Raw genomic sequence first — 49,908 nt, 5'->3', positions numbered from 1 at the left:
CCGTCAGCGCCGATGGTACTGCCACTAGGTGGGAGAGTAGGTCGCCGCCTTCTTTGAATTAGCCCTTTACAGCAATGTGAAGGGCTTTTTTTATGGGTACAACTGAAGCATTCAGACGAGCGTCCGAAACTGATGAAGCGTATACCGTGAAAATGACCAGGACTATGCCCGTGGTAAGTCTCCTTCCCCTTTAAGTGGAAGTTCAGAGCTTCCCATTAGATAGGCATCTACATGATGGGCCGCCTGACGTCCTTCAGAGATAGCCCAAACAATCAGGGATTGGCCACGACGCTGATCTCCGGCGACAAATACCCCGGGAACGTTGGTCTGATAATCCGCAGCAGAAGCTTTAATGTTCGTGCGGGGATCCATGGCGAGACCTAACTGGTCGGGAATCGTCTCCTCTGATCCGGTAAAGCCAAGCGCCAGCAGGGCCAGATCACAAGGCCATTCTTTCTCCGTACCGGCGATCTCTTTGAGCTCCGGACGTTCCCCTGGCTTTGTAATCCACTCAACCTCAACGGTTACCAGGCTTTTCAAGTTTCCATTTCCATCTCCTTTAAAGGCTTTGGTGGAAATGCTAAAGACCCGTTCGGCTCCTTCCTTGTGGGAGGAACTGGTGCGCAGGCGCATGGGCCAGTAGGGCCAGGGCTGATTTTCTGGTCGGCCAACCGGGGGTTTTCCGAGAATTTCAAAATTGACCACGGAGTTTGCGCCTTGTCTGAGGGAGGTCCCAATACAGTCCGATCCTGTATCCCCGCCTCCGATAACGATTACATTTTTGCCTTTAGCGGTAAGTTCTTCGCCAGTGTAGTCCAGGCCAGCAACCTTTCGGTTGTTTTGCGGGAGGAAGTCCATTGCCTGCACAACACCCTTAAGATCAGCACCTTCGATAGGCAGTGAGCGCCGCACAGTAGCGCCACCGCAAAGTAAAACCGCATCAAAATCTTCTTCCAGCTGTTTAGCCGGGATGTCTTTACCTATTTCGACCCCGCACTCAAAAAGGATTCCTTCTGCTTCAAGGATTTCCAGGCGACGGTCAATGACGTTCTTCTCCATCTTAAAGTCCGGAATCCCGTATCGCAAGAGGCCTCCAGGACGCTCGTCCCGTTCAAAAACGGTGACTTCGTGACCAGCACGATTCAATTGCTGGGCGGCAGCAAGGCCGGCAGGGCCAGATCCTACCACTGCAATGCGTTTACCTGTTCGGATAGTCGGGGGTTCGGGAACAACCCATCCTTTTTTAAAGGCGGTCTCGACAATGTTCTTCTCAATATTCTCGATGGAAACTGGATCTTCATTGATCCCCAGGACGCAAGCCTCCTCACAGGGAGCCGGGCAAAGCCGGCCGGTAAACTCCGGGAAGTTATTGGTCGAATGCAGGATTTCTGTTGCCAGTTCCCACTTCCCGCGATAAACCGCATCGTTAAAATCCGGGATCAGGTTCCCCAAGGGGCAGCCGCTGTGGCAGAACGGGATGCCGCAATCCATACAGCGTGCTCCCTGCTCCTTCAGCTCTTTTTCGGCGAGCGGTTTGGTGAATTCTTTATAGTTCTTCAGGCGCTCCTTAACGGGTGTGTAGGCTTCCACCTTACGCCCGTATTCCATAAATCCAGTCGTTTTGCCCATGATTATTGTATTTCTAATTGTTCGTTTTCAAGACGGATCAGTGCCTGGCGGTACTCTTCAGGGAAAACCTTGACAAACTTGGGTAGATAGGTCTCCCATTGCTCCAGAATGCCTTGTGCCAGCGGACTAAAGGTGGTATTGTAGTGATTCTCAATCAAGGTGCGCAGCTCTGCGACATCCTGATCCTCCTCTACTTTCAACAAATTCAATGATTCCCGGTTGCACTGGTCTTCGAAAGTCCCCGCTTCATCCAGTACGTAGGCGATACCTCCGCTCATACCGGCTCCAAAATTGCGCCCCACCGTTCCGAGGATCACCGCAATGCCTCCGGTCATGTATTCACATCCGTGGTCTCCGATTCCTTCTACGACGGCTTTTGCTCCGGAATTCCGCACACAAAAACGCTCTCCGGCTTTCCCGTTGATATAGGCTTCTCCGGCCGTTGCCCCATAGAGGCAGACATTTCCGGTAATGATATTTTCTTCAGGTTTCAGGGTACTTCCAGCCGGCACCTTAATCACCAGGCGAGCGCCGCTGAGCCCCTTACCCAAATAATCGTTGGTGTTTCCATTCACGATCATAGTCAGGCCACGGGTGGCAAATGCCCCGAAACTCTGCCCGGCAGAGCCGGTGAAGTTCAGGCGCAAAGTGCCCTCAGGCAGCCCCTCGCTCCCGTAGATCTTGGAGATCTCATTACTGATAATGGCACCCACGGCCCGGTTGGTATTCTGGATAGGAAAATCCAGGCTGGTTTTTTCCCTGCGGAAAAGTGCCGGGTGGGCTTGCTCAATGATCTCAAACTCTATGGAGTTTTCAATGTTGTGTTCCTGATGCGTGGTGTTGTAAAATTTCGTACCAATCGGAACGGGTACCTGATGCAGGATAGGACTGAGGTCAATCCCTCGGGCCTTATAATGCTCAATGGCCTGGCGCCGGTCTAATTTGGAGACCTGGCCTACCATTTCGTCTACGGTACGGAAGCCGAGTTTGGCCATGATTTCCCGAAGTTCCTGGGCCACGAAGTACATGTAGTTGACCACATGCTCTGGTTTCCCCTCGAATTTTTTACGCAGTTCCGGATTTTGGGTAGCGATACCCACCGGACAGGTATTGAGGTGGCAAACGCGCATCATAATACAGCCCGATGCGACCAATGGAGCGGTAGCGAAACCAAACTCCTCGGCCCCCAGTAAGCAGGCTACGGCAACATCACGTCCGGTCTTTAGCTGACCGTCGCACTCCAGGACCACGCGGTTGCGCAAATCGTTCATGACCAGGGTTTGCTGGGCCTCAGAAATCCCTAATTCCCAGGGCAAGCCCGCGTGCTTGAGGGAGGTAAGGGGAGAAGCCCCGGTTCCTCCGTCGTGTCCCGAAATCAGGATCACGTCGGCCTTGGCTTTGGAAACCCCTGCAGCAACGGTTCCTACCCCAACCTCGGAAACCAGCTTCACGTTGATGCGCGCTTCGCGGTTCGCGGATTTCAAGTCGTAAATCAATTGGCTTAAATCCTCGATGGAGTAAATGTCGTGGTGGGGCGGAGGAGAAATCAGCCCGACATAAGGAGTGGAATTCCGGGTTTTGGCAATCGCCGGATTTACTTTGGGACCCGGCAGTTGCCCCCCTTCCCCGGGCTTGGCGCCCTGGGCCATTTTTATCTGAATTTCCTGAGCATTGGTCAGGTAATTGGAGGTTACTCCAAATCGGCCGGAGGCCACCTGCTTGATCGCACTGTTCTTCCAATCCCCGCTTTGGTTGCGATAAAAGCGCTCGGCATCTTCGCCTCCTTCCCCGGAATTGCTCTTCCCGCCGATGCGGTTCATGGCAACTGCGAGGTTTTCATGGGCTTCCTTACTGATGGACCCGTAGGACATAGCTCCCGTCTTGAAGCGTTTTACAATTTCCGTCCAGGGTTCGACTTCCTCCAGGGGGATGGGATCGTAGTTCGCAAATTCGAACAACCCCCGAATGGTCATCAGGTGTTTGGACTGCTCGTTGATCAACGAACCGTATTCCTTATAGGTTGTCGGCTCGTTTTGGCGAACCGCTTGCTGTAATTTGGCAATGGTCAGCGGGTTGAACATATGCTTCTCTCCATCGCGTCTCCAGCGGTATTCTCCGCCGATTTCCAGCTCCATACGCGCAGCCACTTCTTTTCGGCCAAAGGCATTATGGTGCCGCAGCGCAATTTCTTTTTCCAATTCGTACAGCCCAATCCCCTGGATTCGGGTTGGGGTATTCGGGAAATAAGTGTTTACAAGTTGCGTATTCAGGCCGATACATTCAAAGAGCTGGGATCCCCGATAGGAGTTCAGGGTAGAAATTCCAATCTTGTTCATGACCTTCAGGATGCCCTTGCCAATTCCCTTGTTGTAGTTGGCAATAGCCGCTCCGAGATTTACGTCCTGGATGTCCTGGGCCTCGATCTGCTCCGCGATGATCTCATTGACCAGATAGGGGTTAATGGCGCTGGCCCCGAAACCGAATAGCAGCGCAAAGTGATGTACTTCCCGGGGTTCGGCAGACTCCACGATAATACTCAGTTGCGAGCGTTTCATGAGGCGCTGCAGGCCGGCGTTGACAAAAGAGGTTGCCAGCAAGGCAGGGATAGGGGCTTGCTCCTCGCTTACATAGCGGTCCGAAAGGATCAGGATATTCGCGCCTTCATCCACGGCCTGGGCTGCCTTGCTCAGGATATCCTCCAAAGCGTTCTCCAACCCGTTTAAACCGTTGGCTACCGGATAGAGGATTGGGATGGAAACCACTTTAAAGTGTGGGTTCCGATCGTAATTCTTGATCTTATCCAGGTCTTCCTTAGAGATGACCGGGTTCTGAATTTTAAGTTTGCGACAGTGCTCCGGGGTAAACTCAAACAGATTCTGGTCTGCTCCCAGGGTAAGGCTTATGTCGCAAATGAGTTCCTCCCGGATCCCATCCAGGGGCGGGTTGGTTACCTGGGCAAAGAGTTGCTTAAAGTAATTGTAGATGAGTTGCGGCCGTTCCGAAAGTACGGCGATCGGGGTATCCGATCCCATAGACCCAATGGGCTCCTTGGCGGCCTTCCCCATGGGCAGGATAATGGTATCGATATCTTCCCGCGTATATCCGAAAACCGCTTTTCTTTTTTCCAGGGCGGCTTCCCCGAGGAATAACGGGCAATCGTTATAGGGGATGTTCTTCAGATGTACCAGGTTATCCTTAAGCCATTTGCCATAGGGGTGCTTCCCGGCAATTTTTTCCTTGACTTCCTCGTCGTTGACGATGCGGCCTTCCTCCATGTTTACCAGGAACATCCGTCCGGGTTCCAGGCGGCCATGGAATTCGATGTTTTCAGGGGCCAGATCAAGTACACCTGTTTCCGAGGACATCACAACATAACCGTCCTTGGTTACGGAATACCGGCTTGGGCGCAGTCCATTGCGGTCCAGAACTGCCCCGATGTAATTTCCGTCCGTAAAGGGAATGGAGGCTGGGCCATCCCACGGCTCCATCAGGCAGGAATTGTATTCGTAAAAGGCGCGCTTCTTTTCGGACATGCCAGGATTCTTTTCCCAGGCTTCCGGAACCAGCATCATCATTACCTCGGGTAAAGAGCGGCCGGTCATCAATAATAACTCCACCACCATGTCCATGGTAGCACTATCCGATTTACCCGGAAGCACTACCGGCAGGATCGCTTTGATATCCTCTCCGAACCAGGGACTCTCGAGTAATTCCTCCCGGGAACGCATGCGGCTCACATTGCCGCGCAGGGTATTGATCTCCCCGTTGTGGCACATGTAGCGAAACGGTTGGGCGAGATCCCAGGTAGGGAAGGTGTTGGTCGAAAAGCGTTGGTGCACCAGGGCCAAACGGGTAACTACACGGGGGTCCATCAGGTCCTGGTAATAGCGCTTGATGTCCAGGGGCATCAGCAGCCCTTTGAATATGATAATTCGGGTGGAAAGGCTGGGGAGATAAAAGTAGCCACGTTCCGAGAGTTTGGAATCGGCGACAGCATGCTCGGTTACTTTTCGGGCGATAAATAAGGAACGCTCAAATGCGGCATCTTCCAAGGCTTCCGGTTTGCCGATAAAAATCTGTTTTACAAAAGGCTCTGTTTCTGCGGCGATACGGCCCGGGACCCTTCGATTTACAGGCACATCCCTCCACCCCAATAAGGGCAATCCCTGTTTGGCCAACTCGGCTTCAAAGAGTTCTGTGCAGTAGTTGCGTTGGTTCTCTCGCTGCGGCAGGAAAACATTGGCTACGGCATAGGAACCGGGAGCCGGTAACTCAAAGTCGCAGACTTCCTGAAAAAATTCGTGTGGAATATCGATTAGGATTCCCGCTCCGTCTCCGGTTTTTCCATCGGCACTTACCGCCCCGCGGTGTTCCAGTTTCTCCAGGATGTCCAGCGCCTTGTGAATAACGTCGTTGGACTTAATTCCCTTGAGGCTGCAGATAAACCCCGCACCACAGTTGTCGTGTTCAAATTCCGGGAGGTATAGGCCTTGTGCTTCCATGCTATTTTATTGAGGGATTCGACCAAAAATAGCATAACAGTTAGCAAATATTCAGTGCATTTTGTGATAATCCTAAAGAAATTCAAGGTTCACAAAAAACCTTTGAATTTTTCATAATCTGTAAAATCCAAAGGGGTGAAATTGAAGAATTGCCAATAGCTAAGGGCAAATTTTTCCCTGCCCGTCAAAAACAGGGGTTATTCTGAGGAAATTATTGCTATTTGAAGATAGCCCCCTATAGAAAGAGGGGGTGCTGTCACTTAATCTCGCAGAATGCTCCTTGAAATCACAATTTTCTGGATTTCTGAGGTGCCCTCATAGATCTGGGTGATCTTGGCATCGCGCATCAGGCGCTCTACATGGTACTCTTTAACGTATCCATTTCCGCCATGGACCTGTACCGCTTCTACTGTTACCTCCATCGCTACCTGAGAGGCATAGAGTTTGGCCATTGCCCCGGAGAGGTCGTAGTTGTCTCCATTATCCTTGTCTACAGCGGCCTGGTAAACCAGCATTCGGGCAGCCTGAATCTGGGTATGCATATCGGCCAGCTTAAAGGCAATGGCCTGGTGATTGGCGATTTCCGTACCAAAGGCCTTGCGTTCCTTGGAGTATTTCAGTGCCAGTTCGTAAGCACCGGCCGCAATACCCAGGGCCTGGGCCGCGATCCCAATCCTTCCCCCTGCCAGGGTTTTCATGGCAAACTTAAAACCGAAGCCATCTTCGCCGATGCGGTTTTCCTTGGGCACCTTTACATCGGTGAACATCAGGGAATGCGTGTCGCTCCCACGAATCCCCATTTTTTGTTCCTTGATACCGATTTCAAATCCTTCCATGCCTTTTTCCACGATGAGGGCATTGATCCCTTTGTGGCCTTTCTCGGGGTGGGTATGGGCAATTACCAGATAAACGTCGGCACTGTTCCCATTGGTAATCCAGTTCTTGGTACCGTTGAGGATATAGTGGTCGCCCTTATCAATGGCGGTGGTTTTCTGGGACGTGGCATCGCTCCCGGCTTCCGGCTCGGACAGGCAGAAAGCACCGATGATCTCACCTGTAGCCAGGCGTTTCAGGTACTTTTCCTTCTGCGCTTCATTTCCAAAGGTTTCCAACCCCCAGCAAACCAGGGAATTATTCACGGAGACCACCACAGATGCCGAGGCGTCGATCTTGGAAAGCTCTTCCATGACCAGTACATAGGAAAGGGTGTCCAGACCGCTTCCACCGTACTTGGGATCGACCATCATCCCCATAAAGCCGAGCTCACCCATCTTGGCTACTTCCGCTTTGGGGAACTCCTGTTTTTCGTCTCTTTCGATCACGCCGGGCAGTAATTCCGTGCGTGCAAAATCGCGGGCTGCATCCCGCACCATCCGTTGCTCTTCCGTGAGGCTAAAATCCATAGTTATTGCGCTTGTTTCAATGAAGCGGTACAAATATAATTTCAAATTAGACGGAATTCAACAGAAAAGCACATTCATTGCGGATTCGATAAATCTTATATTTGTGGGCCTTTGTAAATTTTTGATATGGAAATGAGAGAATTGCTGGAGCTGTATGAGAACAAAGCTCCTGAAATTGTATTCCACTGGAAGGATCCCGAGACCGAAGCCGAAGGGTGGACGGTTATCAATTCCCTGCGAGGTGGTGCTGCCGGAGGAGGGACCCGAATGCGGGAAGGATTGGATATGAACGAGGTACTCTCTTTGGCCAAAACCATGGAAGTGAAGTTTACCGTAAGCGGCCCACCGATTGGTGGGGCCAAATCCGGAATCAATTTCAACCCGGACGACCCGCGCAAAAAGGGAGTCCTGGAACGCTGGTACAATGCGGTTTCGCCCCTACTCAAATCGTATTACGGCACGGGCGGCGACCTGAATGTCGATGAAATCCACGAGGTAATTCCAATTACAGAGGAAGCCGGGGTTTGGCATCCACAGGAAGGCGTGTTTAACGGACACTTCAAGCCGAACGAAGCCGATAAAATCAACCGCATCGGGCAGTTGCGCTTGGGAGTGATCAAGGTCCTTGAAAATGCCGACTATTCCCCGGATTTGGCGCGGAAATATACCGTTGCCGATATGATCACCGGCTTTGGGGTGGCCGAAGCTGTCAAGCACTACTACGACGTCCATGGCGCCAGCGTCGAAGGCAAACGAGCTATTGTGCAGGGATTTGGAAATGTCGGGAGCGCCGCGGCTTTCTTTCTGTCCAAAATGGGCGCCAGGGTGGTCGGGATCATTGACCGGGCTGGTGGAGTTATCAAAGAGGAAGGCTTCAGCTATGACGAAATTGTGGAGTTATTTCGCAAGAAGAAAGGAAATGCCCTGATTGCCGAGGACATGATTCCCTTTGAAGAAATGAACCGGCGCATCTGGAACCTGCCCGCGGAGATTTTTGCTCCCTGTGCCGCTTCCCGCTTAGTTACCCGCGACCAGATCACCGAACTCATGGACACCGGACTCGAGGTAATTTCCTGTGGGGCCAATGTGCCTTTTGCCGATAAGGAGATCTTTTTTGGCCCTATAATGGAGTATACGGATGGGCAGGTAAGCCTGATCCCGGACTTCATTTCGAATTGTGGAATGGCCCGTGTTTTTGCTTATTTTATGGAAAGAAGGGTCTCACTGGACGACCAGGATATATTTAATGACACTTCGGAAACGATTAGAAAGGCAATTTTGAATATATTTAAGCAGAATCCGACGCGGAAGAATTTTAGCCGAACCGCGTTCGAGATTGCCTTAAAGCAACTAATCTAAACCTAAACCAACCGGTATGGAAACCTTGATCATCGTAGTATTCCTACTTGGATACCTTGCCATTACCCTTGAACACAATCTGAAAATCGATAAGCTGATCCCGGCCCTGGCCATGATGGCGATCCTATGGGCGATCATTGCCCTGGCCCACATGCCGGTTTTCGAGGTAAATGCCGAACTCAAGGAGCTGGAACCCACCCATATCGATGAGATATTATTGCATCACCTGGGGAAAACGGCAGAAATACTGGTATTCCTCCTGGGTGCAATGACCATTGTGGAAATCATCGATTACTTCGATGGTTTTGCTACGATTAAGGGGTACATCCGGACCCGCAGTAAGCGGAAATTGCTTTGGTTGTTCTCAATCCTGGCCTTTATCCTATCTGCAATAATCGATAACCTTACGGCTACTATTGTGCTGATCACAATCCTGCAAAAGGTGATCAAGGATCGCAATACACGACTGTGGTTCGCGGGGATGATCATTATCAATGCCAACGCCGGTGGTGCCTGGTCGCCGATCGGGGACGTGACAACAACCATGCTCTGGATTGCCAATAAGGTGTCCGCCTCGCAGCTGGTGATTCACGTGCTTTTGCCGTCGATCATGTGTACTGTGGTACCTACCTTTATCGCCAGCCGCGCTAAGGTATTCCAGGGGAATATCGATGCGGATTTGAGTGCAGAAAATACAACTAAGAGCAAGTATGGCCCTACCATGTTGTACCTAGGCCTTGGGATGATCGTTTTTGTTCCCTTCTTCAAGACCTTTACCCACCTGCCTCCTTATGTGGGCATGATGCTTTCCCTGGCAGTAGTAGCGACCTTTGCGGAGATCTACAGTAAGACCAAGTTTAGTCTGTCTTCTGCCGATCAGACCCAACACGAAGAGCATGCCGAGCACGCTCTGCACAGTCCGGTGCATGCTTCGCTTTCCAAGATTGAGTTGCCGAGTATCCTTTTCTTCCTGGGTATCCTCCTTGCGGTTGCCGCCCTGGAGTCGCTCGGTTTACTGTTTACCTATGCGGAAAGTATGAACGAGGCTATCCCCAATACCGATATCGTAGTGATGTTGCTGGGTGCCGGCTCGGCGGTAATCGATAATGTACCTCTGGTTGCGGCCAGTATGGGAATGTTCTCGGCAGCTATGGACGATCCGCTCTGGCACTTTATCGCTTACTCCGCCGGTACAGGAGGAAGTATGCTGATCATTGGCTCCGCCGCAGGGGTAGTGGCCATGGGAATGGAGAAGATCGACTTCTTCTGGTACTTAAAGAAAATTGCCTGGTTAGCCCTGGTCGGATTTGTTGCCGGTGCTATTACCTTTATGCTGCTTCGGGACTACGTATTAAACGTACATTAATCCACGCATAAGCAGGAGTTAATCACAACGTAAATTAAAAAACTCAGGCCCGCTATCTCATCCGGAGGAAGCGGGCTTTTTTGGACCCGGTTTCCAGCATGGTGAATCTTGCTTTAGTAAGCGAGTTTTCGGCGGTTTCCGTGCAAAGGTGTAATTTTGACCAAGTGCATACTTTAATCGGTGAAACGCCGTTATTAAAAGCAAATTTAACAACCGCACATATGTTTTTATTCCAGGATGTTGTTGGGGATGCATCCCAGGCAGGCGAACTGGCCTCAGAGGAAAAGACCCTCTCGGTCATAGACCTGATCTTCAACGGGGGAACCGGAAGTATCGTTATAATTTCCGTCTTGTTTGTGATGCTGGCCGTGGCCATGTACATCTATTTTGAACGCCTGCTGGCGATCAAGGCAGCCTCGAAAATCGACAAGAATTTCATGAATCAGATCCGCGATCACGTTATGGGCGGAAAGTTGGAAGCGGCAAAGATCCTTTGCGCCCAGACCGACAGCCCGGTAGCCCGTCTTACGGAAAAAGGGATATCGCGCATCGGGAAACCCCTGGATGATATCAACACGGCTATTGAGAATGCCGGGACCCTGGAAGTCTACAAACTGGAGAAAAACGTTAGCATCCTGGCCACTGTAGCAGGTGCAGCACCTATGATCGGGTTCCTGGGAACGGTAATTGGTATGATCCTTGCCTTCCACCAGATGGCAACCAGCGGCGGACAAGCCGAGATGGGAGCCCTGGCATCAGGAATTTATACGGCCATGACCACTACCGTAGCCGGATTGGTGGTTGGTATTATTGCCTACATCGGGTATAACCACCTGGTAAACCGAACCGATAAAGTGGTCCACAAAATGGAAGCCAACGCTGTGGAGTTCCTGGACCTGTTAAGCGAACCGGTATAAGCCGTCCTGCATATGAAACTGAAAGGAAGAAATAAGATCAGCCCGGAATTTAGCATGTCGTCTATGACGGACATCGTATTCCTCCTGCTGATTTTCTTTATGCTAACCGCCAACTCGCCCAACGCCCTGGATTTACTGCTGCCCAAGGCCAGAGGGAAATCTACCAACACGCAGAATGTTTCGGTGACCATTAACAAGAACCTGGAGTATTTTGTTAACAACCAGCAGATCAACGGAGAGTACATTGAAATTGAACTAAAAAAGGCACTAGAGGGTCAGGACACGCCTACCATTATCCTGCGCGCCGAAGAGAGCGTGGCGATTAAGGAAGCCGTGAATGTAATGGACATTGCCAACCGGAATAATTACAAAGTGATCCTTGCGGTGCGCCCCAACTGATGGCGCTGTTAGATACGAGACACAAGAAAAAATCCTTCACGCTTACAACGATCCTGTTGAGCGTGCTCGTCCTGTTGCTTTTTTATATCGGGCTTACCTATATGGACCCACCTGAGGAAGATGGTATTACCGTGAACCTGGGGACCATGGATTTTGGTATGGGCAACGACCAACCCCTGGAACCGCTGCGCCGTCAGCAACCCGAACCTGTTGAGGAAATCGAGGAAGTAGAGGAGGTCCAGGTGGCCGAGCCCGAGACCGATCCGGATCCAGTACCCGAGGAGGTAGTGCAGGAAGCCCCATCTGAAGAAGTACTGACTCAGGACAATGAGGAATCCATAAAACTTGCCCAGCAGCGGGAAGCCCAGCGCAAAGCCGAGGAGGCTGCCCGGCGTGCCCGGGAAGAGGCAGAACGCAAGGAGCGGGAGCGCAAGGCTGCCGAAGAAAAGGCCCGGCAGGAGCAGGAAGCCAAGAAGCGGGAGCTCGATGCCATGATGGGCGGATTAAATACCTCAGACGGAACAGCTACCGGGAGCGAAGGAAACGACAACCGCGCCGGGGATAAAGGACAACCCGGAGGAGATCCCTACGCAGCCACCTATTATGGCGGCCCGGGAAGTGGCTCCGGTACCGGAGGCTATGGCCTGGGGGGACGTTCCCTCGCCAGCAATGGAAAAGTAGCCCAGGACTGCAACCAGGCCGGAAGGGTTGTGGTACGTATTGTGGTAGATCGCAACGGCCGCGTTATCGATGCAACGCCCGGGGTGCGCGGAACCACGAACAACGATCCTTGTTTACTGGAACCCGCCAAGAAGACCGCCTTTATGCACCGCTGGAACCCTGATTCTAAGGCGCCGGCCCAACAAGTTGGCTTTGTTGTGGTCAACTTTAAATTGGGGCAATAAATGGACTATAGGGGCACCCTGGAGTGGCTCTTTGCCCGACTTCCCATGTACCAACAGCGAGGCGCTTCGGCCTATAGCGGAAAGTTGGAACCCGTCCGAAACTTTGCGGACTACCTGGGAAATCCCCACCATAGCTTTAAAAGCATTCATGTAGCCGGAACCAATGGGAAAGGTTCCAGCAGCCATATGCTGGCTTCCGTCCTGCAGGAGGCAGGCTACAAGGTTGGCCTTTATACTTCCCCCCACTTAAAAGATTTTCGGGAGCGTATCCGTGTTAATGGCACTATGGCTTCAGAAGACTTCGTGGTGGATTTTGTGGCAGACCACCGCACCTACATCGAGGAAGCGGGTCTATCCTTTTTTGAATTGACGGTGGGCATGGCCTTTACCTATTTTGCCCAGGAGGAAGTAGATATTGCCGTAGTTGAGGTGGGCCTGGGCGGAAGGCTGGATGCCACCAACATCATATCTCCTGAGGTAAGCCTGATTACGAATATTGGCCTGGATCATACCGAATTTTTGGGGGACACTCTGCCCGAAATTGCCGGGGAAAAAGCCGGGATCATCAAAGAGAGCGTACCTGTCGTGATCAGCGAAACTCAGCCGGAAACCGCACCCGTATTTGAGGAAATCGCTAATGGCCGAAACGCCCCGATTGTCTTTGCAGACCAGCGGCAATGGCCAGTGTACCCGATTTCGTTGTTGGGGAGCTATCAGCAGAAAAACCTGCGTGGGGTATTGGCGGTTCTTGACAAACTCTCAGAGCAAGAGAAATTTAAAGTTAGCACTGATGAGGTTACGCGTGGCCTGGCCAGTGTAGCTGAGAATACCGGACTGCTGGGCCGGTGGCAAGTATTGCAAGAGAACCCTCGTGTCCTTTGCGACACAGCCCACAACCGCGAAGGCCTGGCGATTGTACTGGAACAGCTCGTTCAGGAACCTTTTGAACAGTTGCATGTTGTGCTGAGTTTTGTAAAAGGGAAACCCTTAGAGCAGCTTCTGCCGCTCTTTCCTTCAACCGCGCAATTCTACATAGCCCCCTTGCAAATCGAACGGGGGATGCCGCTGGAGGAATTGGTAGCAGGTATGGAAGCTCAAGGTTTTTCGTTTACTCCCTATGATTCCATTCCAGAGGCTCTGGAAAAGGCTATTGCCAGTGCTCAGCCAGACGACCTGATCTACGTAGGCGGCAGCACCTTTACGGTGGCTGAGGTAATATAGAACGTTCCTCCGGCAGAACTCTTTTTGAAAATTAGGTGTATCCTCTAGGATACTTTGCGCTAGTCTAATTTTTTCAACTCAATTCCTTTCCGGAATTAAAAAACGATTTATATTTGCACTCCCATTCGGGCTCTTAGCTCAGTTGGTTTAGAGCACCTGCCTTACAAGCAGGGGGTCACTGGTTCGAATCCAGTAGGGCCCACATCAAGCAGAAAACCCCGCAACGCAAGTTGCGGGGTTTTGCATTTCAATCGGAAAGCCAAGCTCGCTTGAGCTTTACGGATGGAATGCAAAACCAAAGATTCGTGCCAGCGAATCGGGGTTTTTAACTTCTCTTATGAGTTTTCTATTTGCAGGCGTGGGTCCACTCTGGATCACGCCAAAGGCGTAATCCTCCTCCCAAGTCTACTTCGTCCTTCAAGGATATTGATGATTTGTTATCTTAGAAATTAAACAAGTAAAGTGCCAATGCACTGTGCACGTGTGTTATGCATAACTCCAGCGATAATGCATATCATTCGATTGCTTCAACTCTTTAAACGTGAAATCATCCGTTTACAATAAACTCAAAAGCCAGGCCGAGAAGGTAGCTTGGATTACGTTCTTCTGGATTCTGGTCTCCTTATCACAATTTATCCAGGGTTATAACATTTTGATCCAATTCAATTGTGCGATTGAAGACATGAACACCATGGTTTATTTGACGGGTAGCCTGATCACAGGTTTAGTTGCCGGGCTAATCGGTGGAAGCAGTATCGTCTTTTTTTGGGAGAACTGGTTGCGGACCAAACCCTATGGCAGAGCCCTGCTGAATATGGCATGGTCATATACATTGATCTTCTTGGCTGTAGCTGTAATAAGCGGTCTGTTCTTTAATTCTAGCCAACTGGGAGCATCTGCGTTCAGTATGGAGGTATGGCAAGCACTTTGGACTCATTTTCTTACCATTGAACAGTTCTTTATTTACTTGTTCTGGCTCTCCGTCGTGATCATCACGCTGATCGCCTTGTCTGTAAATGATAAATATGGTCCAGGAGTTTTCAAGTCTTTTATCCTTGGTAAATACTTCCATCCAAAGCGGGAGGAGCGAATCTTCATGTTCCTGGACCTACGAGGATCAACTACTATAGCCGAAAAACTGGGAGAAGCGAAATATTTCAATTTCCTGAAAGACATCTTCAAAGACGTCACGCCGGCCATTCTGAATTCGCAAGGGCAGATCTATCAATATGTAGGTGATGAAATCGTGATCAGTTGGAAGACCGATTCTGGAACACAGAATGCCAACTGCATACATTGCTTTTTTGATATTGAGAAAGCCCTGATGGAGAAGTCCGCCTATTATCAGAAAAACTACCATGAGATAGTTCCCAAATTCAAAGCAGGGCTTCACTTCGGAGCCGTTATGGTGGGCGAAATAGGCCTTGTGAAGCGAGATATTGTATATTCAGGTGATGTGCTTAATACAGCAGCTCGAATTCAGTCAAAGTGTAATGAGCTCGGTAAGGACATAATACTCTCAAAATATCTGCTGGAAAAACTGGAGCCTTTGCCAAAGGCATTCAAATCAATTGCACTGGGCGAAATGCAACTGCGTGGAAAACAGGAATCAGTGATGCTATATACTGTATAATCAAAGGAAGTGTAACCGATATTCAATAATAAAGGTCTAAAGTAGAAATGGCAGAAAATGATGAAAGTAATACTAAAGATATTCAAGTGGTTAGGAATTCTACTGGGAGTCTTGCTATTGGTCTTTGTCATACTACTGCTTATTCCCGAAAAAGAAACGGTAAAAGCAATAGAGCCTAGAGAAAACACTTCATACTGGGAAATGAATGAGGGTTTTTCCATTGCATTTACTCATCTCAAATCAGATTCAGAAACGGATAACTCACCTGTCATTTTCCTGCATGGAGGTCCAGGCGGCTACGTTCACACGAGTATTATTGAAACACTATCCGAATTAACTCACCTCGGTCATGATATATATCTGTATGATCAGAGAGGTTCAGGACTTTCGGATAGACTTCCTAAATTTTCAGATGTTAGTTTCGAGAAGCACGTAAACGATCTGAAGGAGATCATTTCAGAACGAATTAAGACAAACAAGGTCATCCTTATAGGCCAATCATTCGGTAGTGCCATTGTTTCACACTTTTCTGCGAAACACCCCGAATTAGTCGAAAAAATTATTTTTAGTTCCCCCGGTAAACTACTTCCCAAACGAATAAATGGAAATGTTTATCTCGACTTAGACTCGCTTTATCCAAAACCCGACTCTTTAGAGTTTATTGCTCCTTATCGGTTTGTTGAAGATGTTGATAGAACAGCATTCAAACCTAAAGCTATCGTGGCTACCACTGGAGCTCTACTATTCGATAAAAGACTAATCTCGGATAAACAAATGGATAGAATCCTCAACACACTCGCTACTAAATTTACAAAGGGAATGGTGTGTGATCAAAAAAACGTATTACCAGAAGAAGGAGGAGGTGGACTCTACGCCTTCCTGGCAACAAATAACGGTGTCGTTCCAAAAGTTAGAGATGATTTGAAAAAGGTAGACTCTCCTGTATTGGTAATTCAAGGTCAGTGCGACTACATACCGTTTTCAGCTGCCTATGAATATGTTCACGTTTATCCTAATGCAAAATATCAATTCATTGAGAATGCGGGTCATGAAATATGGTGGGAACAGAAAGAAGACTATCTGAATAGGATTAAAGAATTTTTATTGGAATAAAGGCTACCCACAACAACACCTATACGCAATCTTTCGGGAAACCGTAAATAGCAAATAAGTAACGTGCAAACTTTAAATTGATGATTCGATTATTCTTCTTGGTTTTGTTTAGCTCAAGTGTAGCTTTTTCCCAAGCCTCTTCTAAATACTATGATCTTGATGATTCAATATTAAATGACCTTGAGATCAATAAACAGAAAGATGATATGGCTCAGTTTTCTTCAGATGGTCTGAGTTATTTTATTTTTTTTAATAACGAAATAAAGAGATTTACCTCTCCGGATTTTCCGGACAGTCCAGAAATAGAAACGCTTCTTGATACTACATCCACCTTAATGAGAAATGTGTGTCATTGTCAACTTAAAAATGATACAATATTCGTCCGCGGAGGCATATTCTACGGCGGTGGAATAGGTTACGAAATAAAACTGACCAAGAAAGACTTTGACGGTAAGATTATTATTGCATCCAATTCTAAAATATACAAGAAGAGCGATTCAAATAAATATGCCAAGGAGATTTATCTTGAAAGTATGAAGCAATCATTAAAGCTTTACGAAAAACCGGTTTTTAGATTAGGTTCTATTGTAAGAGGTAAGGTCATATTAACTTCTAAAGCATACCTTAAAAAGTCATCAGAGGGCTCGATTAGGGACCAATCATTTATGAAGGTGCTGTTTGAATGTGCTCTTTCCGAATATGCAGGATTTTAGAACATCGGGACTAAACACTCGGTATTGTTCATCCTATCACTAGCTCCAAATTTATTTCCACTTAAATCATATAAATTTTTCGGTAACTTACTCGTAATCGTAAGGCACCATGGGCCTCACCTGAACAGTTGGCCACAACCATAAATCTGAATGAAAAAAGCCATTGTTATTGGAGCAACGTCCGGCATTGGAAATGAACTCGCTCAAATTCTTGCTAGCAATGGATACATGGTTGGAATAACTGGTAGAAGAAGAAATCTGCTTGAAGATTTAAAGATTACCAATCCTCAAAATTTCGCTATTAGTGCATTCGATTGCACAAAAGAAAATAATTCTCAAAAATTAGATGCCCTAAAAGACGCAATTGGTGGCTTGGATCTTTTGGTTCTGAGTTCAGGGACAGGTGACTTAAACGAGGATTTAGTGTATGGAATTGAAAATAATACCAATCAGCTAAATGTTATTGCGTTTACCCAAATTGCTTCCTGGGCCTTCAACTATTTCCAAAATCAAGGGTTGGGCCACCTGGTTGTAATCAGCTCAATTGCGGGTTTAAGGGGGAGCAAAGTTGCTCCTGCGTATAACGCTTCAAAAGCTTATCAAATCAATTACCTGGAAGGATTACGGCAAAAAGCCAAAAGTTCAAAAAAGCCAATATTTGTTACCGATATACGACCGGGCTTTGTAGATACTGATATGGCTAAGGGAGAGGGTCAGTTCTGGGTTGCCTCAAGAGAAAAAGCAGCGCGTCAAATCTATGATTTGATCAAACGCAAAAAAGATGTTGGCTACGTGACCAGGAGATGGCGGTTAATCTCTCTTATCTTGAAAGTGCTTCCAAATTCGATCTACAAAAGATTGTAATACGCCTAAGGGCAACAGCGTGTATAAGTCCTAGTCCCTCGTTTGTCCCTTTTTGCTAACTTACTGACTAACCAAAACCGCCCAGCGCTCGGCCACGAGTAATAGCTGGAGCGCAGACTACGAGCAGAAGAATGAAAATCATATTCCTCATAATTCTTCAAATTCTTTTCCTGAACGAGTGTTTAGGACAAAACACCATTCTTTGGAGCGTTAGTGACAGCATATCTGGAAATCAGTCATATCTAGTCGGAACATTTCATGCGTATGGGAATTCTTTTGTGGACTCAATTCCCCAAATAAAAAAAGCGCTCGAAAAATCGGACTTGGCAATATTTGAGAACATTGCGTCCGAAAATGATAGAATACAGTTCTTTGAAAAAAGGGAGTCAAAAAACAGTTGGTGGAAAAACTTGAACAAAAAGGATTTACAACAACTGAAAAACTATGCTGAACAATGGAAATATCCACTAGATAAATTAACAATGATTGAAACAATCATTTTGTTGGAAAGAGACTATTCCACTCTGGTTTGTAAAACCAAAAAATCCAGTGATAAATGGTCAAATATGGATAATTACCTGACTTCCATGGCAATCAAATTAGAAAAAGAAATTATCGGACTTGAAACATTTGCAGAACAAACCGAAATTATTCAGAAGGCATTCGGGCATATCAAAAAACGGGAATTAAAAGAACAACTACTAAATAAACTGCTCGGGCTTCAAACCAAAAACACAGAATCGGTAGACTGCGACGCGGAGAATAATTTTAGAAAAATGGATTTGGATTATTCTTTTGACATCGATTGTCCGAATGATATTTTGATTAAAAAAAGAAATGAAGATTGGATGAAAATAATCCCCGGCTTACTTAAAGATAAAAACTGTTTTTTAGTTGTTGGGTATGAGCATTTGAAATACAATTGTGGTCTTATTCAAAGTCTTAAAGAGGAAGGATTCGTTATTGAGCCCATAATATTCGAAAATCTACATACGGCTGAATTTTAACGAACGCAATACAACATTTATGAGTAAAACTGAGGCGTATTGGCTTTTTGGTAGTATTTCAGCTATCCTGATCTTACTCTATTTCATTATTGGCATTGAATTCTGGAGGCTATCAGAAACTACGGATATCAATATTGGGGACACCTACTTTGTTATCAGTAATACTTACTTAGTATCCATAATTGGAGTTCCTATATTATTTGCCATTTATGCCATTCGTGCGGTAGTCCAAAAATTCAAAAAAAGATTCAATAATCTTATTCTTATTATAGCCAACTGCGCATTAATCTATATTCTAACCAGAACACTTTCACATGTTGGTTTAATTCTAAAAACGCAAAGCAGTGCAGAATATCCGCCACCGAGTGGTGGAACTTCACTTATTGAAGGAAATAGCTGGAATGATGTTTACTGGGGATTATTGATAACTCAAATATTACTTCTAATCACGCTTGTCATAACCGCTTTCCTAACAGGAAGAATAAATACAACCCGTATTAAAGTGCACTATTGATGGCGGTGGGTATGTCCTCTTCAGGCTGCATTCCATCCGCAAGAAATCCCTAACTTACAGGTATAATTTACCTGAAAGCACCACATCCCGCAATACCCCACTCAAATGAAATATTATCGAAATCTAGTACTGACACTGTTGCTGATTATCGCTTTTGTCTCTTGTGATTCCACAAAAAAGGATGTTGAATACGGAAAGGCAACGAAAGAGCTAGTACTCCTGTTAGAGCAGGACCCTGATCTCAAATCATTACTTGTTTCTTCACTGGAGAAGGCTAAAGGAATAAATCCGGACAGGAATACCAATCCCGCTCAAACCCTTGAGGAATACCTTGAATTCCTTACCTGGACGGAAACAACAATGCCTTGGGCTATTGTCAAAAAGGAGGAGTATCCTGAAATATTTGATAATATCTTCCAGGGACTTTGCGCCTTTTATTTCCTAATTGATCAGCCTCTTCCGGAGCTGGAGGGTCAGGGGTTGGTGAATAATTCTCTTCAGTATTATGAGCCATTTGCTAAGTGGCTGGTCACTTTTAGCCAATCCTGGGGATCTTACCTCGACACTGAAGAATCCTGGAATGAAGCATATTATCAAATGGCATTCGATGATTCCAATTTTGGTCTTCAAAACGGTTGGTATGAAGACCCATCTAATTGGAAGACTTTCAATCAATTCTTTGCCAGATATCTCAAATCACCCGACATGCGGCCCATTGCAAATCCGGAATCAGATTCTGTAGTGGTCTCCTTTGCAGATTCTGAACCACAAGGCGTTTGGGCTATTGATAGTAGTTCCAATCTCATAGCGAAAGGAGGCGTGCCCGTTAAGTCGGCTACACTTAAATCCATAGCAAATCTTATTGGAGAAGACAGTCAGTATAAGGATTCTTTCGCTAGTGGAACATTTACGCATTCTTTTCTCAATGTCAATGACTATCACCGATATCATTTCCCTCTGGGCGGAACCATAAAAGAGGCTAGAATAATTCAAGGCATCAATCCCACAGGAGGACAACTTTGGTGGGACGAAGAAAACAAAAGGTATGGCTTTAATCCTGGCGCCAAAACAGGCTGGCAAATGGTTGAAACCAGGGGATGCGTGATTCTCGAAACTGAAAATTATGGACTTGTTGCCCTAATGCCGATCGGAATGGCCGTGGTTAATTCAGTAAATTTTGAAGAGAACATTACCCCTGGAACCGTGGTAAAGAAAGGGGATATGCTCGGACATTTTGCCTTCGGCGGATCGGATTTTATAATGATCTTTCAGGAAGGTGTCACCTTTAGGTTGGAAGCCCCCATGCAAGAAAATGGAAATTCTTATGAGCATATCTTGATGGGCGAAAAACTAGGTGTCATAGCTAAATAGAAATAGCAAACCACTCGCATGGTGAATAAAAGGTTGTCATTATGAAAAGTCGCTTAGCCCTTGCCTTATTATTCTGTTCCATTTCCAGTATGGCCCAGACTAAAAAATTAAAAGTTGAGCCTAATCATTCAACCGTTGGTTTTAGTATTTCCATAGCTGGATTTACCAAGGTAACCGGAAAGTTTACAGATTATGAAATCGCCTTAGACTGGAATGAAAAACATATTGATTCCAGTTCAATTTCGGCTACCATACAGGTAGCAAGTATTAATACTGGGATCCCAGATCGGGATGCACATTTGCGCACCGCAGACTTCTTCGATGCAGACACCTATCCCACTATCGAATTTCAAAGCGACTCAATAAAGCAAATTGATTACTCAAATTTTGAGGCGCAAGGAGAACTAACTATGCACGGCGTCACCAAGGGCTTTATCCTGCCTTTTAAGATTGTGAAGGTGGAAGAAAGTACGGTAGGGATTAGTTCCAGAACTACATTAAACCGAATGGATTATGGTGTAGGGAAAGACTTTGTGCATACTTCAATGCCCGACTTTTTATCAAATACAATTGCCATAGAAATTGACTTCTGGACAAGGAAAAGGAAAGAGTAGTTAATGAACACCATTGAGCAACAAATACTGGATTCTTGGTTTATTAATCACAGAACCAACCTGAAGCTTCTGGATAATCTCACCGAAGAGGCTTTAACCCTGACAACTTCAAAACGTGGCGGCGGGAGCGTTGGGTATCAAATAGCTCATATGTACAATGTCAGATTTTGGAAACTCGAAAGAATAGACAAGGAACTGGTTCAAGATTTGACAACCGTCAAAGCAAAGGATACCAAAACTATCGACATGCTTAGAGATTGTCATAGCGTTACGGCAGACTTGATAGCAGAAGTGCTAAAAAGGGGAATTGAAAACAACGGTATCGTAAAGGGGAATAAGCGCGGACTTGTTCCATTATTGAGTTACTTCATTCATCATGAAGCACACCATAGAGGAAATATTCTGTTGACTTTAAAACTGTGTGGTTTTAAACTTAACAACGAATTGAAGTATGGAATTTGGGAATGGAATAAAATCTAATGGGATCCCATCCGCTAAATCTAGTCTTCAGGTTTTTATTGGAGTTAATGGCTCTTGCTTCCTTTGGGTTATGGGGTTGGAAACAGTACGATGGTTGGTTACGCATACTTTTCACAATCGGCATTCCTTTAGCCCTTGCCATTATTTGGGGAACTTTTGCCGTTCCGAATGATCCAAGTCGCTCAGGAAGAGCCCCCGTAGTTACCCCTGGTATTGCTCGACTAATTCTTGAACTCAGCTTTTTTGGATTCGCCATTTGGGTTCTAAGTGACATCGGGCGGAATAGGCTGAGCCTAATCATGGGAGCCGCGGTTTTACTCCACTACCTTTTGTCCTATGATCGGATTATTTGGCTCTTAAGGAATAAATAGATTTGTGATAAACAAACAACTCCGGGTATAACTCATGGCTTAACGGTTGGGCCCTTTTTGCTAACTTGAGAATATATTAAAAGCACATGGCGCTTTGCCATGCGCTATTGTAGAACCGTTAGCTACTAGTAGAAAAAACAATGCGAATAGCATTAATCATTCTAATAGGAATACATGCGATTATCCATTTATTTGGATTTTTTAAAGCATTTGGAATAGCTGAATTCAACGCGATTTCTCAACCTATTTCGAAAACCTTCGGAATATTATGGCTCGTAGCGTTTTTGCTATTTGTCATTTGCGCCATTTCATTTTTTACTCATTCAAATTATTGGTGGTTAATCGGTTTTTCGGCTGTGATTTTATCTCAAGTGTTGATTTTCAACTATTGGTCTGATGCTAAATACGGCACTGTAGCAAACCTTATCATTCTCACCTCTGTAATAATAGCTTATGCCGGCTTTAATTTTCAAAATAAGGTTGCAGCAGAAAGGAAATCACTGTTGGAAAAATCAGAGCCCGTCGGTGAAGAAGTAATTACTGGAGAGGCTATATCCGAACTGCCTTCTGTTATACAAAAGTGGCTCATAAATAGTGGAACAGTCGGTAAAAGTCAGATTTATAATGTTCATTTAGTACAGGAAATAAGGCTAAAAATGAAGCCTGAACAATCAGCATGGAACAATGGGCTAGCTGAACAATATTTTACAGTTCAACCTCCTGCATTTAATTGGAATATTAATACTCAAATGAACTCGATATTACCTGTCGTGGGCAGAGACCAATTTGCAGATGGTAAAGGAGAAATGAAAATTAAATTGCTTTCACTGATTCCTGTCGTCGATGTAAAAAATGACGAAAAAGTAAACCAGGCGACGCTGCAACGCTATTTGGCCGAAATCGTTTGGTTTCCATCAGCATCTTTGAATAGACACATAAAATGGGAGACTATAGACGCCTATTCTGCCAGAGCAACGATGGAATATAAAGGAACTAAAGGTTCGGGCATATTTCACTTTAATGAATACGGAAATTTTGAAAAATTCGTAGCAATGCGCTACAAGGATTCAAAAGATGCTGATCCTATCGAATGGATTGTAACCGCCATCAAGATAGAAGAGATAAATGGAATAAAAATACCAACAGAATGCGAAGCGAGTTGGAATTTGGAGACTGGTAAATGGACTTGGTTAAAATTGAAGATTAAACAAATTAACTATAACCTGGAAAGAATGCCAGTGGATAGCAATGGGTAAAATGCATAGCTTCCAAACGTCAGCCATTACATCTTCTCCTTATTAGTTGGTAGTAATTTGTCATGAAAACTCTGAAAATAATATTCTGCTGTATTTGCCTGAGCCATGGAGTTATTGAGGCTCATCCTGGTATAGGAATTGTTATCGATAGTAAGGGAAATGTATTCTATACAGACTTAGCCCATGTTTGGAAAATATCGTCCGATGGAGAGCTATCTATTGCGGTAAAGGACATTCATACACATGAATTATATATCGATTCTGAAGACAATCTTTATGGTGAACATGAATGGTATGAAGGAGAGGCTACTGATAAGTGGGGGAATTATGTTTGGTGCCTGACCAGTGATGGCGTATTTGAGAAAGTGATTCCTGATGTAGAAGGATTTCTTGACAACAACACCTTGGTTAGAGATCCTCAAGGAAACTCCCATTGGTCAGAAAAATTAGGAGACCACCAACTCCTGAGAAAACAATCAGTTGGTGGGGAGAATAGTCTAATGACCAACCATCATTTTGACGATATACGCTGGATGCATTTTTCAAAACACAGTAATAATCTATATGTTGTTGATAATCTGAAAATCAAAAAAGTAACTCCTGAGGGAGAAGTGATTGTTATAGCGGATAAACTCAAAGAAAAAGAATCAATTTTTGATGTTTCTGACCGCCATTATGTTTATGGCATTTGGACCGATCAAAAAAGAAATGTTTTTGTAGCCGTATATGGATCTGGTGAAGTAAAAAAGATCGATTCAAAAGGAAAAGCAACAACTATTTATGAATCTGGAATATTCTGGGCTCCATGTGGAGGAGCCGTTGCTCCTGATGGCACGCTATGGATAATGGAGTTTTCCAAGAGGAATAGAACTCGCGTAAGGAGGATAAGCGAGAACGGTGAGCATACGATTTATAAAGGTTGAGAACTACAACCTAACCCTGAACGTAACAAAGCGGAACTTATGCGACATATATTGAGGAGCATTATAACATCAAGAACTTAAAAATGAGTAATTCCAAAGCGGAACGATTTCAGACTATTGGCACTGCGTTGGCCATAATTATCAGTTTGGCAGCAATGTTTATTTCCTTATATGAAGCCAGTATCATGAAATCTCAACAAGCTTCGATGGTCTGGCCCTATCTGGATATGTCACAGCAGTACAACAGTGACGGTTTTGCAGTGGAAATATCAAATAAAGGAACGGGACCTGCCATTATCACCTCGGTACAAGTCGATTATAAAGGACAACCCGTTGAGAGTATGGATATACTCATGGACTCCTTGAATCCGAATAGGACATTTGGCTATGATATACTTAGAAACAGCACGATTGGTAATCAGGTGTTAATGTCCGGTGAAAAGCGTATTGTGTTTGGTTTGCCCTATAATGAGGAAACGAGAATTGTTCAGAGTAACCTTGATAAGATACGCGTTAGGATAGGGTATAAATCTGTTCTTGATGAAAACTGGTTTTTCGACTCAGAAGATGGCTCTCATCCCAAAGAAAAATTTGAAGCCACAGTAGAATTCAAGAATTAAAAGGGTAGTACGGCCCTATTCTCAAGTACGGTTAATACCTACGCTCCGACAGGAGTTATGTGCCATTACCGAAATTTCTATCATCATTTATGAAAGCAGTAGTTTATGAAAAGTATGGTGCACCAGAAGTCCTTAAACTAAAGGATATAGAGAAACCCATACCCAACGATGACGAGATCCTCGTAAAAATACATGCGGCTACTGTCACTTCCGGAGATGTCAGACTTCGAAGCTCTGATTTCCCACCGTTATTTTGGCTTCCTGCAAGATTAATTTTTGGACTGTTTAAACCAAAGAAAAAGACTTTGGGGCATGAATTGGCCGGAACAGTTGAAGAAATTGGGAAAAGCGTCACAAAATTTAAGGTTGGAGACAGCGTATTTGGAACCACGACAATGCTAAGCACAGGTTCGTATGCGGAATATATTTGCTTACCGCAAAAATGGAAAAATGGTGTGGTTGCACTAAAACCAAATAATTTAGACTATCGCGCGGCCGCAGCATTGCCGGTAGGTGCTATGACTGCCATGTACCTTTTGGAGAAAGCGAATTTGAAACAAGGACAAAGCGTTTTAGTCTATGGAGCATCTGGAAGTGTTGGAAGCTATGCGGTACAAATTGCGAATCAAAAGGCTTCATCAGTAACAGGTGTTTGTAGTGCTTCAAACTTTGAAATGGTAAGATCATTAGGTGCTTCACGCCTGATAGATAATAAGAAAGAAGACTATTCCGAAGGCAGTGAAAAATTCGATATAGTCTTCGATGCTGTTGGAAAGACAACCAAATCAAAGGCAAAAAGAGTGCTGCAAACCGGAGGCGCTTTCGTTTCAGTTAAAATGCTAACCAAAGAAAAGGATGAACATCTCAGATTAATAAAAGATATGGCTCAGGATGGAATACTTACACCATTTATAGACAAGTCCTTTAAACTTGATGAAATAGTACAAGCCCATGAATATGTCGACAAAGGGAGAAAAAGGGGTAATGTAGTAATTGAGATATTGGAATAATTACAAAGAAATTTACCGAAACGAGTAGATCGATGTACGCTTCATAATCGATTTTGATAAAATGATTTCTAAAAAAAGTATTGGACTCGTTACGCTCTTAATCTCAATTAGTTTGAGTTGCCAAGAAACAAAGCGTAAAGATCCAGGTCATGTAACGGCTAGTGTATTAAGGTCAACTGAATTATTTCATATCCCATATGTCAGTTCAGGGGAATTAAATAATCCTGCATTAGTATTGGTATTACATGGGGATGCACCATTTAATAACCCTTCGTATCAATATAGAATTGCTAAAAAAATTGCCATTGAAAATACAAATGTCGTATCGGTTGGAATACTAAGGCCGGGATATACAGACAATGAAGGCAATCAATCGAAGGGAGAGCGCGGTAATGCGACAGGAGATAATTACACAATTCAAGTCCTTGAGTCAATTTATGCGCTGACTACAACGCTTAAGGAAAAATATAATCCCTCTGAAGTAGTATTAGTTGGCCATTCAGGAGGTGGTGCTATATCAGCAAACTTAATTGCTGCGTACCCCGGCACATATTCTAAGGCAGTACTTATTTCCTGTCCATGTGACCTTGATCAGTGGCGAGCACACATGAAAAAATTGCAACCTGAGGCCCGAATTTGGGATATGGAAGTGAGCAGCCTTTCACCAATAGAAAATATTAGCAGCATTGATGATTCAACACAAATAGGAATAATACATGGAGATAAGGATGAAATTGTCCCGATAGGTATTGCGTATAGTTATCGCAAAGCATTAGAATCAGATCATAAGACGGTTAATTTCCTGACACTTGAAAACCAAGGGCATGAAGTAGCGTTAAACCCAAGAGTTTTTGAGCTAGTAAAGGAATTTATCAAGTAAATTACGATAGAACAACAAGGTATTCAGTGCGTACAACAGGGGATTATCATGAGCGGAAAAGTGGAATTTAAAAATGTTGAAGAATACTTCGACGCTCAACCTAAAAAAGTACAAAAGATGCTTTTGGAATTGAAAGAATGTATTCTGAAGGCGGAACCGAATGCTACGGAATTGCTGAACTATAACATCCCTGCTTATGCCTTGGTGAAAGATGGTAAAAGAGAGCAGCAGATTATGATTGCAGGATATAAAAACCACGTTGGATTTTATCCGCATCCGACCACCATGCAAAAATTTGACGCTGAATTGAGCGAATATAAAAGAGCGAAAGGCTCGCTTCAGTTTCCGCTGGACAAAACATTACCTAAACAGCTGATAATCAGGATGGTAAAATATCGAACAGGACTCCTAAAAGATTCAGCACACTGAATTCAACGATATCGTAAAGGACTATTTTGATTTATCAAACACTACTTCATATTGCCATTTTTCAGGGCGTGGTTCTTGGCATTATTATTCTGAAGTCAAAGTTGTTCAATACCAAAGCAAACCGGTATTTGGCATATTTGATGTTTGTTCTTTCGCTCCTGTTATTAAATCTCGCCTTGGAACTCTGGGGGGCGTTTCAACAATATCCGATTCTTCGATTTATTGACGACGTGGAAACAGCATTTCTGGCCCCAGTGTTCTTATCGCTCTTTATTTTGAAAAAGGGAAACCACCCTTTGAGAAACTCTAGAAATTTAGGTTGGTTATTTCTGCCTTTCGGATTCTCAGCAGGTATAAGTATCCTTGAAGGATTTGATACCATTACTAATCAATATACGCTCCCCAATGCAATCCAAGCTGTGCTTGAGATTCTCAACAAAATAGAGGTGTTTTTGGCTGTGCTATTTTTCCCTGGCGTGTTAATTGCTGCCTATCGGTTTTTGAAATACATAAATCAAGAAAAGGATAAGTCATGGATTACAGTACTATGGCTTTTGGTTTCTTTGATTTTCTTTTCGTGGATAGGCGCTATAGTTGTCCGACTCTTTATTGTTTATGATGTTTCAATGACTATGAAGATCATTGCACTAGCGGCTACGCTTTTTATTCATTGGACAACCTATGTCGGTATTTATAAGTTTAGGTTATCCGATAACAGAGAAGAAATAAGCGCCGTCCTCGATGGTTTATCCGTAAAAATTAGCAATCCCTCCATTCCTGAAAAAGAAAAGCTTAAGGCCGACAATGCGCACTTTAAAAAGCTCGAAGTTTTATTCAAGGAGAACAAAATTTATACCGATAGCGGGTTGAATCGAGAACAAGTTGCCAGGGAATTAGGGATTAGCCCGGGATACCTGTCGCAATTGGTAAACCAAGTAACAGGGAGCAATTTTTCGAACTATTTGAATCGGTATCGTGTAGAGGCTGTAAAGCAAATGTTACTGAATTCCGAGTTCCAGAATTATAGTTTATTAGCGATGGGCCTGGAGTCCGGTTTTACTTCGAAAACAACATTTTTCAAAGTCTTCAAGAAATTTACTGGAATGACTCCAAGTCAATATCAGAAGTCCTTTAAATAAGTCCCGTTTTGTAATCATTTAAGCTTTCAGAACTTACATTAAAAACCTTCGCTTTAAGTTTGAGGGTGAAGCAATACTGTCAATCATACCCCTTATTCCTCACAGGTTTCTTATGAAAGCAAAACTGATCATAATCGCAACACTGTTCGCCCTTAACACGGGTGTTGCTCAAAATCAGAAGGATACTTTGGGCGAACCACATGAAAAGAAAAATGAGGTAAAACTCAACGTCTACTTTACGGCTTTAGGACTTTTCGAGGCAACCTACGAGCGAAATTTGAACCGGAAATCCTCCGTTGGTATTACTGGATTATATGTTTTCAATCAAAACAGAGATGAAGACACAAATTTTCTTATCTCACCCTTTTACAGAAGATATTTCGGAAAGAAATATGCTTCTGGTTTTTTTCTTGAGGGCTTCGGAACTTTTGGTTCCACCGATGGAAAACAGCTTACCGACATGGACGGCAATTTAACGTTGAATGAAGGTCCGGATGTGCTTGACTTTTCCCTGGGTTTTGGCTTCGGGAGTAAATGGGTGACCAAAAGTGGAATTACTTTTGAAGTCATGGTTGGATTGGGATTGCATTTATTTAATTCCCACAAAACAGATCATAACAGTGTGAATCGTCGTGCCCTAAGTATAGGTTACCGGTTTTAATCCGAACGACAATAGATGCCTTCCAACAACGGACAAAACTCATAGCTGCTCGTTTACCCCTTTTTACTAACTTACTAATCAACCACGAACGCCAGTCTCTTGTAAATGAGTTATGCCTGTAGAGTTGGCTGTAATTCAGAAGTGGGCGAAGAACAAATCATAGCATGGTTGCTTAATGGTGATGTTTCAATACAATACCAGGTTTGCCATGACTTGTTAAGATTTGATCTAATGAATGCTGCTATAATGATTCTTAAAAACGACTGATATGGCAAAGAACAAAACCACCGAAACAGAAGTCGATGTATTTGAATTCATCGATTCCTATGTAGACAATACGCAAAAGAAAGCCGATAGTCTTGAATTAATAAAGCTAATGAGCGCTTGGTCTGGCTTTGAACCAAAAATGTGGGGGCCCACCATCATTGGTTTTGGGAGTTACCACTATAAATATGCCAGTGGCCATGAGGGTGATGCTCCAATGCTGGGATTTTCTCCTAGAAAAGCCCAATTCTCCTTATATATCTATTCCAAAACAGACAAGAGTGATGCCTTGTTGAAAAAATTCGGGAAGTTCAAAATGGGAAAGGCTTGTATCTACATTAAAAGACTAAGCGATATAGACATTTCCATTTTAGAACAAATCTGCCAGGAATCCATTGATTATCTCAATGAGCATCATGAATGTGGTGCTTGCAGGAAATAGAAATAATACCTTAATCGGTCCCTACAAAATTGGCTCTTCCGAAAAATCTTCGATTAATGAAGTTGTTGAGATTGGAACCAAACCGATAATTAAATCCAAACCGGGTGTCGATAATATAGGCGGAGGGCAGGGTAACCCTTCCACTTAAAATATCCTGCTCGGTGAAGTCTCCGGCCGCCAGGTAAATCTGATCCTGGACATAGTTGCCTTCTGCCCTGACAAAGAAGGAAAAATTCCCGGTGACCCGGACATCTGCCCGAATATTCAAACCTGTAGACCACGAGCTAAAATCATCCAGATAATTCCTCAGGCGATATCCCACCTCAAGGGTTCCCCAGCGTCTATTGAGCCCCAGGCTGGTTCTTAAACTATGAAGGACCCGGGTTTCGTTTAGAAAACCGCTGATGGTTTCTTCGACATAGCTGTTATTTCTGAGTTCAACCCCATAATTCATGCGTAGAAACCGGGTATTTTGCACAGCTTCTGGAAAAAAATTGTACTCTACCGCTGGTCGGATACTGGTCTGAAACTTATAATTAAGCCGGGTATTCTGACGCCCGGCAATATCATAACCGTAGGACCATTGTTGCGATAAAGACCGCACAAGCTGATGGTTAAATCCAAATTCTGAAACATCAAAATTATTCGCAACTTCATCGATAATCTGGTTCCCATCCTCATCGAGAACCGGATCGCCATTGTCATCGACTCTGGGTACTTTTTGTATTGTCCTTCTTAAGCGTTCATCTACCCTTCCGGATAGGGATATTTTCCATTTCTCTGTTATTCGATTAATATTGATGTCTCCACCGATATTGACATCACTGCTCAATTCTTCTATTTCAATATTGGCATCACTACCGATATTAAAAACCCAGTAATTCCACGGATCAACAGTTACTTCAACAGAATCTTCAAGAATGGCGGAGTCCATTTTCATATCGATTTCGATCTCCTCTCCGACTTTGGTTTTTGCGACATATGGAGCTAACCCTAATTTTATATACCGGGTTAATTTTTCCCGCACCTCAAAGTCAGTGTCGAGCTGTCTGTTATTTACATAGAGGGTGTCTGTCCTTCCTGCATGAATGTTTCTTTGGCCTATAAAAATCAGTTGATACTGTCTTCCTCCTCCGCCGGATCTGTTTCGGTTTATCAGCAGAAACACGTCGGCCCTTTGATTATCCCGGTAGAAGTCTACGGCCGTAATTTCCGTTCTGATATAATCCAAATCACATCCGCCATCCCAATTTTCACAGCCATCGATGAACACTCCGAGTTTGAGAGGCGGATCGTTATTATCAATTACTGTTTGACTCATGGCAGGGGGAAGGAAGGAAAGAAATGCCAGAATCAATAAAAGACGTAGTAATCTCATGCAAGCGGAGTTAGTTCAAGTTAATGGCCCTCGAAAACGCAATTTTATATGCTATTAGTGCACCCGGAAATTGCGTTTTACCGTTGTCCTTTAAAAAGAAGTGGGTACTTTATAGGAGGAAGCAAGGCAGATGATAGTTGAGTTTCGGTCAATAACAAAGATAAGCCATAGGAATTACTGTATAGGAGCCTGTAGGTTTTGGCCACGATACAGGTTCAAAGTATTCATGCCGGCATACCGTATCGAGATGCACATTTACGCACCGCTGACTTCTTCGATAGCCTTAAATAGCCTCCATGGCTTTACCAATCAAGGTTTCACCCTCCAGTATTTCAAAAGTTATGTTTTTTGGCGCATCGTCGTGTAGTGCTCTCACCAGTACCTGAGCTACATCTGCTCGGGGTATTTCACCATGCTTGTTGAGTTTTTCGGCAAGCACAATTTTTCCCTTCTCATTTTCATCATTCAATGTCCCTGGTCTGACAATAGTGTAGGTTAAACCACTATTTCTTAAGTGCTCATCTGCATTTTGCTTCGCCCGCATATAGTCTTCCATACCGTCTATGGCTTCAGGATTATCGGCTCCCATAGAACTCAGCATCACAAACTTTTTGACCTTCGCCATTTTAGCTATTGCCATTAATCGCTTGGCCCCTTCCTGATCTACTTCCACCACGTTCTTTCCATTGGATCCAGCCGCGAAAACCACCTTATCTACGCCTTTAATTGCTTCGGTTAAATCTTCAGTTAAGTCTGCTAAAACGGTAGCTACATTCTCGGTACTGAATTGCTCCAATTGCTCTTCCTTTCGAACCATTGCAATGGGTTTAAAATACTGTGATGATTTTAAGAGATTCACCACTTTTTTTCCAGTAGTACCTGTGGCGCCAGCCACTAATATATTTTCCATATTCTTTCTTTTTCAATAAATTAAACAACACCTTAACTTATGAATAAACGCAGCGGGGTCTTGACACACTTACAAGAAATGTTGAATCATATGCAATAACTGATGACTTCTAAACAAACTCAAAATTGGCCACAACTGAGCTTTTCCGAAATCCAGGATACTCTGGAAACGGTGCATCAATGGATACAAATCGTGGGAAAGATCAGATTGAGGACAATGCCCTGGCAAAACCATTCCTGGCATGTTGCCTTATACGTAAGTACGAAAGGATTTACTACGAATCCCATTCCCTATCAGGGTCGAATTTTTCAAATAGACTTCGATTTTAAAAAGCACAAATTATATGTGGAATGTTCGAATGCCGGAAAGGAAGAAATGGACCTCTACCCGAGAACGGTGGCCGACTTCTATCGCGAGCTTTTTGAGAAATTAGATGTTCTCGGAATAGACGTAAAAATCCATGGTCGTCCCAACGAAATGGAGCCTGCTATTCCTTTCTCAGAGAACACCACCAATAAAGCCTATGACAAGGAGGCTGCGCATGCTATTTGGAAATCCATGCTCAAGGCCAATGAGGTGTTCAATAAATTCAGAAGTGATTTTGTGGGCAAAGTAAGTCCGGTACATCTGTTCTGGGGGGCATTTGACTTAGCGGTAACCCGGTTTTCTGGAGAGGATGCGCCATTACACCAGGGGGAAATGCCCAATATGCCTACAGATGTTATGCAAGAGGCGTATTCCAAAGAAGTCAGTAGTGCCGGATTCTGGCTGGGGTCAAAGGACTTCCCCTTTCCTGCCTTCTATGCCTATGCCTATCCGAGTCCTGAGGCGTTTGGAAAACAGGAAGTGCAACCTGCCGAAGCCTTCTGGAGCGATGAAATGGGAGAATTTTTCCTGAAATACGAAGACGTACAACAAGCTTCCAACCCGGATGAAGTCTTAATGTCTTTTCTACAAAGCACCTATGAGGCATCCGTCAAGACTGCCCAATGGGATCGGGCTAAACTGGAACGAAATTAATCTGCCGGATCCAGGATAGCTTCGATTCGAGCTTTCAGGTCTTCTACATGATATTTGGATGCGGTGTCGCGATAGCGGGACGCTGCTTTCTTCAGGTCGTCCTGCAGGCTGCTGAGCGTACCACGGGCTATGGCCTTGATATCCGATTGATTCAGTTTGGCGCCTTCCAGGGCCATCAGTGCTTCCATCTTTTCTATAAATGACCGTTGCAGGTTTCTGCGATAGGGATCGATCTGCCGGCCGGCAGCTAACTCCCCAAAAATCCCACGTCGGGTATCCTCGAAAAGGTTCACCATGGTATAAGCCGAGCTGCCGTTCAGGGCTTCATTTTCCATTACACGAACCAGGCGGTCGCCGTCAAATAGCATGTTCAACGCCATATCCTGCAACCTACGGACCCGATTGGTAACTCCTTCGTCTTCGATGCGGTTTAAGATGGCATCGTCAAGCAGCCAGGTAGGTGTGGCAAAAACGTATTCGTTCATAAAGCCCACAGCGGCCTGTTGCTTACTGCGGGGAACATGCGAATAAACGGCTCCGTCCTGGTCGGAGTATTTTGTTTGCTCGTAAACCCCGCCAACGTTCCGACCTACATGGCCGATATACCGGCGGAACTGGCCATATACCTGGCCGTACATTTCGGACAGGTCTTTGTAATCCTTATCATTTTCTGTGGTGTAGCGACGCAGTGCCGGAACAATGCGCTTCAGGTTGGCTACCCCCAGCTGGCTGGCGTAAACGGCATCATCTCCCAGGTCCTCCGTTTGAGAGGAAGGATCGATCCCGTTGAGGCGGCCAAAACGCAGCGCCGGATCCCCAGCGCGTTCCTCAATCCAAGTGTTCAGAATAGCCTTATCCGCTTCGGGTGTATCCGCGTTGAGGTTTAGCTTGTATCCGTACTCAATGGCCCACTCGTCGTACTCCCCGATTTGCGGGTGGACGTTCTGTACTCCGTCTTCGGGTTGGGCAATATAGTTGAACCGGGCGTAGTCCATAATACTTGGTGCCGTTCCGTGGGTATCGGTAAAGGTACGGGAACGCAGGGAATCTACCGGATAAGCGGGTGAAGACCCCATATTATGCGGGAAGCCGAGCGTATGCCCTACCTCGTGGGCAGATACGAATCGGATGAGTTCCCCCATCACCTCATCCTTGAACTTATAACTCTGAGCTTCGGGATTGATGGCTGCCGTTTGTACGAAATACCAGTTCCGCAGCAGGTTCATGACGTTATGGTACCAGAGGATGTCGCTTTCCAGGATTTCCCCGGTACGCGGATCGTGCACGTGCGGGCCCTGGGCGTTCTGGATATCCGTGGTGATATATCGGATTACCGAGTAACGCACGTCTTCCGGACTCCATTCCGGGTCTTCCTCCTTACTCGGCGGATCCTTGGCCAGGATGGCATTCTTAAATCCGGCCTTTTCGAAAGCCTTTTGCCAATCCTCTACCCCTTGCTTGATGTACGGAGCCCACTTCTCGGGGGTCGCAGGATCTACATAATACACAATAGGTTTTACCGGCTCTACGAGCTCGCCTCGCATATAGGCTGCCTTGTCTTTGGGTTCCAGGCGCCAGCGGGTGATGTAACGCTTGTTGGCTGCCCGTTGCTCATCCAGGCTGTAATTGGTCTGACGCACGCTGAAAAAACCAACGCGCTCGTCGTGCAAGCGAGGCATCCAGGGATCTTCTGGCAGGAGGATAAAGCTTTGATTCATCTCCACGGAAAGGGTCTTGGTAAGACCATTGTCCGGAAGTTCGTCCCCGTTATACGTCAGGATTTGGCGCACTTCGATGTTCTGAGGGTAGGACTTTACCGATTTGATCAGGGAGCGGCTCTTGTCCAGGTTTTTGATCTTGAAATTCTTTCGCTGGCGCTCGGACAGGGCACCAATCATTGGAATGTCCGAGGTGAAAAACCCGGTGACATCCACCACCACGGTACTGTCCTGACCGTAGGTGCTCACGTCAAAACTATGAATGATGGGCTCAAAATTGTTGTTTCGAACACTTTGGTAAACCGGATCTTCCTCACTGGCGACGCTGTTGTAGGACACGCTCCGCAGGAGTACTTTTTTATCGTTTTCCTCAAAACGAATCACTTGCTGCGGCCGCGTCTTCATCCCGGCACCACCGAAGGAAAGGTTCTTCACATAGCCCGACATCCGGCTTACAATCAGGATTTCCTTCCCCAAAAGATCCCTTGGAATTTCAAAGAAATACTTACCATCTACTTGGTGGGAGGTGATAAAACCTTCATCGGAAACCGCCTCCTCGGTAATAACCTCTTCGTACTTTTTAATCTTGTCTTTTTTCTTGTCGTCTTTGCCATTGCCTTTGTCTTGGGCAATTGCAGGAGAAGACAGGCCCAGCAGGAGTATGCCAGCCAATAGGGTAGTAATTCTCATGGAATTTGAATTAATTATGTGGATTGCGGTAAGGTCGTCTAAAATGTCCAGTAAGATACGAATGGAAGGATATAGGGGGCAAGCAATTGTAGCTTGGAAAAAGACTTAATCCTTTCATCTGCAAGAAATTCATAACTTCATTCGGTTATCAATCCCATATCATTCGTCTTAATACTCAATAGTCAAATGAAAAGAAGGAAATCAATTTCGATACTACTCTTAACTATTGGTCTGGTTTTGAGTGTTGCCTTTCTTTTGAAGATTGATTTTCCTCAGGGATTCGAAGCCTACTTTAAAAGGGAATATTATAATCAATTTGGTCCTCTCGCCATAAGCGTAGAACTTTTAGTCGCAAGTTACTATCTCCTTATAGCACATGAGAAGACGAATTTTGCCCTGGCCCTTTTTGGATTTACCGCCTTGCTGGATCCTATCTTTAACCTGGTAGGTCTTTTCGACAGCATTATGCCACTATACGGAACAATAGTATTATCGATATGCGGGCTATTCTCTATTTGGCTGGCATTTGCAAACCCTTTTGAATTAAAACGCCTATCGCGAATTCTAGCCCTTTTTAGCCTGGTGCTTGGGATAGTGGTTGAGCTATTTTTCAACTATTTCTAATACAATATTTGCCAACTTAGGCCAGAGATTTTAAGATTCGGAGACATCACTGCAATCGAAATGGAATAAATCCTACTATGGAAATCACTATCATCATGTTCGAAGATTATGAAACATTAGATGTTTTCGGGCCTGTGGAAATTTTTGGTCGATTGGTAGATCGCTATACCCTTAAGTTTTATTCACTAGCAGGAGGAATTGTCACCAACAGACACGGGGTTCACATTGTAACCGAAAAATTGGAATCCTTAAGAAATAAACCTGAAATATTGTTGATCCCTGGTGGTCTGGGAACGAGACTGGAGGTGGAAAATCCACAACTTATCAATAAAATCAAGGAACTGGCCCTACAGAGTAACTATGTTCTTACCGTATGCACCGGTAGTGCGCTTCTTGCAAAATCTGGACTTTTGGATGGAAAATTGGCGACCTCTAACAAACGGGCTTTTACCTGGGTTTGTTCACAGAATACCAATGTAAACTGGGATAAGAAAGCGAGATGGGTAGTTGATGGTAAATACTATACCTCTTCCGGAGTGAGTGCAGGAATGGATATGACCTTGGGTTTTATAGCAGATAGACATGGCGAAGACCTCGCAAAAAAAGTAGCATGGGAAATTGAATATCATTGGATTGAGGATAAGGACTGTGACAGTTTTAGCGAAAAAGAATATAAAGACATATGATATTTGAAACCCACACCATAAAAACACCACTGGTCGATTATATCGAATCGATTTTCTATCATAGCGGTTTCAAACCAGACCATTCCATTGAGCGGGTAGTGCCCACAGGGCACCTCTTTATCATAATGGCATTAGATGGGTTTACCTATCACACTTTTAATAAGGAAACCTTGCAACCCAATGGAACCTACTGCGATGTTTGGGTTTCAGGCATGCATAAGAATTATCTATCGATTTCTGCACATCAAGATGCTGAAATGCTCGTGATTCAATTCAAGACCAAAGGGGCCTATCCTTTTCTGAAAATTCCTATTCACGAATTGAATGATAAAGTAATTCCGGCTCAGGATGTCTTTGGTAATGAAATCCTGGAACTTCGAAAAATGGTCTTGAAGGCAAAGGGCAGCGCAATGAAGTTTGGTCTTGTAGAAAAATGGCTTTTGTGTCGATTTGAAGGGCATAAGTCCGCACCATCTGAACTCGTAGCTATACTGGAACAACTACGATCCCAACCTATCTCTGAAAGCAAAGAAATCGTTGCGTCTTTTACGAATTCTCAAAAGCACCTCATCCATGAGTTCAAAAAGTACTTCGGATTGACGCCCAAGGTATTCCACCGGGTTTTTCGATTCAATCAAATAGTATCACAGATTCAGAATAAGGAACCTTTAAAATGGACGGATATCGCCTATGAGTTTGGATATTCGGACCAATCCCACTTTATAAGAGAATTCAAAGAATTTTCAGGGTTCAATCCACAAGAATTTATCAAAGCAGATTTCCATAGAGATGAGCCTAATTTCTTCCCGCTAGATCGTCATGGTTAATTTTTTACAATCAAAGCAGCATCACAATTTTTAATTTGCGGAGAATAAAAATCGTCTCAATGAAAAGATCCGCTATTCAGATTTTACTATTATGCCTTCCCCTAATTGGGCTAAGTCAAACCAAAGAACAAATTACAGTAAGTAGAATCACTTCTGTAATCGATTCGACACATGCAGATAATGTAGTTCTCACGCAAAGCTTTATTGTCAATGCACCTGTGGATTCAGTATGGAAGGCATACACAACAGAAGAGGGTTGGGAAAGTTGGGCGACAGCCATTGCCCAAATTGATTTCAGGATTAATGGTGTGATCAAAACCAATTACAATAAAGCCGGAGAAATTGGGGATAATTCCACTATCACGATTCACATCCTGAATTATGTGCCAAAACGAATGTTAACGCTGCAGGCGGAATTAACGACTAACTTTCCTGAATTTATGAAAGCCGATGCAAAAGACCTATACAATACCATACTTTTTGAAGAATTAGCTCCTTCAAAAACAGCTGTTACTTCATTTGGTATTGGGTACAAAAGGAATGAAAAATATATGTCTTTGATGAAATTTTTTATCCAGGGAAACGAGCAGTCCTATCTGAACCTGATCTCTTATTTAGAAACTGGTAAACCTAGTGTAAAGTATTAATTCAGAGCCCTTTCTGCAATAATTTATAACTTTCTGATGAAACCCTTTGAACTAAAATCAAATGCTGAAGTGGAATTAGTTTTTACTAATTATCCGGAGGTTGTTCGCGAAAAGATGCTTAGACTAAGAGCATTGGTGCTGGAGACCGCTAAAGAACTTGAGGAAGTTACATCCTTGGAGGAGACATTAAAATGGGGAGAGCCGAGCTACCTGACGAAGCATGGAAGTACCCTTAGGATGGATTGGAAGGAGAAATCACCAAACCAATATGCGATGTACTTTAAATGTACAAGCCGGCTGGTGGAAACCTTCAAAGTAGTATTTAAGGATACTTTTGACTACGAAGGAAATCGGGCAATTGTTTTTCAGTTAGATGATCAGGTTCCAAAGAATGCGCTTAAAAAGTGTATAAAAGCAACGTTGTCCTACCATAAAGTGAAAAAACTATCAACCTTAGGGATACAAGCAAATGAACCTCGAATCTAACGCCTCCATTCAAATTCAGAAGCCGATAAACGAGGTTTATGACGGAATCGTAAACCCGGAGAAAATGGTCAAATACTTTATTTCGGAAAGTACCGGACCCCTTGAGACTGGGAAAGAAGTGATTTGGAAATTTCCTGAGTTCCCGGAGAGATTCCCGATAACGGCTATTAAACTTAAGGAAAATGAATCCATTTCATTTGTTTGGGATCCTGATACGGTTGTTACTATAAAATTGGAGGAGTTATCAGATAAGAGCACAGTAGTCCGCGTAAGGGAAAGCGGGAAGGAATTCAGTGAAGACAATCTGAAATGGGCTTTGGAAAATTCAGGGGGATGGGCAAATTTTCTGGCTTGCCTGAAAGCCTATTTGGAATATGGGATTCAACTTCGAAGGGGAGCTTTTGATTTTATGAGAAAGTAAGTAACTAGTACCGCCTAGTGGATATGGAGATTTTCGATTCACATTTTCACATTATCGATCCCCGATTTCCACTGGTGGAGAATAGTGGATATCTTCCTCCTACTTTCACAACAGAAAACTACGCTGAAGCTACCTCTAAATATAAGCTGGTAGGAGGAGCGGTAGTTTCCGGCTCTTTTCAAGCCTTTGATCAGGAGTATCTCGCAGATGCTCTCACTACCTTGGGTGACAATTTTGTGGGAGTGGCGAATATCCCATATGACATCACTGATAATGCATTGGAGCGGCTAGATCAAGTAAATGTTGTGGCCGTTCGATTTAACGTTAAAAGAGGAGGTTCTGAAGAGTTTGAGAGGGCCGAAGAATTATCCAATCGCCTCTATGAAAAATTTGGTTGGCATACGGAATTATACATTGATAGTACTGAATTGGCGGAATACAAATCGGTATTAGAGAATATTCCCCGATTTTCGATTGACCATTTGGGATTGTCTAGAAATGGCCTGGAAGAATTATACTACTGGGTTGAAAAGGGTGTCAGGGTAAAGGCAACTGGGTTCGGACGTTTAGACTTTGAACCTTTAGCAGTTATGAAGCAGATCTATGAAATTAATCCTAGAGCACTTCTCTTCGGAACAGACTTACCATCGACCCGTGCAAAGGTTCCTTTTACGGATAAGGACGTTCTGATAATTGAGGAAAATTTTACGCTTGAAGAACAGGCCAACATATTTTACAGAAACGCTCGTGACTGGTATATGGCAAAAAAGAATTAGGCTGTTGCTGAATGCTACACTGAATAGTTGGCAATAAAAAGAGCAGTCACTATAAACAGCCTGGTGATTTGAAAATTGCTAACTTAAAGGAGCAATGGAACAGTTAGTATACAAAGTTGGTTCAGCGTCTTTCAAACCGAAAAAAAGCGCATTCCGATTTGGTTTGTATGTTTTAATCATCGGTTTCTTCGTTTTGCAAGACTACATAAGCAGTCAAATCCGAGGAACAGGATTCTATATTTCCGAGTCTTTACTTTACAATCATATCTGGCTTTTTGTTGTTCCCCTCACTTTATTGGAGCTTCGGTTACTGTCCTACTTTGCCTATACTAACCCAATCAAGCGGTTCCTTTTTCTTTTGCTATTGAGTAGTTTACTTGTGCTGTTGCACATAACCCTCTTCACTTCTTTTTTTGTCTCGGTTAGCTACCTGCTGTGGACACCGTCGCATCGCTTTGTAAGCATATTCGATTCGGCACTGTCGAGCGAATTCAGTATTCTCGCGCTCTATTATTTTTTCTTGCCGAGACTTTATAAGTTCTATACAAAACCCATCCAGGAATCGGAAATAAGGGCAGGTTATGCTCGGACCATTAGGGTAAGGAGTGGCCTCAAAACGATTGTCCTGAATCCCAATACAATTGAAACTATATCAACAGATAAGCCCTACACTTTTATAACTACTCCTGCCGATAATTTTCTCGACAACAGGTCCTTGAAAGCTTTCCAAACTATCCTTGACCCCGCTGAATTTGTTCGGGTAAATCGCACTACCATAGTCAATAAAAACTGCTTGCTTGAACTTAAATCAAGAAAGAATGGCGACTATGATGCGGTGCTACGCAACAAAAAAACAATACGATTGAGCAGGCATTACCGAAGGAATTGGAAAACACTACTCCAGTAAGCCCAAAATTCACTCCACTTAGCCTTTTTTAGGTGCTGGCACCCCTGCATTACCCAACCTTACTAACTAGCTTCATCGAAAAGTAGCGAGATGGGATTTAAGAGTAAATTAATGGGTAAGGGCATGGCGATCTTTTTCATTACCATTTTCGGTTTTAGTTGTAGCGTCTATAGCCAGGTCGACCAGCGATGGCTGCGCAGTTGGAATGAGGCGATCAAAATGAAGCCAGCCGAAATAGCGGCTACAGGCAGCATTGCCCCTAAGGATGAACCGGGCGAGCCGCTTGTTATCAGAGGGAGGATCTATACGCCGGATAATACTCCGGCGACTGCCGTGCTTATCCATGCCTATCACAGGGACTCCAAAGGATTTGATTTTGGAAAAAATGATTCGGAGCTAACTACCTGGAGACTTCAAGGGTGGGCAAAAACCGATCAGGATGGATTTTTTACGTTCAAAACGATCAGGCCAGCACCCGACCATATTGGGAGAGAGGGGCCGCATATCCACTTCACTGTTGTCTCTGAAAGCTATGGTAGACAATGGGCGCCAACCGTCTTCTTTTCCGATGATCCCAGCCTTTCGGCATCACAACGCAATGAATCTAAAAAAGCAGGACGATTTGGTTGGATTGCCCAGGTCAACAAAGAGAATGGCGTCCAAACCATTACCATAAATATCCGGCTTAAGGAAAGTGGCGACTTCTAAACTTTAGTGCAGTACTGAACCTGGCATAGTAAGAACCCGTTTCAGGCAGCAGCTCTGATCGAAGTCTCTCCAATGTATCCTCCCCGTTAAGAATCTGGGTAGGAGGAATTTAATTTTGCTTGTAATGACCAAATCAAATATCTTGGGTTTTTAACCTGGGTATGGAGTATTTCAACATTATTAGCGTGCTGGTATTTCTCTCGGCCGCCTTTGGATATCTAAATCTACGCTACTTTAAATTACCCAATACCATTGGGCTCACCTTTATCACCATCCTATTTACCCTGGTGGTATTTGCGCTTAGTTATTTTGACGACACCCTCCTGAAGGCAGAGCGGTTCATCATTTCCCGGATCGACTTTAAGGTGGTCCTCCTTGATATTATGTTGAGTTTCCTGCTCTTTGCCGGCGCACTGCATACGGATTTGCAGAAGCTTAAGGAGCAGCGGTGGCCGGTATTGTTCTTTGCGACATTTGGCGTGTTGGTTTCCACCTTTTTAATCGGGACAGGGATGTACTACCTGCTGGGGCTTATCGGGTTGCCGGTGGATTATATCTACTGTTTGCTTTTTGGCGCGCTAATCTCACCCACCGATCCCATTGCGGTGCTGGGAATATTGAAAAAAGCCGGGGCACCCAAGAAACTCGAGATCAAGATTGTGGGGGAATCCCTTTTCAACGATGGGGTAGGGGTTGTGATATTCCTGACCATTTACGGTTTGGCAAGTGGAAGCGGGGCGGAATTTTCCCTGGCATCCGTAGCCGAATTGTTCCTTGTGGAGGTATTCGGAGGAATTTTACTCGGATTGCTCCTGGGTTGGCTTACCTTCTATTTCCTCAAGCGGATCGACGATTATAATATCGAAGTGATCATAACCCTGGCCACCGTAATGACCGGCTCATTGATCGCAACGCACTTACATGTCTCGGCGCCATTGGCTATGGTGGTGGCCGGGCTTTTTATCGGCGGAGAAAAGGCCCGATCCAAAGCCATGTCCGAACGCACGGAAAGCTATGTCGACCGCTTTTGGGAGCTATTGGACATCCTGCTCAATACCATCCTCTTTGTGCTTATCGGAATGGAGATGCTGGTGCTTGAATTTAACCAAACCTATATCTACGCCGGATTACTGGCGATCCCGGTTGCCCTGTTATGCAGATACCTGTCGCTGCTCGTTCCCGTGAACCTCTTCAAGAAACGCCTGGATTTTGTGCCCAATACTACCCTGATCATGACCTGGGGCGGTCTGAGAGGGGCCATATCCATAGCCCTGGCCCTGGGGCTAACCGAATCCATGGAGCGCGACCTTTTTCTGGTGATCACCTATGTAATTGTGGTATTCTCCATTCTGGTTCAGGGCCTTACGGTGGAGAAGTTAATTTCCAGATTAAAACTGAAATAGTACGATGATGAATCGAATGGAAGTTCCAAAATCCGGTATCAAAAGCATCATTCAACTCTTGTTGTTATTCGTAGTTGTTGTGGGAAATGCTCAGGAAAAGCAGACCTACCGCATCGGGATGATGGTAGATTCCCGAACGGCAGAAACCAGCGTGTTATTTAACCAACTGGAGTCCGAGGTTAAGGCCGTGGTGGGTGAAGATGCGATTATTGAATTTCCACCAGAATATATCCTGAGTAATAACTTCAGGGTAGCTCAGGCCAAAGCCAATTACCAACAGTTGCTGGAAGGGGAAGTAGACATAATCCTGGCGTTGGGCTCTGCCAGCGACATCGTATTTCAGGAGGAGGCGGAATTCCCTAAACCCACGGTTTTATTCGGTGTCCTGAACACAGATTTGTCCAAGCTGAACCTGGAGCAACAGACCTCGGGGGTTGAAAACTTCAGTTACCTGATGGGGGTACAGTCCTTTGACGCGGACCTGACAACTTTGAAGGAACTCACCGACTTTGAGCGCGTGGGAATTGCTATTGAGCGCGGGATTGCCGAATCGGTGCCGCTGGAGCAAACCTACGACAGGGTACTTGCCCGTCTGGAAGCCGATTACGGTATTATTCCCTTTGAATCTGTAGAAGATATTATTGCCGGGATAGAAGGATACGATGCCCTCTATCTGGCCGGTGGTTTTTCGCTGGAAGATGCGCAGATCCAGCGATTGAGCGATGCCTTACTGCAAACAGGCCTACCCTCTTTTACTTCCACAGGTGCAGGCGATGTGGCCCTGGGGATGATGGCTACCAACAGTAACAGTAATAATATTGATCAAATTATTCGTCGCATTGCGCTGACTATCGAAGCCTATGTAACCGGCTCCAATTTGGCCGACCAGCGGGTTTTTGTGGATTTTGAACAGCGCCTCACGGCCAATTTCAATACCATGCAAAGGCTCGGGGTTCCCATACGCTACAGCCTGATTGCACGAACGGATTTCGTTGGGGAATTTCAAAATCAGCTTTCTCAAAAAAACTACTCCCTGCTCGATGTGATCAACGATAACCTGGAGCGGAACCTGGGCCTGCAAGCCCAACTCAGGGATGTGGAACTCAGTAGTCAGGATGTTAAAACGGCGGTAAGCAACTACTATCCCAGTGTTACGGCCAATGCCACCTTTACCAACATCGATGATCGGGTCGCCATGCCGGGAATTAGCCCGGAGTTCTCCACAGATGGAAATATCCAGCTAAACCAGACGATCTTCTCGGAGGCGGCTAACGCTAATATCTCCGTTCAGAAGAACCTGCAACGGGCCGAACAAGAGATTTACAATGCAGCGGCGCTCGATGCCATCCTCCAGGCATCCAACCTGTATTTTAACGCCCTGGTCAGCAAGGTCAATGCGCGCATCCAAAGCCAGAACCTGCAGCTGACCAAAGAGAACCTTAGGATTGCTACCCAGAATTATGAAGCGGGCCAATCGGGCAAATCGGACATGCTGCGATTCCAAAGCCAAATGGCGCAGAATACCCAGTCAATGATCGAAGCCGTAAACCAGTTAGAGCAATCCTTCATCGCCATTAACCAACTCCTGAATAACCCGATTAATTATGAATTGGATATAATCGATGCCCGGCTGGGCGAAGGGGTTTTTGAGTCTTACAATTATGAAGAGCTGGCGGATCTCCTGGATAACCCGCAACTCATGGAACCCTTTGTAGCCTTCCTTATCGAAGAAGCGAAGAACAATTCCCCGGAACTGGCCGCCCTGTATTATAACCTCAAAGCTGTAGAACGGAATTTCAATTTTAATACGTTGGGCCGTCTCCTGCCTACTGTTGCGCTACAGGCCAATTACAATCAAAATTTCAATCAGTGGGGCGTAGCCAGTATTGATCCCGATCCAGATAACAACTACAATGTCGGGGTAAATTTATCCATACCTATCCTGAATCAGTTCCGTACGAATATCAACCGGCAAACGGCGCGCATTCAGCTCGACCAACTCGAACTCAATAAGCAAAACACAGAGCTCGCCATTGAGAGTAATATCAGTACGGCTGTGTTGAATGTAATCAACCAAATTTCGAATATCCGCCTCTCCGAAGTGTCCGTGAGAGCTGCCGAAGAAGCCCTGGAACTGGTACAGACTTCCTATGCCGAAGGGGCGGTCAGTATTATCCAGCTAATCGATGCACAGAACAACTACCTGCAAGCCCAATTGGCGCAGGCCAGTGCTACCTATAACTTTTTATTGAATACCATCCAGCTCGAACGGTTTATGGGATATAATTTCCTGTTGCATACCCCGGAAGAGAATGCGGCATTCCGGCAACGGTTTGTGACATTCTTAGCTGAAAACTAAAACGGACTGCTATAAAATGAAGCTTATGAAATTCAATCGACTCGCAAGGAATCTGTCCGCCGCCCTTTTACTCGCTACACTGGGATGTGCCGGCGAAAAAGAAGAGCAAAAGGAATTGGTCCGCCCCGTGGAATATCAAAAGGTATCCTACGCCAATGGCGCTGAGCAGCGCACCTTTAGTGGGACGGCGCGTACTGAAAAGATCATTAACCTGAGTTTCCGTAGTTCCGGAATCCTGATTCAGCTCGATATCCGCCTGGGGCAGGTGGTTAAAAAAGGACAATTATTAGGCAAGCTGGATAATGTAGAGTCCCGCCTGAATTACGAGCGATCCGTGACTTCCCTCAATAGTGCGGAATCCCAAATGAATACTGCAAAACTCTCCCTGGACCGGATACGGGTGCTTTATGAAAAGGGGAGTGCTTCGCTAACGGATTTTGAATCGGCCAAAAACTCTTATCGCAACGCCCAGCAGAGTTACGAATCGGCCAAACGCAGTGTCTCCATAGGGCAGGAACAGGTCAACTATGGATTTCTCTATGCGCCGGAAGACGGCGTCATTACCTCCGTTACCGCTGAGGTTGACGAAAACATCAGTCCGGGCCAAACCATCGCTGTGCTCAATGCAGGTACCGAAATGGAGATCGCCCTGGGATTGCCGGAAAGTATTATCAATCAGGTAGAAGTAGGGATGCCCGTGGCCATTACCCTTTCCTCCCTGGCCGAGCAGGAATTCCAGGGAACGGTAACCGAGCTGTCCCCGGCAATCGATGTTAATACGGCTACCTATCCGGCCCGGGTAAAACTCAATAAAGCCAGTGAAGATGTAAAGACAGGGATGGCTGCCAATGTAACCTTTGCCTTTGCCGAAGACGAAAATCATCAAAGGGCTTTGCGGGTACCGGCCAACTCGGTAGGGGAAGATAGTTCGGGCCGCTTTGTTTTCTTGGTGGTACAGGAAGGAGATAAAGCCACGGTAAAGAAAAACCTGGTAAAAGTAGGCAACCTGAATTCCTCGGGCTTTGAAATAATAGAAGGCCTGCAGGAAGGTCAGCTCATAGCCACAGCGGGCTTGCAAACCCTGTTGGACGGACAGGAAGTTAGCCTACAGTAAACCCATAAAACCAGCCAGGGGTATGAACCTTACGCAATTTTCTATAGAAAAAAACCGGATCACCTTTACGATACTGGGAACCATAATGTTGCTCGGTATTGTCCTGTATCAATCCCTGCCACGGGATTCTATGCCTCCCTACACAGTGCGGGTAGCTTCCGTGGTTTCCTTCTTCCCGGGTGCGAGTCCGGAGCGGGTGGAATTACTGGTTACCGATAAGATTGAGAAGGTGGTTCAGGAACTTCCCGAACTCAAGGAAGTAGGGAGTACCTCCCGGACCGAACTTTCGGTGGTTCAGGTAACCCTGAAAGATGAGGTGGCACCGGAAGATATGCAAGCTGTCTGGGATCGTTTGCGCAGGAAGCTGGCGAGCATTCAGGGCCTTCCCAATGGGGTGAAACCGGACCTAAAGGACGACGGGGTCGGTGATGTCTATGGGATAGTCGTAGGCCTCACATCTGATGGCTACTCCTATGCCGAAATGAAATCCTATGCCGATGACATCAAGGATGCCTTGATTAAGCTTCCCGATGCAGCCAAGGTAGAATTGGGGGGTGTTCAGGACGAACGCGTTTTTGTGGAATTCGACAATGCCAAACTAAAGGAATACGGCCTTTCGGCCAGCAAGCTGCAAAACATCATTACAACCACTAATATTTTGAGTAGTGGGGGTCAAATCAATTTGGACAAGGAGCGTATAATCCTCGAGCCTACCGGGAATTTCAATTCCATAGACGATATACGGGAAACCTTGATACCGGTTGGAGCCAACGGCACGCAGTTGCTGCCCCTCGGCGATATTACCACAGTTACTCAGGGGTATATCGATCCGCCGAAACAAAAGGTTCGGGTCAATGGGCGCGATGCCATATCCATGCACGTAAGCCTGAAGGATGGTTCCAATGTTATTGCCCTTGGTGAAGATATCGATCGGGTCCTGGATCGGTGGCGGGAAAAATTACCCGTTGGCCTGGAATTAGGCAGGCTTTCGTCTTTGGATACTTACATCGATGTAAAGATCAGCGACTTTGTCGTGAATCTCATGCAATCCATAGGTATTGTCCTTCTTGTAATGCTGGTTTTCCTGGGCTTGCGTTCCGGGACCATAATCGCCAGCCTCATTCCGATTGTGGTAGTCATGACCCTGATGCTTATGGGGGTTATCAATATGGGATTGAACCAGGTTACGCTGGCCGCATTGATCATGGCGCTGGGAATGATGGTGGATAATGCCATTGTGGTGGCCGAAACGATAATGGTTAAATTGGAACAAGGCGTTCCCAAAAAGCAGGCCGCTATTGAAGCCTGTACGGAACTGTTTACGCCCCTGCTGATTTCCACCCTGACCACCTCGGCCGCCTTCCTGTCCTTTTACCTGGCAGAGTCTACCATGGGCGACATCGTCGGTCCCATCTTTGTGGTAATTTCCCTGGCCCTGCTTTCCTCCTGGATCATTGCACTAACCGTAATCACCCTTTTCTGTTACCTCTTCTTAAAAATGACGCCGAAGGCTGAGCAAAAGGAGAGTATCATTGATCGTACGATTAATAAACTAAAGGGCTATTACAAGAACTTAATCCTTAAAGCCCTGGCGAATAAGTGGCCGGTACTGATCGCCATATTCGTCGCATTTTTCTTGGCTATTTACGGCTTTACCAAGGTGGCTTTTGTCTTCTTTCCCGACAGTGATCGAAACATGATTACTGTGGATATTAACCTCCCCCTGGGGACACAAATCGAAACCACTTCCGATGTGGTGCTGGGGATCGAAAAATTCATGACAGACTCCCTGCAGGTCAATGCGGAGCGTCCCAATGGTATTGTAGACTGGTCGGCCTATATTGGAGAGGGACCTGAATCCTATGACCTTGGGTACTCCCCGGATGAAGCCAATTCCAGCTATGCCCACGTTCTGGTAAATACCTCGGATTTCATTTATAACAATGAGATGGTAGCTCGCCTGGATGCATTTTGTTTCCGGGAATTCCCGGATGCCGACATCAAGGTAGGATTATTGGGCTCCGGAGGTGGGGGTACCCCAATTGAAGTTAAAGTATCCGGGCCAGATCCCGATGAGTTGGCGAATATCGCCACTACGATAAAAGCACGCCTAACCGAGATAGCCGGCACCAAGAATATCAAGGACGACTGGGGCCCCAAGAGTAAGAAATTCGTAATTGACATTAATCAAACGCGGGCCCAGTCGGCAGGGGTGACCAACCAGGATATTGCCACCTCCCTGCAAACGGTCCTCGATGGTTTCCAGACCGGGGAATACCGGGAAGAGGATAAATCTATCCCGATTGTCATGCGCAGTGATGCCAGTCAGCAATTGAATCTGGAAGCCCTGGAAACCCTGAACGTTTACGCCCAGAATTCCGGGAAAAGCGTTCCGCTTTTGCAGGTTGCTTCTATTGTCCCGGAATGGCAGTACAGTAAGATCAAGCGCCTGGATATAAACCGAACCGTGATTGTGTCCAGCGAATTGCGGGAAGGGGCCAATGCCTCCGCCATTACCCAGGAACTTACTCCCTGGCTGGACGAGCAAAGTGCTTCCTGGGATTCGGATTATTCCTATAAGTTCGGGGGAGATGCCGAAAACACCGCCGAGAATATGGGGGCGGTAATCAAATACCTGCCGCTATCGGGCTTTATCATTGTATTGCTGCTAATCATTCAATTCAATTCCTTCCGTAAAATGACCATGGTCTGCCTGACCATTCCCCTGGCCATAATCGGGGTAGTTATTGGGCTTTTGCTTTTTCAGGAGCCGTTCGGGTTTATGCCATTCCTTGGGGTAATCTCCCTGGCGGGGATAGTGATCAACAATGCTATTGTACTCATAGACCGGATGGAGGTGGAACAGCAGGTCCTGCAGCGCTCTGAGAAGGATGCGGTGATCATGGCCTGTTTGCAGCGATTCCGTCCAATTTTGCTGGCGACTTTTACCACCGTACTCGGTCTGATTCCGCTGTATTTGAGCGGGGGTGAGATGTGGGAAGGCATGGCCGTAAGCATCATGATCGGTTTGCTTTTCGGAACGGTAATTACCCTGATTTTCATCCCGACTTTTTACAGTGCAGTATACAAAGTAAACTACAAGGATTACGACTTTGATCCTGCATTGCTGGCAGAATCTTGATTGCCCGTTGGTACCATAGACGTTTCGAAATATTCCTGGCCACCCAGGTAGCCATCTTATTCGGATCCCTGGTCGTACCGGCTGCTT

At 45.3% G+C, this 49,908-nt stretch carries 47 protein-coding genes and 1 tRNA gene (1 of these 48 only partly in view); 42 read left to right on the top strand and 6 right to left on the bottom strand.

Annotated features, from left to right (window positions below; all coding sequences use genetic code 11):
• Positions 1-162: 162 nt before the first annotated feature.
• The 3 genes from BM318_RS14260 to BM318_RS14250 all read right to left on the bottom strand — a co-directional run bounded on the left by BM318_RS14260 (position 163) and on the right by BM318_RS14250 (position 7,534).
• On the bottom strand, positions 163-1,629 hold the full coding sequence (locus BM318_RS14260) for a glutamate synthase subunit beta (protein ID WP_092983420.1): 1,467 nt from the start codon (positions 1,627-1,629) through the stop codon (positions 163-165).
• 2 nt (positions 1,630-1,631) lie between these two features.
• Entirely contained in the window at positions 1,632-6,131 is a 4,500-nt protein-coding gene (gltB, locus tag BM318_RS14255; RefSeq protein WP_092983418.1) for a glutamate synthase large subunit, read from the bottom strand.
• Positions 6,132-6,391: 260 nt separating this feature from the next.
• Positions 6,392-7,534 carry an acyl-CoA dehydrogenase family protein gene (locus BM318_RS14250; RefSeq protein ID WP_092983416.1) on the bottom strand — a complete coding sequence of 381 codons (1,143 nt, stop codon included), beginning with the start codon at positions 7,532-7,534 and terminating at the stop codon, positions 6,392-6,394.
• A 132-nt stretch (positions 7,535-7,666) separates the two neighbouring features.
• On the opposite strand from BM318_RS14250, the gene BM318_RS14245 reads away from it, so the two are divergent.
• The 26 genes from BM318_RS14245 to BM318_RS14120 all read left to right on the top strand — a co-directional run bounded on the left by BM318_RS14245 (position 7,667) and on the right by BM318_RS14120 (position 30,005).
• Positions 7,667-8,893, top strand: a complete 1,227-nt coding sequence (locus BM318_RS14245) for a Glu/Leu/Phe/Val dehydrogenase dimerization domain-containing protein (protein WP_092983554.1) — start codon at positions 7,667-7,669, stop codon at positions 8,891-8,893.
• A gap of 16 nt (positions 8,894-8,909) precedes the next feature.
• Positions 8,910-10,259, top strand: a complete 1,350-nt coding sequence (nhaD, locus tag BM318_RS14240; protein ID WP_092983414.1) for a sodium:proton antiporter NhaD — start codon at positions 8,910-8,912, stop codon at positions 10,257-10,259.
• Between the two features lie 221 nt (positions 10,260-10,480).
• Positions 10,481-11,176, top strand: coding sequence for a MotA/TolQ/ExbB proton channel family protein (locus BM318_RS14235; RefSeq protein ID WP_092983412.1), 696 nt, complete (start codon positions 10,481-10,483; stop codon positions 11,174-11,176).
• Between the two features lie 12 nt (positions 11,177-11,188).
• Positions 11,189-11,575, top strand: a complete 387-nt coding sequence (locus BM318_RS14230; protein WP_092983410.1) for an ExbD/TolR family protein — start codon at positions 11,189-11,191, stop codon at positions 11,573-11,575.
• Entirely contained in the window at positions 11,575-12,480 is a 906-nt protein-coding gene (locus BM318_RS14225) for an energy transducer TonB (RefSeq protein WP_092983408.1), read from the top strand. The genes BM318_RS14230 and BM318_RS14225 overlap by 1 nt, the downstream gene beginning before the upstream one ends.
• Positions 12,481-13,701, top strand: a complete 1,221-nt coding sequence (locus tag BM318_RS14220) for a bifunctional folylpolyglutamate synthase/dihydrofolate synthase (RefSeq protein ID WP_092983406.1) — start codon at positions 12,481-12,483, stop codon at positions 13,699-13,701.
• A gap of 127 nt (positions 13,702-13,828) precedes the next feature.
• Positions 13,829-13,903, top strand: a tRNA-Val gene (locus tag BM318_RS14215).
• A 339-nt stretch (positions 13,904-14,242) separates the two neighbouring features.
• Positions 14,243-15,334, top strand: coding sequence for an adenylate/guanylate cyclase domain-containing protein (locus tag BM318_RS14210; RefSeq protein WP_092983404.1), 1,092 nt, complete (start codon positions 14,243-14,245; stop codon positions 15,332-15,334).
• A gap of 57 nt (positions 15,335-15,391) precedes the next feature.
• Positions 15,392-16,447: an alpha/beta fold hydrolase gene (locus BM318_RS14205; RefSeq protein ID WP_092983402.1), complete on the top strand. Its 1,056-nt coding sequence runs from the start codon at positions 15,392-15,394 to the stop codon at positions 16,445-16,447.
• Between the two features lie 80 nt (positions 16,448-16,527).
• Positions 16,528-17,160 carry a hypothetical protein gene (locus BM318_RS14200; RefSeq protein ID WP_092983400.1) on the top strand — a complete coding sequence of 211 codons (633 nt, stop codon included), beginning with the start codon at positions 16,528-16,530 and terminating at the stop codon, positions 17,158-17,160.
• A 150-nt stretch (positions 17,161-17,310) separates the two neighbouring features.
• Positions 17,311-18,024: an SDR family NAD(P)-dependent oxidoreductase gene (locus BM318_RS14195; protein WP_092983398.1), complete on the top strand. Its 714-nt coding sequence runs from the start codon at positions 17,311-17,313 to the stop codon at positions 18,022-18,024.
• Positions 18,025-18,155: 131 nt separating this feature from the next.
• Positions 18,156-19,031 (top strand): TraB/GumN family protein, encoded by an 876-nt coding sequence (locus BM318_RS14190; RefSeq protein ID WP_092983396.1) that lies wholly within the window; start codon positions 18,156-18,158, stop codon positions 19,029-19,031.
• Between the two features lie 19 nt (positions 19,032-19,050).
• Positions 19,051-19,545 (top strand): hypothetical protein, encoded by a 495-nt coding sequence (locus BM318_RS14185; RefSeq protein WP_092983394.1) that lies wholly within the window; start codon positions 19,051-19,053, stop codon positions 19,543-19,545.
• A gap of 105 nt (positions 19,546-19,650) precedes the next feature.
• Positions 19,651-20,916, top strand: coding sequence for a phosphatidylserine decarboxylase (locus BM318_RS14180; protein ID WP_092983392.1), 1,266 nt, complete (start codon positions 19,651-19,653; stop codon positions 20,914-20,916).
• Positions 20,917-21,005: 89 nt separating this feature from the next.
• Positions 21,006-21,530 (top strand): YceI family protein, encoded by a 525-nt coding sequence (locus tag BM318_RS14175; RefSeq protein ID WP_177218322.1) that lies wholly within the window; start codon positions 21,006-21,008, stop codon positions 21,528-21,530.
• A 3-nt stretch (positions 21,531-21,533) separates the two neighbouring features.
• Positions 21,534-22,010, top strand: a complete 477-nt coding sequence (locus tag BM318_RS14170; RefSeq protein WP_092983388.1) for a DinB family protein — start codon at positions 21,534-21,536, stop codon at positions 22,008-22,010.
• Positions 22,010-22,381 carry a YrdB family protein gene (locus BM318_RS14165; RefSeq protein ID WP_092983386.1) on the top strand — a complete coding sequence of 124 codons (372 nt, stop codon included), beginning with the start codon at positions 22,010-22,012 and terminating at the stop codon, positions 22,379-22,381. Before BM318_RS14170 ends, BM318_RS14165 begins: the two co-directional genes overlap by 1 nt.
• A gap of 140 nt (positions 22,382-22,521) precedes the next feature.
• Positions 22,522-23,637, top strand: a complete 1,116-nt coding sequence (locus BM318_RS14160; protein ID WP_092983385.1) for a DUF6920 family protein — start codon at positions 22,522-22,524, stop codon at positions 23,635-23,637.
• A 62-nt stretch (positions 23,638-23,699) separates the two neighbouring features.
• Positions 23,700-24,560 (top strand): NHL repeat-containing protein, encoded by an 861-nt coding sequence (locus tag BM318_RS14155; protein ID WP_092983383.1) that lies wholly within the window; start codon positions 23,700-23,702, stop codon positions 24,558-24,560.
• Positions 24,561-24,643: 83 nt separating this feature from the next.
• On the top strand, positions 24,644-25,180 hold the full coding sequence (locus tag BM318_RS14150; RefSeq protein ID WP_092983381.1) for a hypothetical protein: 537 nt from the start codon (positions 24,644-24,646) through the stop codon (positions 25,178-25,180).
• A gap of 89 nt (positions 25,181-25,269) precedes the next feature.
• Positions 25,270-26,190 carry an NAD(P)-dependent alcohol dehydrogenase gene (locus tag BM318_RS14145; RefSeq protein WP_092983379.1) on the top strand — a complete coding sequence of 307 codons (921 nt, stop codon included), beginning with the start codon at positions 25,270-25,272 and terminating at the stop codon, positions 26,188-26,190.
• Positions 26,191-26,251: 61 nt separating this feature from the next.
• Positions 26,252-27,070, top strand: coding sequence for an alpha/beta hydrolase family protein (locus BM318_RS14140; RefSeq protein ID WP_092983378.1), 819 nt, complete (start codon positions 26,252-26,254; stop codon positions 27,068-27,070).
• 48 nt (positions 27,071-27,118) lie between these two features.
• On the top strand, positions 27,119-27,499 hold the full coding sequence (locus BM318_RS14135) for an iron chaperone (protein ID WP_092983376.1): 381 nt from the start codon (positions 27,119-27,121) through the stop codon (positions 27,497-27,499).
• A gap of 26 nt (positions 27,500-27,525) precedes the next feature.
• A complete protein-coding gene (locus tag BM318_RS14130; protein WP_092983374.1) occupies positions 27,526-28,638 on the top strand; it encodes a helix-turn-helix domain-containing protein in 1,113 nt (370 codons plus the stop codon).
• Between the two features lie 112 nt (positions 28,639-28,750).
• Positions 28,751-29,299, top strand: a complete 549-nt coding sequence (locus tag BM318_RS14125; protein ID WP_092983372.1) for a DUF3575 domain-containing protein — start codon at positions 28,751-28,753, stop codon at positions 29,297-29,299.
• A gap of 268 nt (positions 29,300-29,567) precedes the next feature.
• Positions 29,568-30,005, top strand: coding sequence for a DUF1801 domain-containing protein (locus tag BM318_RS14120; RefSeq protein ID WP_092983370.1), 438 nt, complete (start codon positions 29,568-29,570; stop codon positions 30,003-30,005).
• Positions 30,006-30,015: 10 nt separating this feature from the next.
• Here BM318_RS14120 and BM318_RS14115 read toward each other — a convergent pair whose 3' ends face one another.
• A complete protein-coding gene (locus tag BM318_RS14115; protein ID WP_245759842.1) occupies positions 30,016-31,383 on the bottom strand; it encodes a hypothetical protein in 1,368 nt (455 codons plus the stop codon).
• A 198-nt stretch (positions 31,384-31,581) separates the two neighbouring features.
• Here BM318_RS14115 and BM318_RS14555 point away from each other — a divergent pair, with 198 nt between their 5' ends.
• Entirely contained in the window at positions 31,582-31,674 is a 93-nt protein-coding gene (locus BM318_RS14555; RefSeq protein WP_394333342.1) for a hypothetical protein, read from the top strand.
• Here the strand turns inward: BM318_RS14555 and BM318_RS14110 are convergent.
• Complete coding sequence (locus tag BM318_RS14110) at positions 31,667-32,293, bottom strand: SDR family oxidoreductase (protein WP_092983368.1); 627 nt, start codon at positions 32,291-32,293, stop codon at positions 31,667-31,669. The genes BM318_RS14555 and BM318_RS14110 overlap by 8 nt on opposite strands.
• Before the next feature lie 102 nt (positions 32,294-32,395).
• Between BM318_RS14110 and BM318_RS14105 the strand changes: the two genes are divergently transcribed.
• Positions 32,396-33,313, top strand: a complete 918-nt coding sequence (locus BM318_RS14105) for a DUF5996 family protein (RefSeq protein WP_092983366.1) — start codon at positions 32,396-32,398, stop codon at positions 33,311-33,313.
• On the opposite strand, the gene BM318_RS14100 is transcribed toward BM318_RS14105, so the two are convergent.
• Positions 33,310-35,721 (bottom strand): zinc-dependent metalloprotease, encoded by a 2,412-nt coding sequence (locus tag BM318_RS14100; RefSeq protein ID WP_092983364.1) that lies wholly within the window; start codon positions 35,719-35,721, stop codon positions 33,310-33,312. The two genes, BM318_RS14105 and BM318_RS14100, sit on opposite strands and share 4 nt — an antisense overlap.
• Before the next feature lie 186 nt (positions 35,722-35,907).
• Here BM318_RS14100 and BM318_RS14095 point away from each other — a divergent pair, with 186 nt between their 5' ends.
• The 14 genes from BM318_RS14095 to BM318_RS14030 all read left to right on the top strand — a co-directional run.
• Positions 35,908-36,345: a hypothetical protein gene (locus BM318_RS14095; protein WP_092983362.1), complete on the top strand. Its 438-nt coding sequence runs from the start codon at positions 35,908-35,910 to the stop codon at positions 36,343-36,345.
• 77 nt (positions 36,346-36,422) lie between these two features.
• Positions 36,423-37,031, top strand: a complete 609-nt coding sequence (locus BM318_RS14090) for a DJ-1/PfpI family protein (protein ID WP_092983360.1) — start codon at positions 36,423-36,425, stop codon at positions 37,029-37,031.
• Positions 37,028-37,858, top strand: coding sequence for a helix-turn-helix domain-containing protein (locus BM318_RS14085; protein ID WP_177218321.1), 831 nt, complete (start codon positions 37,028-37,030; stop codon positions 37,856-37,858). Before BM318_RS14090 ends, BM318_RS14085 begins: the two co-directional genes overlap by 4 nt.
• Before the next feature lie 59 nt (positions 37,859-37,917).
• Positions 37,918-38,505: an SRPBCC family protein gene (locus tag BM318_RS14080; RefSeq protein WP_092983359.1), complete on the top strand. Its 588-nt coding sequence runs from the start codon at positions 37,918-37,920 to the stop codon at positions 38,503-38,505.
• A gap of 36 nt (positions 38,506-38,541) precedes the next feature.
• Positions 38,542-38,991 (top strand): DUF1801 domain-containing protein, encoded by a 450-nt coding sequence (locus BM318_RS14075; protein ID WP_092983357.1) that lies wholly within the window; start codon positions 38,542-38,544, stop codon positions 38,989-38,991.
• Positions 38,975-39,412 carry an SRPBCC domain-containing protein gene (locus BM318_RS14070; RefSeq protein ID WP_092983355.1) on the top strand — a complete coding sequence of 146 codons (438 nt, stop codon included), beginning with the start codon at positions 38,975-38,977 and terminating at the stop codon, positions 39,410-39,412. Before BM318_RS14075 ends, BM318_RS14070 begins: the two co-directional genes overlap by 17 nt.
• 23 nt (positions 39,413-39,435) lie before the next feature.
• The gene (locus BM318_RS14065) at positions 39,436-40,188 is read left to right on the top strand and encodes an amidohydrolase family protein (RefSeq protein WP_092983354.1); all 753 of its coding nucleotides are present in this window, start codon (positions 39,436-39,438) and stop codon (positions 40,186-40,188) included.
• Between the two features lie 94 nt (positions 40,189-40,282).
• Positions 40,283-41,095, top strand: a complete 813-nt coding sequence (locus BM318_RS14550) for a LytR/AlgR family response regulator transcription factor (protein ID WP_092983352.1) — start codon at positions 40,283-40,285, stop codon at positions 41,093-41,095.
• A 90-nt stretch (positions 41,096-41,185) separates the two neighbouring features.
• Positions 41,186-41,803: a dioxygenase family protein gene (locus BM318_RS14055; RefSeq protein ID WP_092983351.1), complete on the top strand. Its 618-nt coding sequence runs from the start codon at positions 41,186-41,188 to the stop codon at positions 41,801-41,803.
• A 161-nt stretch (positions 41,804-41,964) separates the two neighbouring features.
• Entirely contained in the window at positions 41,965-43,206 is a 1,242-nt protein-coding gene (locus BM318_RS14050; protein WP_092983349.1) for a cation:proton antiporter, read from the top strand.
• Positions 43,207-43,210: 4 nt separating this feature from the next.
• A complete protein-coding gene (locus BM318_RS14045) occupies positions 43,211-45,565 on the top strand; it encodes a TolC family protein (RefSeq protein ID WP_092983347.1) in 2,355 nt (784 codons plus the stop codon).
• Positions 45,566-45,590: 25 nt separating this feature from the next.
• Positions 45,591-46,679 (top strand): efflux RND transporter periplasmic adaptor subunit, encoded by a 1,089-nt coding sequence (locus tag BM318_RS14040; protein WP_092983551.1) that lies wholly within the window; start codon positions 45,591-45,593, stop codon positions 46,677-46,679.
• 22 nt (positions 46,680-46,701) lie between these two features.
• On the top strand, positions 46,702-49,821 hold the full coding sequence (locus BM318_RS14035) for an efflux RND transporter permease subunit (protein WP_092983345.1): 3,120 nt from the start codon (positions 46,702-46,704) through the stop codon (positions 49,819-49,821).
• Positions 49,818-49,908: the 5' end (the start) of a potassium channel family protein gene (locus tag BM318_RS14030; RefSeq protein ID WP_092983343.1), read on the top strand. Its footprint extends 587 nt past the window's final position; 91 of the gene's 678 nt are visible here — the first part of the coding sequence; the start codon lies at positions 49,818-49,820; its stop codon lies off the right edge, out of view. The genes BM318_RS14035 and BM318_RS14030 overlap by 4 nt, the downstream gene beginning before the upstream one ends.

It is taken from the genome of Robiginitalea myxolifaciens (genome assembly GCF_900115205.1).
GTDB lineage: Bacteria > Bacteroidota > Bacteroidia > Flavobacteriales > Flavobacteriaceae > Robiginitalea > Robiginitalea myxolifaciens.
This window is presented reverse-complemented; position numbering and strand designations above follow the sequence as displayed.

Bases quoted from the DNA above. Each gene is read 5' to 3' on its own strand.
- BM318_RS14260 (WP_092983420.1), bottom strand. From the start codon at position 1,629: ATGGGCAAAACGACTGGATTTATGGAATACGGGCGTAAGGTGGAAGCC.
- gltB (WP_092983418.1), bottom strand. From the start codon at position 6,131: ATGGAAGCACAAGGCCTATACCTCCCGGAATTTGAACACGACAACTGT.
- BM318_RS14250 (WP_092983416.1), bottom strand. From the start codon at position 7,534: ATGGATTTTAGCCTCACGGAAGAGCAACGGATGGTGCGGGATGCAGCC.
- BM318_RS14245 (WP_092983554.1), top strand. From the start codon at position 7,667: ATGAGAGAATTGCTGGAGCTGTATGAGAACAAAGCTCCTGAAATTGTA.
- nhaD (WP_092983414.1), top strand. From the start codon at position 8,910: ATGGAAACCTTGATCATCGTAGTATTCCTACTTGGATACCTTGCCATT.
- BM318_RS14235 (WP_092983412.1), top strand. From the start codon at position 10,481: ATGTTTTTATTCCAGGATGTTGTTGGGGATGCATCCCAGGCAGGCGAA.
- BM318_RS14230 (WP_092983410.1), top strand. From the start codon at position 11,189: ATGAAACTGAAAGGAAGAAATAAGATCAGCCCGGAATTTAGCATGTCG.
- BM318_RS14225 (WP_092983408.1), top strand. From the start codon at position 11,575: ATGGCGCTGTTAGATACGAGACACAAGAAAAAATCCTTCACGCTTACA.
- BM318_RS14220 (WP_092983406.1), top strand. From the start codon at position 12,481: ATGGACTATAGGGGCACCCTGGAGTGGCTCTTTGCCCGACTTCCCATG.
- BM318_RS14205 (WP_092983402.1), top strand. From the start codon at position 15,392: ATGATGAAAGTAATACTAAAGATATTCAAGTGGTTAGGAATTCTACTG.
- BM318_RS14200 (WP_092983400.1), top strand. From the start codon at position 16,528: ATGATTCGATTATTCTTCTTGGTTTTGTTTAGCTCAAGTGTAGCTTTT.
- BM318_RS14195 (WP_092983398.1), top strand. From the start codon at position 17,311: ATGAAAAAAGCCATTGTTATTGGAGCAACGTCCGGCATTGGAAATGAA.
- BM318_RS14190 (WP_092983396.1), top strand. From the start codon at position 18,156: ATGAAAATCATATTCCTCATAATTCTTCAAATTCTTTTCCTGAACGAG.
- BM318_RS14185 (WP_092983394.1), top strand. From the start codon at position 19,051: ATGAGTAAAACTGAGGCGTATTGGCTTTTTGGTAGTATTTCAGCTATC.
- BM318_RS14180 (WP_092983392.1), top strand. From the start codon at position 19,651: ATGAAATATTATCGAAATCTAGTACTGACACTGTTGCTGATTATCGCT.
- BM318_RS14175 (WP_177218322.1), top strand. From the start codon at position 21,006: ATGGCCCAGACTAAAAAATTAAAAGTTGAGCCTAATCATTCAACCGTT.
- BM318_RS14170 (WP_092983388.1), top strand. From the start codon at position 21,534: ATGAACACCATTGAGCAACAAATACTGGATTCTTGGTTTATTAATCAC.
- BM318_RS14165 (WP_092983386.1), top strand. From the start codon at position 22,010: ATGGGATCCCATCCGCTAAATCTAGTCTTCAGGTTTTTATTGGAGTTA.
- BM318_RS14160 (WP_092983385.1), top strand. From the start codon at position 22,522: ATGCGAATAGCATTAATCATTCTAATAGGAATACATGCGATTATCCAT.
- BM318_RS14155 (WP_092983383.1), top strand. From the start codon at position 23,700: ATGAAAACTCTGAAAATAATATTCTGCTGTATTTGCCTGAGCCATGGA.
- BM318_RS14150 (WP_092983381.1), top strand. From the start codon at position 24,644: ATGAGTAATTCCAAAGCGGAACGATTTCAGACTATTGGCACTGCGTTG.
- BM318_RS14145 (WP_092983379.1), top strand. From the start codon at position 25,270: ATGAAAGCAGTAGTTTATGAAAAGTATGGTGCACCAGAAGTCCTTAAA.
- BM318_RS14140 (WP_092983378.1), top strand. From the start codon at position 26,252: ATGATTTCTAAAAAAAGTATTGGACTCGTTACGCTCTTAATCTCAATT.
- BM318_RS14135 (WP_092983376.1), top strand. From the start codon at position 27,119: ATGAGCGGAAAAGTGGAATTTAAAAATGTTGAAGAATACTTCGACGCT.
- BM318_RS14125 (WP_092983372.1), top strand. From the start codon at position 28,751: ATGAAAGCAAAACTGATCATAATCGCAACACTGTTCGCCCTTAACACG.
- BM318_RS14120 (WP_092983370.1), top strand. From the start codon at position 29,568: ATGGCAAAGAACAAAACCACCGAAACAGAAGTCGATGTATTTGAATTC.
- BM318_RS14115 (WP_245759842.1), bottom strand. From the start codon at position 31,383: ATGAGATTACTACGTCTTTTATTGATTCTGGCATTTCTTTCCTTCCTT.
- BM318_RS14110 (WP_092983368.1), bottom strand. From the start codon at position 32,293: ATGGAAAATATATTAGTGGCTGGCGCCACAGGTACTACTGGAAAAAAA.
- BM318_RS14105 (WP_092983366.1), top strand. From the start codon at position 32,396: ATGACTTCTAAACAAACTCAAAATTGGCCACAACTGAGCTTTTCCGAA.
- BM318_RS14100 (WP_092983364.1), bottom strand. From the start codon at position 35,721: ATGAGAATTACTACCCTATTGGCTGGCATACTCCTGCTGGGCCTGTCT.
- BM318_RS14095 (WP_092983362.1), top strand. From the start codon at position 35,908: ATGAAAAGAAGGAAATCAATTTCGATACTACTCTTAACTATTGGTCTG.
- BM318_RS14090 (WP_092983360.1), top strand. From the start codon at position 36,423: ATGGAAATCACTATCATCATGTTCGAAGATTATGAAACATTAGATGTT.
- BM318_RS14085 (WP_177218321.1), top strand. From the start codon at position 37,028: ATGATATTTGAAACCCACACCATAAAAACACCACTGGTCGATTATATC.
- BM318_RS14080 (WP_092983359.1), top strand. From the start codon at position 37,918: ATGAAAAGATCCGCTATTCAGATTTTACTATTATGCCTTCCCCTAATT.
- BM318_RS14075 (WP_092983357.1), top strand. From the start codon at position 38,542: ATGAAACCCTTTGAACTAAAATCAAATGCTGAAGTGGAATTAGTTTTT.
- BM318_RS14070 (WP_092983355.1), top strand. From the start codon at position 38,975: ATGAACCTCGAATCTAACGCCTCCATTCAAATTCAGAAGCCGATAAAC.
- BM318_RS14065 (WP_092983354.1), top strand. From the start codon at position 39,436: ATGGAGATTTTCGATTCACATTTTCACATTATCGATCCCCGATTTCCA.
- BM318_RS14550 (WP_092983352.1), top strand. From the start codon at position 40,283: ATGGAACAGTTAGTATACAAAGTTGGTTCAGCGTCTTTCAAACCGAAA.
- BM318_RS14055 (WP_092983351.1), top strand. From the start codon at position 41,186: ATGGGATTTAAGAGTAAATTAATGGGTAAGGGCATGGCGATCTTTTTC.
- BM318_RS14050 (WP_092983349.1), top strand. From the start codon at position 41,965: ATGGAGTATTTCAACATTATTAGCGTGCTGGTATTTCTCTCGGCCGCC.
- BM318_RS14045 (WP_092983347.1), top strand. From the start codon at position 43,211: ATGATGAATCGAATGGAAGTTCCAAAATCCGGTATCAAAAGCATCATT.
- BM318_RS14040 (WP_092983551.1), top strand. From the start codon at position 45,591: ATGAAATTCAATCGACTCGCAAGGAATCTGTCCGCCGCCCTTTTACTC.
- BM318_RS14035 (WP_092983345.1), top strand. From the start codon at position 46,702: ATGAACCTTACGCAATTTTCTATAGAAAAAAACCGGATCACCTTTACG.